This window comes from Blastococcus sp. SYSU DS0669 (assembly GCF_054050895.1).
Genome location: NZ_JBJHAE010000021.1, coordinates 1 through 56,863 on the forward strand (window position 1 = coordinate 1; position 56,863 = coordinate 56,863).

Annotated in this window: 52 protein-coding genes (1 of these 52 cut by a window edge); 24 read left to right on the forward strand and 28 right to left on the reverse strand. The window is 74.4% G+C overall.

Annotation, left to right across the window (positions count from 1 at the left end; genetic code table 11):
• Positions 1-136: 136 nt before the first annotated feature.
• The 9 genes from ACI792_RS17185 to ACI792_RS17225 form a co-directional block, all read right to left on the reverse strand.
• Positions 137-1,132 (reverse strand): D-alanine--D-alanine ligase family protein, encoded by a 996-nt coding sequence (locus ACI792_RS17185; RefSeq protein WP_456603664.1) that lies wholly within the window; start codon positions 1,130-1,132, stop codon positions 137-139.
• The gene (locus ACI792_RS17190) at positions 1,129-2,547 is read right to left on the reverse strand and encodes an aminotransferase-like domain-containing protein (protein ID WP_456603665.1); all 1,419 of its coding nucleotides are present in this window, start codon (positions 2,545-2,547) and stop codon (positions 1,129-1,131) included. Before ACI792_RS17190 ends, ACI792_RS17185 begins: the two co-directional genes overlap by 4 nt.
• A gap of 87 nt (positions 2,548-2,634) precedes the next feature.
• Positions 2,635-3,786, reverse strand: a complete 1,152-nt coding sequence (locus tag ACI792_RS17195; protein WP_456603666.1) for an N-acetylmuramoyl-L-alanine amidase — start codon at positions 3,784-3,786, stop codon at positions 2,635-2,637.
• Positions 3,787-3,935: 149 nt separating this feature from the next.
• On the reverse strand, positions 3,936-4,262 hold the full coding sequence (gene trxA / locus ACI792_RS17200; RefSeq protein WP_091930864.1) for a thioredoxin: 327 nt from the start codon (positions 4,260-4,262) through the stop codon (positions 3,936-3,938).
• Positions 4,263-4,381: 119 nt separating this feature from the next.
• Entirely contained in the window at positions 4,382-5,395 is a 1,014-nt protein-coding gene (gene trxB, locus ACI792_RS17205; RefSeq protein ID WP_456603667.1) for a thioredoxin-disulfide reductase, read from the reverse strand.
• A 68-nt stretch (positions 5,396-5,463) separates the two neighbouring features.
• Positions 5,464-7,137 carry a hypothetical protein gene (locus ACI792_RS17210; RefSeq protein ID WP_456603668.1) on the reverse strand — a complete coding sequence of 558 codons (1,674 nt, stop codon included), beginning with the start codon at positions 7,135-7,137 and terminating at the stop codon, positions 5,464-5,466.
• Between the two features lie 80 nt (positions 7,138-7,217).
• On the reverse strand, positions 7,218-9,281 hold the full coding sequence (murJ, locus tag ACI792_RS17215; protein WP_456603669.1) for a murein biosynthesis integral membrane protein MurJ: 2,064 nt from the start codon (positions 9,279-9,281) through the stop codon (positions 7,218-7,220).
• Entirely contained in the window at positions 9,278-11,671 is a 2,394-nt protein-coding gene (locus tag ACI792_RS17220; protein ID WP_456603670.1) for a DUF6049 family protein, read from the reverse strand. The genes murJ and ACI792_RS17220 overlap by 4 nt, the downstream gene beginning before the upstream one ends.
• Positions 11,668-12,144: an NUDIX hydrolase gene (locus ACI792_RS17225; RefSeq protein ID WP_091930860.1), complete on the reverse strand. Its 477-nt coding sequence runs from the start codon at positions 12,142-12,144 to the stop codon at positions 11,668-11,670. Before ACI792_RS17225 ends, ACI792_RS17220 begins: the two co-directional genes overlap by 4 nt.
• A 113-nt stretch (positions 12,145-12,257) precedes the next feature.
• On the opposite strand from ACI792_RS17225, the gene ACI792_RS17230 reads away from it, so the two are divergent.
• The gene (locus tag ACI792_RS17230) at positions 12,258-13,757 is read left to right on the forward strand and encodes a CCA tRNA nucleotidyltransferase (protein ID WP_456603671.1); all 1,500 of its coding nucleotides are present in this window, start codon (positions 12,258-12,260) and stop codon (positions 13,755-13,757) included.
• Between the two features lie 12 nt (positions 13,758-13,769).
• Here ACI792_RS17230 and ACI792_RS17235 read toward each other — a convergent pair whose 3' ends face one another.
• The gene (locus tag ACI792_RS17235) at positions 13,770-15,041 is read right to left on the reverse strand and encodes an MFS transporter (RefSeq protein WP_456603672.1); all 1,272 of its coding nucleotides are present in this window, start codon (positions 15,039-15,041) and stop codon (positions 13,770-13,772) included.
• 144 nt (positions 15,042-15,185) lie between these two features.
• Here ACI792_RS17235 and ACI792_RS17240 point away from each other — a divergent pair, with 144 nt between their 5' ends.
• Positions 15,186-15,839 (forward strand): YqgE/AlgH family protein, encoded by a 654-nt coding sequence (locus tag ACI792_RS17240; RefSeq protein WP_456603673.1) that lies wholly within the window; start codon positions 15,186-15,188, stop codon positions 15,837-15,839.
• A gap of 123 nt (positions 15,840-15,962) precedes the next feature.
• Here ACI792_RS17240 and ACI792_RS17245 read toward each other — a convergent pair whose 3' ends face one another.
• The 3 genes from ACI792_RS17245 to ACI792_RS17255 all read right to left on the reverse strand — a co-directional run bounded on the left by ACI792_RS17245 (position 15,963) and on the right by ACI792_RS17255 (position 18,709).
• Positions 15,963-16,718 carry a hypothetical protein gene (locus ACI792_RS17245; RefSeq protein ID WP_456603674.1) on the reverse strand — a complete coding sequence of 252 codons (756 nt, stop codon included), beginning with the start codon at positions 16,716-16,718 and terminating at the stop codon, positions 15,963-15,965.
• Between the two features lie 120 nt (positions 16,719-16,838).
• A complete protein-coding gene (locus ACI792_RS17250; RefSeq protein ID WP_456582731.1) occupies positions 16,839-17,918 on the reverse strand; it encodes an inositol-3-phosphate synthase in 1,080 nt (359 codons plus the stop codon).
• 92 nt (positions 17,919-18,010) lie between these two features.
• Entirely contained in the window at positions 18,011-18,709 is a 699-nt protein-coding gene (locus ACI792_RS17255; RefSeq protein ID WP_456603675.1) for a PadR family transcriptional regulator, read from the reverse strand.
• 160 nt (positions 18,710-18,869) lie between these two features.
• Here ACI792_RS17255 and ACI792_RS17260 point away from each other — a divergent pair, with 160 nt between their 5' ends.
• From ACI792_RS17260 to ACI792_RS17270, 3 genes are all read left to right on the forward strand, one after another.
• Positions 18,870-19,283, forward strand: a complete 414-nt coding sequence (locus ACI792_RS17260; protein WP_456582733.1) for a DUF5318 family protein — start codon at positions 18,870-18,872, stop codon at positions 19,281-19,283.
• 144 nt (positions 19,284-19,427) lie between these two features.
• Positions 19,428-21,944, forward strand: coding sequence for a transglycosylase domain-containing protein (locus ACI792_RS17265; protein WP_456603676.1), 2,517 nt, complete (start codon positions 19,428-19,430; stop codon positions 21,942-21,944).
• Positions 21,945-21,965: 21 nt separating this feature from the next.
• Positions 21,966-23,468, forward strand: a complete 1,503-nt coding sequence (locus ACI792_RS17270) for a glycosyltransferase family 87 protein (RefSeq protein WP_456603677.1) — start codon at positions 21,966-21,968, stop codon at positions 23,466-23,468.
• Here the strand turns inward: ACI792_RS17270 and ACI792_RS17275 are convergent.
• Complete coding sequence (locus ACI792_RS17275; RefSeq protein WP_456603678.1) at positions 23,448-24,260, reverse strand: deoxyribonuclease IV; 813 nt, start codon at positions 24,258-24,260, stop codon at positions 23,448-23,450. The two genes, ACI792_RS17270 and ACI792_RS17275, sit on opposite strands and share 21 nt — an antisense overlap.
• A 123-nt stretch (positions 24,261-24,383) precedes the next feature.
• Between ACI792_RS17275 and ACI792_RS17280 the strand changes: the two genes are divergently transcribed.
• From ACI792_RS17280 to dnaB, 6 genes are all read left to right on the forward strand, one after another.
• Positions 24,384-25,388, forward strand: a complete 1,005-nt coding sequence (locus ACI792_RS17280; RefSeq protein ID WP_456603679.1) for a hypothetical protein — start codon at positions 24,384-24,386, stop codon at positions 25,386-25,388.
• A gap of 212 nt (positions 25,389-25,600) precedes the next feature.
• Complete coding sequence (rpsF, locus tag ACI792_RS17285) at positions 25,601-25,888, forward strand: 30S ribosomal protein S6 (protein WP_456603680.1); 288 nt, start codon at positions 25,601-25,603, stop codon at positions 25,886-25,888.
• A 2-nt stretch (positions 25,889-25,890) separates the two neighbouring features.
• Positions 25,891-26,379: a single-stranded DNA-binding protein gene (locus ACI792_RS17290; RefSeq protein ID WP_456603681.1), complete on the forward strand. Its 489-nt coding sequence runs from the start codon at positions 25,891-25,893 to the stop codon at positions 26,377-26,379.
• A gap of 103 nt (positions 26,380-26,482) precedes the next feature.
• On the forward strand, positions 26,483-26,719 hold the full coding sequence (gene rpsR, locus ACI792_RS17295; RefSeq protein ID WP_014378671.1) for a 30S ribosomal protein S18: 237 nt from the start codon (positions 26,483-26,485) through the stop codon (positions 26,717-26,719).
• A gap of 11 nt (positions 26,720-26,730) precedes the next feature.
• On the forward strand, positions 26,731-27,177 hold the full coding sequence (gene rplI, locus ACI792_RS17300) for a 50S ribosomal protein L9 (protein ID WP_456582740.1): 447 nt from the start codon (positions 26,731-26,733) through the stop codon (positions 27,175-27,177).
• Positions 27,178-27,943: 766 nt separating this feature from the next.
• Positions 27,944-29,314, forward strand: coding sequence for a replicative DNA helicase (gene dnaB, locus ACI792_RS17305; protein WP_456603682.1), 1,371 nt, complete (start codon positions 27,944-27,946; stop codon positions 29,312-29,314).
• 86 nt (positions 29,315-29,400) lie between these two features.
• Here the strand turns inward: dnaB and ACI792_RS17310 are convergent, their stop codons facing one another.
• Entirely contained in the window at positions 29,401-30,600 is a 1,200-nt protein-coding gene (locus ACI792_RS17310) for a fatty acid desaturase family protein (RefSeq protein ID WP_456582742.1), read from the reverse strand.
• 25 nt (positions 30,601-30,625) lie between these two features.
• Positions 30,626-31,735 (reverse strand): ferredoxin reductase, encoded by a 1,110-nt coding sequence (locus tag ACI792_RS17315; RefSeq protein ID WP_456603683.1) that lies wholly within the window; start codon positions 31,733-31,735, stop codon positions 30,626-30,628.
• A 92-nt stretch (positions 31,736-31,827) separates the two neighbouring features.
• Between ACI792_RS17315 and ACI792_RS17320 the strand changes: the two genes are divergently transcribed.
• Genes ACI792_RS17320 through ACI792_RS17330 form a run of 3 tightly spaced genes read left to right on the forward strand, consistent with a single transcriptional unit; the run spans position 31,828 to position 35,302 of the window.
• Positions 31,828-33,039 carry a PucR family transcriptional regulator gene (locus ACI792_RS17320; protein ID WP_456603684.1) on the forward strand — a complete coding sequence of 404 codons (1,212 nt, stop codon included), beginning with the start codon at positions 31,828-31,830 and terminating at the stop codon, positions 33,037-33,039.
• Positions 33,036-34,382, forward strand: coding sequence for a CoA transferase (locus tag ACI792_RS17325; RefSeq protein WP_456603685.1), 1,347 nt, complete (start codon positions 33,036-33,038; stop codon positions 34,380-34,382). Before ACI792_RS17320 ends, ACI792_RS17325 begins: the two co-directional genes overlap by 4 nt.
• Before the next feature lie 32 nt (positions 34,383-34,414).
• Positions 34,415-35,302 carry a hypothetical protein gene (locus tag ACI792_RS17330; RefSeq protein ID WP_456603686.1) on the forward strand — a complete coding sequence of 296 codons (888 nt, stop codon included), beginning with the start codon at positions 34,415-34,417 and terminating at the stop codon, positions 35,300-35,302.
• 106 nt (positions 35,303-35,408) lie between these two features.
• Here ACI792_RS17330 and ACI792_RS17335 read toward each other — a convergent pair whose 3' ends face one another.
• The 4 genes from ACI792_RS17335 to ACI792_RS17350 all read right to left on the reverse strand — a co-directional run bounded on the left by ACI792_RS17335 (position 35,409) and on the right by ACI792_RS17350 (position 39,549).
• The gene (locus ACI792_RS17335) at positions 35,409-36,023 is read right to left on the reverse strand and encodes a class I SAM-dependent methyltransferase (protein ID WP_456603687.1); all 615 of its coding nucleotides are present in this window, start codon (positions 36,021-36,023) and stop codon (positions 35,409-35,411) included.
• 49 nt (positions 36,024-36,072) lie between these two features.
• The gene (locus tag ACI792_RS17340) at positions 36,073-37,413 is read right to left on the reverse strand and encodes a DNA polymerase IV (protein WP_456603688.1); all 1,341 of its coding nucleotides are present in this window, start codon (positions 37,411-37,413) and stop codon (positions 36,073-36,075) included.
• A gap of 151 nt (positions 37,414-37,564) precedes the next feature.
• Entirely contained in the window at positions 37,565-37,909 is a 345-nt protein-coding gene (locus ACI792_RS17345; RefSeq protein WP_456603689.1) for a hypothetical protein, read from the reverse strand.
• A gap of 65 nt (positions 37,910-37,974) precedes the next feature.
• On the reverse strand, positions 37,975-39,549 hold the full coding sequence (locus ACI792_RS17350) for a helicase (protein ID WP_456603690.1): 1,575 nt from the start codon (positions 39,547-39,549) through the stop codon (positions 37,975-37,977).
• A gap of 34 nt (positions 39,550-39,583) precedes the next feature.
• Here ACI792_RS17350 and ACI792_RS17355 point away from each other — a divergent pair, with 34 nt between their 5' ends.
• The 4 genes from ACI792_RS17355 to ACI792_RS17370 all read left to right on the forward strand — a co-directional run bounded on the left by ACI792_RS17355 (position 39,584) and on the right by ACI792_RS17370 (position 42,400).
• Entirely contained in the window at positions 39,584-39,751 is a 168-nt protein-coding gene (locus tag ACI792_RS17355) for a hypothetical protein (RefSeq protein WP_456603691.1), read from the forward strand.
• A gap of 189 nt (positions 39,752-39,940) precedes the next feature.
• Positions 39,941-41,188, forward strand: a complete 1,248-nt coding sequence (locus ACI792_RS17360) for a DUF3152 domain-containing protein (RefSeq protein WP_456603692.1) — start codon at positions 39,941-39,943, stop codon at positions 41,186-41,188.
• A gap of 43 nt (positions 41,189-41,231) precedes the next feature.
• Positions 41,232-42,068 (forward strand): alpha/beta fold hydrolase, encoded by an 837-nt coding sequence (locus ACI792_RS17365; protein ID WP_456603693.1) that lies wholly within the window; start codon positions 41,232-41,234, stop codon positions 42,066-42,068.
• The gene (locus tag ACI792_RS17370) at positions 42,065-42,400 is read left to right on the forward strand and encodes a YnfA family protein (protein WP_456603694.1); all 336 of its coding nucleotides are present in this window, start codon (positions 42,065-42,067) and stop codon (positions 42,398-42,400) included. The genes ACI792_RS17365 and ACI792_RS17370 overlap by 4 nt, the downstream gene beginning before the upstream one ends.
• Positions 42,401-42,425: 25 nt before the next feature.
• Here ACI792_RS17370 and ACI792_RS17375 read toward each other — a convergent pair whose 3' ends face one another.
• Positions 42,426-43,640 carry a DUF222 domain-containing protein gene (locus tag ACI792_RS17375; RefSeq protein ID WP_456603695.1) on the reverse strand — a complete coding sequence of 405 codons (1,215 nt, stop codon included), beginning with the start codon at positions 43,638-43,640 and terminating at the stop codon, positions 42,426-42,428.
• Between the two features lie 226 nt (positions 43,641-43,866).
• Here ACI792_RS17375 and ACI792_RS17380 point away from each other — a divergent pair, with 226 nt between their 5' ends.
• From ACI792_RS17380 to pgm, 4 genes are read left to right on the forward strand one after another with little or no spacing between them, the layout of a single operon-like run.
• Positions 43,867-44,322: a DUF4190 domain-containing protein gene (locus ACI792_RS17380; RefSeq protein WP_456603696.1), complete on the forward strand. Its 456-nt coding sequence runs from the start codon at positions 43,867-43,869 to the stop codon at positions 44,320-44,322.
• A 48-nt stretch (positions 44,323-44,370) separates the two neighbouring features.
• Positions 44,371-45,225, forward strand: a complete 855-nt coding sequence (locus tag ACI792_RS17385; protein WP_456603697.1) for a helix-turn-helix domain-containing protein — start codon at positions 44,371-44,373, stop codon at positions 45,223-45,225.
• On the forward strand, positions 45,222-45,659 hold the full coding sequence (locus tag ACI792_RS17390; protein ID WP_456603698.1) for a VOC family protein: 438 nt from the start codon (positions 45,222-45,224) through the stop codon (positions 45,657-45,659). The genes ACI792_RS17385 and ACI792_RS17390 overlap by 4 nt, the downstream gene beginning before the upstream one ends.
• Positions 45,660-45,697: 38 nt before the next feature.
• The gene (gene pgm / locus ACI792_RS17395; RefSeq protein WP_456603699.1) at positions 45,698-47,332 is read left to right on the forward strand and encodes a phosphoglucomutase (alpha-D-glucose-1,6-bisphosphate-dependent); all 1,635 of its coding nucleotides are present in this window, start codon (positions 45,698-45,700) and stop codon (positions 47,330-47,332) included.
• Positions 47,333-47,347: 15 nt separating this feature from the next.
• Here the strand turns inward: pgm and ACI792_RS17400 are convergent, their stop codons facing one another.
• From ACI792_RS17400 to ACI792_RS17425, 6 genes are all read right to left on the reverse strand, one after another.
• Positions 47,348-47,914 (reverse strand): HAAS signaling domain-containing protein, encoded by a 567-nt coding sequence (locus ACI792_RS17400; RefSeq protein WP_456603700.1) that lies wholly within the window; start codon positions 47,912-47,914, stop codon positions 47,348-47,350.
• Positions 47,915-47,924: 10 nt separating this feature from the next.
• Complete coding sequence (locus ACI792_RS17405) at positions 47,925-48,269, reverse strand: PadR family transcriptional regulator (protein WP_456603701.1); 345 nt, start codon at positions 48,267-48,269, stop codon at positions 47,925-47,927.
• 99 nt (positions 48,270-48,368) lie between these two features.
• Positions 48,369-49,886 carry a glycerol kinase GlpK gene (gene glpK, locus ACI792_RS17410; RefSeq protein ID WP_456603702.1) on the reverse strand — a complete coding sequence of 506 codons (1,518 nt, stop codon included), beginning with the start codon at positions 49,884-49,886 and terminating at the stop codon, positions 48,369-48,371.
• Positions 49,887-49,909: 23 nt separating this feature from the next.
• Positions 49,910-50,644, reverse strand: coding sequence for an MIP/aquaporin family protein (locus ACI792_RS17415; RefSeq protein WP_456603703.1), 735 nt, complete (start codon positions 50,642-50,644; stop codon positions 49,910-49,912).
• Between the two features lie 155 nt (positions 50,645-50,799).
• Entirely contained in the window at positions 50,800-52,302 is a 1,503-nt protein-coding gene (gene glpK, locus ACI792_RS17420; RefSeq protein WP_456603704.1) for a glycerol kinase GlpK, read from the reverse strand.
• A complete protein-coding gene (locus ACI792_RS17425; protein WP_456603705.1) occupies positions 52,295-53,023 on the reverse strand; it encodes an IclR family transcriptional regulator in 729 nt (242 codons plus the stop codon). The genes glpK (ACI792_RS17420) and ACI792_RS17425 overlap by 8 nt, the downstream gene beginning before the upstream one ends.
• Before the next feature lie 229 nt (positions 53,024-53,252).
• Between ACI792_RS17425 and ACI792_RS17430 the strand changes: the two genes are divergently transcribed.
• Positions 53,253-54,983, forward strand: coding sequence for a glycerol-3-phosphate dehydrogenase/oxidase (locus ACI792_RS17430; RefSeq protein ID WP_456580227.1), 1,731 nt, complete (start codon positions 53,253-53,255; stop codon positions 54,981-54,983).
• Positions 54,984-55,025: 42 nt separating this feature from the next.
• Here ACI792_RS17430 and ACI792_RS17435 read toward each other — a convergent pair whose 3' ends face one another.
• Positions 55,026-55,928 carry a GGDEF domain-containing protein gene (locus tag ACI792_RS17435; protein ID WP_456603706.1) on the reverse strand — a complete coding sequence of 301 codons (903 nt, stop codon included), beginning with the start codon at positions 55,926-55,928 and terminating at the stop codon, positions 55,026-55,028.
• Positions 55,929-56,082: 154 nt separating this feature from the next.
• Here ACI792_RS17435 and ACI792_RS17440 point away from each other — a divergent pair, with 154 nt between their 5' ends.
• Positions 56,083-56,863, forward strand: the 5' portion of a protein-coding gene (locus tag ACI792_RS17440; protein WP_456603707.1) for a hydroxymethylglutaryl-CoA lyase. It continues 155 nt past the right edge of the window; 781 of the gene's 936 nt are visible here — the first part of the coding sequence; the start codon lies at positions 56,083-56,085; its stop codon lies beyond the right edge, outside the window.

A 56,863-nucleotide genomic window follows, 5' to 3' on the forward strand; every position in this document is an offset into this window, starting at 1 on the left:
CCCCCCCCCCCCCCCCCCCCCCCCCCCCCCCCCCCCCCCCCCCCCCCCCCCCCCCCCCCCCCCCCCCCCCCCCCCCCCCCCCCCCCCCCCCCCGCCCCCCCCCCCCCCCGCGCTCTGTGGCACGGGTACGAGGGGTTCAGCGCGGGTTCTCGGCGCGCCGCGCGAGCAGCCGGCCGAGCACCGCGCCCAGGTCGTACCCGGCCGCCTCCACCGCCATGGGGAACATGGAGGTCTCGGTGAGACCGGGCGAGACGTTCACCTCGAGGAAGTGCACCTCGCCGTCCGGGGTGATGATCGCGTCGGTGCGCGAGAGGTCGGCCAGGCCGAGGACCTCGTGCACCCGGACGGCCACCTCGGCGGCGCGGGCTGCCGTCTGGTCGGGGATGCGGGCCGGTGCGTGGTACTCGGTGAGCCCCGGGGAGTAGCGGGAGCTGTAGTCGAAGACGCCGGACTCCGGCTCGATCTCGACGGCCGGCAACGCGATCGGCCCGTCGCCCAGGTCGACGACGGCGAGCGCGACCTCGACCCCCTCGACGTAGCGCTCGACCATCACGGTGTCGCCGTAGGCGAAGCAGCTGACCATCGCGGCCGGGAGGTCCTCGACGCGGCTGACCTTCTGCACGCCGAGCGCGGAGCCGCCCGAGGCGGGCTTGACCATCAGCGGCAGACCGAGGCGGGCCACCATCAGGTCCAGCACCGCGCCGGCCCCCAACTCGCGGAACGTGCTGTGCGGGAGGGCGACCCAGTCCGGCGTCGTCACGCCCGCCGTGCGCACGACGGACTTGGCGGCCGGCTTGTCCCAGGCCAGCCGGCAGGCGGCCGCGGGGGAGCCGACGTAGGGTACGCCGGCCAGGTCCAGCACCGCGCGGAGGGCCCCGTCCTCACCGGTGGCGCCGTGCAGCGCGATGAACACCGCGTCGGCCGGCGCGGCGGCGAGGCCGGGCAGCAGCTCGGCGTCGGCGTCGCGGAGTTCGGCGTCCAGGCCGGCCCGGGTGAGCTCCTCCACCACCTGGGTGCCCGAGGAGAGGCTGACCTCCCGCTCGAAGGTCAGCCCGCCGGCGAGGACGACGGCCCGCAGCGGGTGGCGCTCCTGCGCTGCGCCGGGTTCTGCGGTGGGCGCGGTCTCGCTCATCGGCCGTCCTCGTACGTGTCGCTGTTCGCCGGACCGACCATCGACTCGGCGTCGTGGCCCGAGCCGGGGCGGATCGCCCGGAAGGTACCGGTGTCCACCTTGTCGAAGGTGGAGTGCAGGTCCAGCTCCGCCTCGACGACGCGGGACAGCCGGCGCACCCCCTCACGGATCTGGTCCGGCTCCGGGTAGCAGTAGGAGAGACGCATGTACTCCTGGCCGCTGCCGTCGGCGTAGAAGCCGATGCCGGGGACGTAGGCGACGTGCGCGCCGACCGCGCGGGGCTGCATCAGCTTGGCGTCCAGGCCGGACGGCAGCTTCAGCCACACGTAGAAACCGCCGTCCGGGCGGGTCCACGTGGTGCCCGGCGGCATGAGCGCCGCCAGGGACTCCAGCGTGGCGTCGCGGCGCTCCCGGTAGAGCTCGGTGAAGAGCTTGATCTGCTCCCGCCACGGCTGGGTGTCCAGGTAGCGGGCGACCGCGTACTGGGTCAGCGACGGCGGGCAGAGCACCTGCGCCTCGGTGGCCAGGACCAGCTTCTCCCGGACGGCGAGGGGCGCGAGGACCCAACCCACCCGCAGCCCCGGCGAGAAGGTCTTGGAGAACGAGCCCAGGTAGATGACCCGCCGGGAGTCCCGGGCGCGCAGCGCGCGCATCGGCTCCCGGTCGAAGCCGAGGAGGCCGTAGGGGTTGTCCTCGATGATCAGCAGGTCCCAGCGCTCGGCGATCGCCATGATGGCCTCGCGGCGCGGCTCGGAGAGGGTGACACCGGCCGGGTTGTGGAAGTTGGGGACGGTGTAGAGGAACTTCACCCGGTCGCCGTTCGCCCGGCAGGCGGCCAGCGCCTCCTCGAGCGCCTCGGGGATCAGCCCGTCGTCGTCCATGGCGACGTGCCGGACCCGCGCCTCGGCGGACTGGAACACCCCGAGGGCGCCCACGTAGGACGGCGCCTCGGCGAGGATGACGTCACCAGGGTCGACGAAGACGCGGGTGACCAGGTCCAGCCCCTGCTGCGAGCCGACCGTCACCACGACCTCGCTCGGCGAGGCGTCGGTGATGCCTTCGAGCGCCATCACGTCGCAGATCCGCTCCCGGAGCCGCGGGTCGCCCTGGCCGGAGCCGTACTGGAGCGTCTGCGCGCCCATGCCGGAGACCAGGTCGCCGATCATCGAGCCGACGGCGTCCAGCGGGAGGGCGGTCACGGCCGGCATGCCACCGGCGAGCGAGACGACCTCGGGCCGGCTGACCACGGAGAAGAGCGCGCGGATCTCCGAGGTCTTCATCCCGTGGGTGCGTGCTGCGTAGCGGTCGGCCAGCGGGTCGAGCCGCGGATGACGCGGCGCGGGATGGGGGTGCGCACCCGGGTGCGCCCCCTGCTGTCCGGGACCGGCGGGGGAGCCGGGCGGGATGGTGGCCACCTCAGGAGTGTAGGCGCGGGCAGAACGGCGTTCGGGGAGACCACCGGAGTCGAGTGGACCGATCGGCCGCCCTGCCCGCCAGGTGCTCTAGGCCTTCTCGGGGAGCACGAAGGTGCCGGTCGCCGGGTCGGCCTCCGCCGGGAGGTAGAGCCGCTGCACGGCCGCCAGGACGCCGTGGGCGATGGCGCTGCGGACGCGGGCGTCCAGCAGCAGCAGCCGGTCCACGGGGTGGGAGAGGTAGCCGCAGTCGAGCCGGACGGCGGGCATGCGCGTCATGCGGAGCAGCTCCCACGTCTTGGGGTGGGAGCCGAGGTCGAGCATGCCGGTGCGGGCGACGATCTCGCGGCGGACCAGGTTGGCGAACTGCTCGCCCACCGTGGAGGAGGCGCCGGACCCGGTGCCGTAGTAGTAGCTGGCCACGCCGCGGGCGTGCTCCGAGCCGTGGGCGTCCAGGTGCAGCGAGAGGAAGAGGTCGCCGCGGGCGTCGTTGGCGAAGGCGGTCCGCTCGGCGAGCGCCGGCCCCTGCCCGCGGCCCCGGGTGAGGTAGACGGTGGCGCCGGCTGCGGCCAGCCGCCCCTCGATGCGCGAGGCGAGGTCGAAGACCAGATCGGCCTCGGTGGTCTCGCCCACGGTGAAACCGGTGTCCTCGCCGCCGTGGCCGGCGTCGACGACGATGCGGCGGCCGATGAGGTGGGGACCGCTCTCGACGAAGGAGGCGCTCTGCCGCAGCAGCTGCGGGCGGCCGCCGGTGACCTTGCGGCCCAGCTGGCGCAGCGCGCGCAGAGTCGCCGGGCCGCAGGTGCCGTCGGAGGTGAGCCCGTAGTCGCGCTGGAAGGCCCGCAGCCCGAGCTCGGTCTCGGGGCCGAGGATCCCGTCGGCCCGTCCGGCGTCGTAGCCGAGCTCGAGCAGGCGCTCCTGCAGGTTGGTGACGTCGTCGCCCCGCATGGGCCGCTCGGGGTCGTAGCGCAGCAGCCGGTCCCCCAGCGACCAGCGGGCCTCGCTGAGCGCCCGGTAGGTCTCGTCCCCCACCCGGCCGTCGACCGAGAGGCCGCGGACCTGCTGGAAGTGGCGCACGGCGAGCTCGGTGGCGGCGTCGTACTCCGCCGACTCCAGCCCGGGGTCGACGCCGTCCGGTGAGGCGGGGAGGAGACCCAGGCTGCGGAGCGCGGCGTGCACGTCGGCCACGGCCGGCCCGCAGTCCCCGCGCCTCAAGGGCTGCATGCGGCTGTCGGTTCCCATCGTGCCGCCGATTGTGGTCCCTCCCCGCCGGGACGGCGCACCGGGGGCGGGGGCGCGCCCTCCGGTACGACGCAGGCCCACCCGTCCGGTGGGACGGGTGGGCCTGGTGACGTGCTGGAACGGTCGCCCTTCAGGGGGAAGGGTGGTCCTCAGAGATAGTCGGCGAGGTCGTTCAGGATCGCGCCCTTGGGCTTGGCGCCGATGATGCTCTTGACCGGCTTGCCGCCCTGGAAGACCGTCATCGTCGGGATCGACATGACCTGGTAGTCACGGGCGATCTGCGGGTTCTCGTCGATGTTCAGCTTCGCGATGGTGAGCTTGTCGCCGTGCTCGGCGGCGATCTCCTCCAGCACGGGGGCGACCATCTTGCACGGCCCGCACCACTCCGCCCAGAAGTCGACGAGCACGGGCTTGTCGCTGCCCAGCACGTCGGTGGCGAAGCTGGAATCGGTGACCGTCACGGTGTTGCCTGCCATGGTCGTTCTCCCTCTCGGTCGACTGGCTCGTTGCTGGCGCTGACGAGATTGCCTGCCGGGACAACCGGCCGGACGGGCGGGTTATGCCCGGATCCGGCGCGCTCCCTGCAGGGCCTGGCTCAGCGCTCGTCGAAGGTTTCGGCGAGCCACCGCTCGGCGTCGATCGCGGCGGCGGCACCCGTGCCGGCCGACGTGATCGCCTGGCGGTAGATGTGGTCGACGACGTCGCCGCAGGCGAAGACGCCGTCGATGTTGGTGCGCGTGGTGGGGTGGTCCACCTGGATGTAGCCCTCGTCGTCCAGCTTGAGCTGGCCGGCGAAGAGCTCGCTGCGCGGGTCGTGGCCGATGGCCACGAAGAGCCCGGTGACCGGCATCGTCTCGGTCGCGCCGGTGGTGGTGTCGGTGAGCTGCACCGCCGAGACGGTGCTGTCGCCCAGGACGTCGGTGACCTGCTTGCCGAGGGCCCAGCGGATCTTCTCGTTGTCCTGCGCCCGCTTCTGCATGATCTTCGAGGCGCGCAGCTCCTCGCGGCGGTGGACGACGGTGACGCTCTTGGCGAACCGGGTGAGGAAGGTGGCCTCCTCCATCGCCGAGTCACCGCCGCCGACGACGACGATGTCCTGGTCGCGGAAGAAGAAGCCGTCGCAGGTGGCGCAGGCGGAGACGCCGCGGCCGAGCAGCCGCTGCTCGTTGTCCAGGCCGAGGTAGCGGTACTTGGAGCCGGTGGCGACGATGACCGCGTGCGCGAGGTGCACCTCGTCGCCGACCTTGACGATCTTCGGCTCGGCGGTCAGGTCGACCTCGGTCACGTCCGACGGCACCAGCTCGGCCCCGAAGCGCTCCGCCTGGGTGCGCATGTCGTCCATGAGCTGGGGGCCCTGGATGCCCTGGGGGAACCCGGGGAAGTTCTCGACCTCGGTGGTGGTCATGAGGGCGCCACCGAACTGCGAGCCCTCGAACACCAGCGGGTGGAGGTTGGCCCGCGCGGCGTAGGTGGCGGCGGTGTACCCGGCGGGCCCGGAGCCGATGATGATCAGGTCACGGACGCCGTCGTGCTCGGCGGGCGGGATCACCGGCTGCGTCACCTCGCCGGTGGTCACGGCGGGGCCGGGGGTCGGCTGGTCTGCAGTCACGGGCGGCACAACCACGATCCTAGGGGCGCCATTCCCCGTGGCCTGTCCCGGCGGGGAGCAGGGTCCGCTCAGCCGGCGGTGCTGATCCCCACCTCGGCCAGCTGCGCGGAGAAGCCGTCCGGGCTGTCGGCCAGGCCGGTGATCCAGAGGAGGACGTACCGGGCGGTCACGGGCTCGTCGAACGCGAGCTCGGTGCTCGGCTCCAGCGTCCCGGCGGCGGCGACTGCGAAGTCGTCGAGCGCGCCACCCTCGGCCTCGGCGGTGCGGATCTCGACGGTCGGGCCGGGCAGCGCCGTCTGGACGGTGACGCCGGAGAGGTCCTGGACGGAGCCGAGGTCGTAGAGGACACCGACGCCGGGCTTGAGGTTCCCGAAGGCAGGGGTGCCGCGGTAGGTGACGGTGGACCAGTTGGTGGCGGGGTCGCCGTCGTAGGAGAGCGGGACGTCACCGTCGTTCTCCGGCTCGCCGTCGCCGAACGGGTCGAACACCTCCGCGGCGGTGATCGGGGCGACCGCTCCGGGTGCGGCGGCCGGGTCCTCGGCCGGCTCCCCGTCCGCGGCGGGGGCGCTGCTGGCCGGCGGGGTGGAGCCGCCGAGGTCCTCGTCCACCGCGTCGGTCACCGACAGGACGCTCGACCCGAACCACCACGCCAGTGCGATCACCACGAGCAGGGCGAGCAGCGGCAGGCCCACGACGACCAGCCGGTGCTTGCGGGCGCCGTCCTCCTCCTCGTCGTACAGGGAGGCAGGCTCGGCGTACGGGTCGTCGTCGGAGCCCCCGCGGGCGCGCAGCACGCCGAAGGGCTCCTCCTCCTCGCCGGTGGGCCGGGCCGGGGGGAGCGCGTGGCCGGCCGCGATCGTGTCGCGGGCCGTGGGGGCCGCCGATGCCCCGTCGTCGGCGACCGGGCGCACCGGAGGGACCGGGGGCAGCGTGCCGGGCTCGCGCCGCACGGGTGCGGCGCCCTCTCCGCGGCGGTCCCGCGCGCGGCGGGCGCGCCGCCCGCCGTCGGGCTCCTCACCGCGGAGCGGCGCAGCCGAGGAGGTGGGCCCCGTCCGCGGCCGCTCGGCGAGCAGCGAGGCCATGGCGGCGACGCTGGACAGCCCCTGGCCCGGCTCGGTCGAGCGGGCCCGGCGGGCGAGCGCCACCAGGTCGGAGGGGCCGGTGACCGGCCGGGCGCCGGGACCGACGCCGGTGAGGCAGGCCTCGAGGAGCTCGCCGAGCGCGGTGATGTCGCCGTGCACCGTGCCGGAGGCCGCGGGCACCGCCCGCAGGCCGACCAGCCCGTTGGGGCGGAGGACGACGTTGTCCAGCGTCAGGCCGCCGACGGCCAGGCCCACGCGGTGCGCCTCGGCGACGCCCTCGGCGAGCCGGCGGAGCACCAGCCGCACGTCGCGCTCGGGCATCGGCCCCGAGCGCAGCCGCTCGGCCAGCGTCTCGCCGTCGATCCACTCGTTGACGACGTAGGCCGCGCCGCCCGGGGCCTGCGGGTCACCGCTGCCCTCGGAGGCGTCGTAGACCATCGCCAGCGCCGGGGTGGCCAGGCCGCCCGCGGTGAGCGCCCGGGTGATCCAGGCGTGCGCTGCGGGCCCGGCGGGGACGTGCACGCGGATGGCGACGTCGCGGTTCAGGACGCGGTCCTTGGCCCGCCAGCTCTGGATGACGCCGGTCGGGGTGGTCTCGTCGGGGCCGATCTGGTCCAGCGGGCGGTAGCGGTCGGGCAGTCCGGTGGTCGTGGACGCCATCGACACTGTCGACTCCCTGTGCTGCTCCGGCCGCCGAGGCGGACGCTCCGGCACGGTCGGCCCACCTGGCCGGTGCTCGGTCACCTGCGCCCCAGCCGGGCCCGCAGCGCAGCGACGGGTTCCCGGACCTCCGGAACGCGGGCCACCACCAGACCGGTCAGTGCGACGCCGCCGACGACCACGGTACCGATGACGACTTCGGCGAGCGAGCCTGCCGTCGAGCCTTCGCCCAGGTCGCCGGTCACGATCCGGACAAGACCGCCGGCCAGCCCGGCCGCGATCGCGACCGCGGCGATGCGGGCCAGCGGCAGGAAGGTCTCGCGGGTGCGCAGCCCACCGAGCCGGCGGCGCAGCGCCAGGTCGCCGATGACCCACCCGGCGACGTAGGTGAGGCTGGTGGCGAGCATCAACCCGGCCAGCACCAGGTCCGGGTCGACGACGACCGGGACGAGCAGGAGCAGCGGCACCCGGACGGCGACCATGCCGAGCTGGATGAGCGTCGGCGTGCGGGCGTCCTTCATGGCGTAGAAGACCCGCAGCTGCAGCAGCGTCACCGCCATCGGCAGCAGGCCGAAGGCGCCGACCGCCAGCGCGGTGCCGATGGCCCGGGCCTCGTCCGCCGACGTGTTGCCCCAGGCGAAGACCAGGACCCCCAGGGGAGGGCCGAGGACGGTCAGCGCGGCGGTCACGGGGAGCAGGCCGAGGGCCGAGAGCCGCGTGCCGAGGGACAGGTCCTGGACGACGCCCGGGACGTCGGAGCGCGCGGCGGCGCGGCTCATCCGCGGGACGAGGGCGGTCAGCAGCGCGACGCCGATGATCCCGTAGGGCATCTGGAAGAGCAGGCTCGCGTAGCCGAAGGCGGCGGAACCCAGGCCACCTTCGCGACCGGCCTCGTTGGCCACCCGGAGCGCCACCAGCACACCGGCCTGGCTCACGGCCACGTAGGCGATCACCCAGAGGCCGAGGGTGCCCGCCTCGCGCAGCCCGGTGTCGCGCAGGCCCCAGCGGGGTCGCAGCGGCACCCCGGCACGGCGCATGAGGGGCAGCAGCACGACCGCCTGCACGGCGATGCCCAGCACCGTGCCGGCGCCCAGCAGCCACACGAGGCCGGCGGGGATGGTCGCCGGCGCCAGGGCGCCCGGACCGCTGGCCGCGAGGAACAGCAGCCCGGTGGCGATGACGACGACGTTGTTGAGCACCGGCGCCCAGGCCGGCGGGCCGAAGACCCCGCGGGAGTTCAGCACCGCCTGGGCGAAGGCGCCGAGCCCGTAGAAGACGATCTCGACCAGCAGGATGCGGGCCAGCCAGTTGGCCAGCCGGTACTGCTCGGGGTCCTCGTCGAGCCCGTACAGCGCGGTGAGCAGGGGTGCGGCGAGCACCGCCAGCACGGTCATCACCAGCAGGCCCGACAGCGCGATCGTGGCCAACCGCTGGGCGTAGGCCACGCCGTCGTCGCGGTCCCGCTCCTGCGCGTGCACGAGCAGCGGGACGATCACCGACGTCAGCACGCCGCCCAGGAGCAGCTCGTAGACGATGTTGGGCAGGGTGTTCGCGGTGTTGTAGGCGTCGGCGACCAGCCCGACACCGAGCGCCGCGGCGAGCACGATGGTGCGCAGCAGGCCGGTGATCCGGGAGACCAGGGTGGCGATCGCCATGGTCCCGGCGGCCCGCAGGATGCCCCCGCTGGCGCCGGGTGCGCCCTCGCGCCGCTCGACGTCCTCGTCGGTGTCCTGCTCGGCGCGCGGCACCGGGGGCAGGAGCGGCATGGGGAAGACCTGGGTGTCGTCCGCGGCCGGCACCCAGCGGTGCCGCAGCGGTGGCAGCGGCGGCACGGGGGTGGCCGGGCGCGGCGGCCGTGCGGGCGGCACGGGGGGCAACCGGGGCGGCGACGCCGCGGGGACGGCGCTGTCGACGACGGCCTCCGCGGGCCCGCCCTCGGCGGTGGGGGGCGCGGCGAAGACGGCGTCGCTCGGCGGCGTCGCCAGGTAGGGGGCCGGTGGCAGCGGCGCGGGCGACCCCCAGCTGCGGCGGCCCGGCGTCGCGCGGGTGGGCGCGGGCGGCGGGGGCAGCGGCAGCGGGCGGGGACGCTCGCCGTCCTCCGCGGCCTCGGGTCCGCCCTCGGTGGTGCCGGGTCGATCGCTCACACCGGGCTCCGGGTGGGTGCTGCGGAGAGACCGGGCGACGACGGGTCGGCGCCGGTGTCAGCCGGGACCGCGCCCCGCCGCCGGCGGAGCAGGAAGTGCACGAGCCGGCGCAGGAACAGCAGCGCGAGCAGCGACGCGGCACCGATGGTGATCGACAGCGAGATCGGCCCGTAGGCGGTGCTCTTCACCTGCATCTCGACGCGGTCCCCGAGGGGGCTGCCGGACGGGGTGGTGACCTGCGCGGTCACCCGGAACCCGCCCGAGCGCCGCAGCTCCGTCGGCACCTGGAGCGTCGTGCGCTGCTCGGGCGCCAGCGTCTGCACCCCGATGTCGCCGACGGTGAGGCCGCCGTTGGCCGGGGGGGCCACCTCCAGCCGGACGTCGACCGGGAAGGGCAGGGGGTTGTCGACAGTCAGCACCAGCGGGGCGTCGCTCGAGGCGAGGCTGTAGGTGCCGTCCGCCGGGGCGACCACGCTGACCCGGTCCCGCAGGCGGTCGAAGGTGTCCTGCGCGTCGGCGGCGGCCGCCAGGAACTCCTCGGGGTCGTCGCGGTGCAGGACCGACGCGGCCCGGGCGATGCCGGCGTCGTAGGACTGCAGCGCCAGGTCGGCGTCCGCGGGGATCGCGCCGGCGAGATCCTCCCGGGCGGCCACGGCCTGGGATAGGACGGCCAGCCCCGCGGGGTCCAGCGCGGTGTCCCGGTCCGGCTCGGCGAGCGTGCCGGCGTCGGCCGGCGGCGCGTCGCCGAGCGCGGCCACGCTGCCCGCCTGGAGCCAGGGCAGACCGGCCGTGTCGGCGATCATCGCGCCGGCGCCCTCCACCCCCACGTCGAGGTCGCGGGGCGGCGCGACGAGGACGGTCTGCCCGCTGCCGGGCGGCGCCTGCAGGGTCAGGGCGGCCAGCTCCGCCAGGTAGCGCTGCTCGGCGATCCGCGGGCCGCCCTCCACCACCTCGGCGGTGCCGACGACGGCGCTCAGCGTCGGGTCGGCGACGAGCACGTCCAGCGCGCCGTCGCCGACCGGGACCGAGCTGCGGGCGATCGCGTCGGAGCCGTCCAGGCCCACGGCGGAGGCGCCGTCGGTGAGCGCGCCGCTGCCGAGGACGACCTGGTCGACGCCCCCGGCGCGCAGGGTGTCGAGGGTGGCGGCGTCGTAGGAGCCGTCCGGGGACCAGGCCAGGTCGGTGATCGGGGTGACGTCCAGGACGTCGGCGAGGATCGCCGCGCCGGCTCCGGTGCCGGAGGCGCCGGCCGGCTCGGCGGGTGGTGCCGGTGCGTCGACGGCCGGGTCGCCGGTGACCGGCGGGGGGCCGGGCGGGTCGTGCGCCGTTCCTTCCGGGGTGCCCGGCAGGCTGCGGGTGACGACGGCGGGCAGGCCGGCGGCGTGGAGGCTGTCGGCGTCGACGTCGCCGTAGGGCAGCGCCACCACCGGGCGCGTCGCCACCACCGCGCGCAGCCGGTCGAGGAACGCCCGCGCCGCCTCGGTGCCCGTTCCCGCGCCGGCCACCCCGTCGACGGCGTAGGGCCCGTCGGCCATGCGGGCCAGCTCCTCAACCAGGGCAGGGTCGATCGCCAGCGTGACCGGCAGCGGTGCGGTCGGCGTCACCCCCGGCTGGACCACGGGCTGCCCGCCGGGCAGCCGCTCGATCACGGCCAGCGCGCGGTCGAGCCGGCCGCCCTCGCGCACGGCGTCGGCGAGCCCGTCGTCGAGGAAGGCGCCGGAGGCGTCGCGGTGGCTCGGCTCGGAGAGCGGCCACAGCCAGGCGACCGTCGTGCGCGAGGAGGGGACGACCGGCTGCTGGACCAGGAACGTGGCCAGTTCGCCGACCCGGCGCTCCTGGTCGCCGTCCACGGTGCCGTTGACGTTGAAGAGGACCGGGTAGACGCCGTCCTGGTCCAGGCGCAGCTCGGCGGAGTCGACGGTGTAGCTGAACTCCACGCTGCCGCCGGGGGCGAGGACGCCGTCCACGGGGGCGAACTCCGGCTGCACGGTGGTCGCGGTGCCGGGGTCGCTGACCGCGGCGGCGAGGTCGGGGCGGTCGGTGAGCACGTCGCCGCGCTGCAGCCGGGCCCGGAGGCCGGTGATCGGGTCCGGGCCGGTGTTGGTCAGCGTGCCCGTGACCGTGATCAGCGAGCCCGGGGTCACCGTGCGGGGCTCGAAGCGCGCCACGTCGATGCGGACGGGCCGGTCGGCGGAGGTGGCCGCGTCCGAGGCGGTCGGGTCGGGGGCGGCTGCCGCGGGGGGAAGGGTGGTCGAGGGGGCGAGGAGCGGTCCGCCGAGCACCAGGGCGCCCGACAGCAGGGGGACGAGCGCGGCCGCACGCCGGACGGCGCCCTGCCGGGCGGGGGCGGCGGGGCGGCCACCGGCTCGGGTGGCAGCCGGCCGGGTCACGCGCTGTCGGCCAGGAGTCCGGGGGCGCGCTCGACCAGGGCGCGCTCGTCGGCGTACGCCAGCCGGGTGCTGAGCTCCTCCAGCGGCACCCAGGCGACCTCGGTGACCTCGACGTCGGCGTCCGAGAGCGCACCGCCGACCGCACGCAGCAGGAAGTGGTGCACGGTCTTGTGCACGCGGCGGCCCTCGGCGACGAACCAGAAATCGATGATCCCGAGCGGGGCGACGACCTCGCCGATGATGCCGGTCTCCTCGGCGACCTCCCGGACGGCGGTGTCCTCGGGGGTCTCCCCCGCCTCGATGTGCCCCTTCGGGAGCGACCAGAGCAGCCGGCCGCGGCGGTCGGTGCGGCCGATCAGGGCGGCACGGGGCCCGGTCACGCCGTCGTCGGCCACCACCAGGCCCCCGGCGGAGGTCTCGTCGACCCGGCGCAGCCGGCGGCCCGGGCGCCCTCGCCCGCCCGTCCCAGCCATGTCAGGAGGGTAGCGCGCCCCCGGCGTCGGCTCCGGGAGCATCGCGCCGTGAGGGCGCCGACGGGATGGAGCCCGGCCGGGTCGCTCCTCCGCCCGCACTAGGCTGGCTCGTCGTGTCCGCCACCCCGCCGAGCCGGCCCGAGCCCGGGCCGGTGCCCCCGGCCGTCCAGGAGACCGTCCGCACGCTGGTGGACGTCTCGCCCGTGCTGATCGAGCTCGGGCAGCGGTTCGCCGCCGCCGGCTTCGAGGCCCACCTGGTCGGCGGCTCGGTGCGCGACGCCCTGCTGGCCGCCGCGGCCGGGGGCGGCCAGGTGGCCGGCGTGGTCCCCGGCGACCTCGACGTCACCACGGACGCCCGCCCCGAGCAGGTGCTCGAGGTGCTGCGCGGGTGGGCGCGTTCCACGTGGAACACGGGCATCGCCTTCGGGACGGTGGGCGCCGATCTCGGCGGCGCGCGGGTGGAGATCACCACCTTCCGGGCGGACCGGTACGACCGCACCTCCCGCAACCCGGAGGTCGCGTGGGGCGACTCGCTCACCGACGACCTGGCCCGCCGGGATTTCACGGTCAACGCGATGGCGGTCTCCCTCGGCCCGGACCGCACGGTGACCGACCCCTTCGGTGGGCTGGGTGACCTGCTCGCGAAGCGGCTGCGCACCCCGGGCCCCGCGGTCGAGTCCTTCGCCGACGACCCGCTGCGCATGCTGCGCGCGGTCCGCTTCGTCGCGCAGCTCGGGCTGACGCCGGACGAGGAGGTGCTCGACGCGATGTCCTCCCTCGCCGGCGAGCTCGCCCGGATCACGCCCGAGCGCGTGCAGGCCGAGCTGTCCAAGACGCTGCTGCAGGACGCGCCGCGCGCGGCGCTGGAGCTGTTCACCGCGACCGGCCTGGCCGACGTCGTGCTCCCGGAGCTGTCGGCGCTGCGCATGGAGATCGACGAGCACCACCAGCACAAGGACGTCTACGCCCACTCGCTGACCGTCCTGGACCAGGCGATCGACCTGGAGAGGGCGGATCCGGAGGCCCCGTCGCCCGACCTGGTGCTCCGGCTGGCCGCGCTGCTGCACGACATCGGCAAGCCCGCGACCCGCCGGCACGAGCACGGCGGGCGGGTCTCCTTCCACCACCACGAGGTGGTCGGCGCCAAGCTGGTGCGCAAGCGGCTGATGGCGCTGCGGTACTCCAAGGAGATCGTCGAGGCGGTCTCCCGGCTCACCTTCCTGCACCTGCGCTTCCACGGCTACGGGGACGGGCAGTGGACCGACTCCGCCGTCCGGCGCTACGTCACGGACGCCGGCGACCTGCTCCCGCGGCTGCACAAGCTCGTGCGGTCGGACTCGACGACCCGCAACAAGCGGCGCGCCGCCGCGCTGTCGGCGACCTACGACTCCCTGGAGCAGCGGATCGCCGAGCTCGCCGCGCAGGAGGACCTGGCGCGCGTGCGCCCCGACCTCGACGGCAACGCGATCATGGAGATCCTGGGTCTCGGGCCCGGTCCCGAGGTGGGTGCGGCGTGGCGCTTCCTGAAGGACCTGCGGCTCGAGCGGGGGCCGCTGGACCGTGACGACGCCGAGACCGCGCTGCGCGCGTGGTGGGCCGCCCGGCAGGGCTGACCGCCCCTCCGCTCAGCGCCGGGCCATGCGGGCGTGCAGCAGCGCGGTGCCGACGTACCCCGCGCCGACGACGGTGAGCAGCGGCGGTGAGACCCCCGACTCGGGGAGGGTGAACGCCGCGGCGACGAGTGCGGCGACGTAGCCCACGTTGACGACGGTGTCGTAGACGGAGAAGACCCGGCCCCGGTGGTCGTCGTCGATCGACTCCTGCAAGGTCGCGTCGACGCAGATCTTCACGCCCTGGCCCATGAGCCCGAGGACGAACCCGGCGAGCACGGCGGCCGAGGGCTGGAACAGCAGCCCGAGGCCGGCCTGGAGCAGCCCGCCCGTGGTCAGCAGGATGCCGATCCACGGCACCGTGCCGATGCGGCGCACGACGGGCGGGGTGGCGACGGCGGCGGTGAGCGTGCCGGCGGCGATCGCGGCGACGACCACGCCGAGCCCCACCAGGCCCCCGGGCAGCGGGCCGCTCCCGTCGACGAACGTGTTGCGGTAGAGCAGCAGGGTCATGAGAGTCAGCAGGCCGAACCAGACGCGGTGCAGACCGATGGCGGTGAGCGCGGCGGCGGCCTGCCGGTGCGCCCACGCGTGCCGGGCACCGGAGGCCATGCCGGTCAGCACCTGCGCCACCGACATCCGCGCGGTGCGGGCCATGTGGTCGGGCCCGAGGTAGGCCCGCGTGAACCCGGCGACGACCGCCGCGGCCGCGAGGTAGGGCACGGCGGAGGAGAGGGCCAGCGTGGCGTACCCGGCGTCGCCGGACCCGGTCAGCTGCAGCAGCGCCAGCGCGGCTCCACCCCCGACCACCGTGGCCACCGCGCCCGACGTCGTCGACAGGGCGTTCGCCGGGACCAGCGAGGACTCGTCGGTGGTGTGCGGGAGGCCGGCCGAGAGCGCGGAGAGCACGAACCGGTTCACCGAGAAGACGGCGAGGCCGGCGAGGTAGAAGGCCGGCCCCTGCACGCCGGCGAGCACGAGGGCGGCCACCACGGCCACGAGACCGGCGCGCAGCACGTTGGCGCGCAGGAGCACCTGGCGCCGGCTCCAGCGGTCCAGCCAGACGCCGGCGAACGGCCCGACGAACGAATAGGGCAGCAGCAGGACGGCGAAGCCCGCGGCGACGTCGACGGGATCGGCGGCGCGCTGCGGGTTGAACAGCACCGTGCCCGCCAGCGCGGCCTGGAAGACGCCGTCCCCGAACTGGGAGAGCAACCGGGTGCCCAGCAGCCGGCGGAAGTCCCCGCGCACCAGGAGACCGCGCACGGTCGTCCCCGCCCCCGCCACACGGCCAGCCTAGAGAAAGGACCCCGTGCCCCCCGCCACTCGCGAGCTCGCGGCGGGACCCTGCACGGGGCCGCCCGTGCCCCCCGCGCGCAGGGCGAGCGGCCACCGGCGCCGACGTGGGGCACACTGAGAAGGATGTCGCCGGTGCCTCCCCCGCCCGAGCCCGAGTCCGGTCCGCCTGCACGGCCCGCGACCGGTCGCCGCCGTGCCGGCGCGGTACCCCAGCTGTCGGTCGGCAGCCTGGACGACGTGCGGGCGGGCGCCCTCCTCGTGGCGATGCCGGCGCTCACCGAGCCCACGTTCGCCGGCGCGGTCGTCTACGTCCTGGACCACTCCGACACCGGCACGCTCGGCGTGGTGCTGGGTCAGCCCAGCCAGGTCCAGATCCGCGACGTGCTGCCCGGGTGGTGCGATCTGGCGGTGGAGCCGGGCGTCTTCCACGTCGGCGGGCCGTGCGAGACCGACACCGCGCTCTGCCTGGCGACGGCGGCGGTCGACGCCAGCGAACCCGGCCTGCGGTCCGTGGCCGGGGACGTCCATCTCGTCGACCTCGACGGGGACCCGGAGGCGCTCACCGGCCGCCTCTCGGGCCTGCGGGTGTTCGCGGGCTACGCGGGTTGGTCGCCCGGTCAGCTGGCCGGTGAGCTCGCCGAGGGGGCGTGGGCCTGCGTCCCGAGCCGACCCGGCGACGTCCTCTGCGAACTGTCCGGCCCCGAGCTGTGGCGGCGGGTGGTGGGCCGGCAGACCGGTCGCCTGGCCGTCCTCTCCTCCGCCACGCTGGACCCCACGGTCAACTGACGTCCCTCCCGGCTCGTGTCGGGCAGCGCGATCCGGCGTCGTCTGGTAGGAAAGAGCCCGGGAAGGGGCGGTCTGGGGAAGAGGCCGCCCCTTCCCGCTTCTCTGCGGTGACGATTCCCCGCCTCAGACCCCGAACGCCGCAGCGATCTCCGGGTGGTCCGTCGCCGCCGCCGTCTCCTCCGCCGTGGGGAGTGCCAGCCGGCGGGTGCCGTGCTCGGCGAGCGTGACCGTCACCTCGACGCCGCCCAGCGGGGTCCGGTACTGCACCAGCGTCCGGTCGGAGTCGTCCACCGCCACCGTGCGCTCCTCGCGGAGCCGGTACACCGTCGTCGGCCGGCCGTCGACCGCCTGCTCCCCGTCCCACCGGTACGGGCCGTCCAGGAATGCCGACGGCGGGTCGGCCCGCTCCGCGGCGAGGTTCTGCAGCACCCGGACGAGCACGTCGAGCAGCGGTGGGTCCGCGGCGCCGGCCGGCAGGGTCCGGCGCAGGTAGGTCGCGTCCGGGGCGCCGTCGGCGGCGAGCGCCTCGGTCAGCCCGGGCACGTCGCCGGCCCAGAGGTCGTCGCGGTCGAAGAACAGGGTGCGGGTGTCCCGGTCCTCGCCCCCGACCGTCGTCACCGCCTGGGCCTGCCCGACCCCGCGGCGGAAATCGATCTGCCCGGTGAGGGTGAGCACCGCGTCGTCGGCGAAGGGGGCGGTGACGACGAAGTCCGCGCCGCCCTCCTCGTGGTTGCGGTGGAGCAGCTCGGCCAGGACGGCGGCGTCGTCCTCGGTGACCGGCTCACCGGCCTGCCGCTGGTCGCTGGTGCACCCGGCGAGGAGCAGGAGGGCCAGCCCGGCCGCGCCCGCCCGGCGGACGAGCTGTCGGCGGGCACGCATGCGGTGCAGCGTAGGCAGCCGATCGCCCGGGATCGGCGACGACGCGGCGGGGGCGAAGGAGGCTTTACCTGCGTCCTGGTCCCCAGGGACGTAGGTAAAGCCTCCTATGCCCGGTGGGCCTCAGCGCTCGATGTCGCCCCGGATGAACGCCTCGACGGCGTCGCGGGCCTCGCTGTCGTCGTACTGCACCGGCGGGCTCTTCATAAAGTAGGACGACGCCGACAGGATCGGGCCGCCGATGCCGCGGTCCTTGGCGATCTTTGCGGCGCGGACGGCGTCGATGATGATGCCGGCCGAGTTCGGGCTGTCCCAGACCTCGAGCTTGTACTCCAGGTTCAGCGGGACGTCGCCGAACGCGCGGCCCTCCAGGCGGACGTAGGCCCACTTGCGGTCGCTCAGCCACGGCACGTGGTCCGACGGGCCGATGTGCACGTTGCCCACGCCCATGTCCCGGTCGACCTGGCTGGTGACGGACTGGGTCTTGGAGATCTTCTTGGACTCCAGACGCTCGCGCTCGAGCATGTTCTTGAAGTCCATGTTGCCGCCGACGTTCAGCTGCATCGTGCGGTCGAGCTGCACGCCGCGGTCCTCGAACAACTTGGCGAGCACCCGGTGGGTGATCGTGGCGCCGACCTGGCTCTTGATGTCGTCACCGACGATCGGCACGCCGGCGGCGGTGAACCTGTCCGCCCACTCCTTGGTGCCGGCGATGAAGACGGGGAGGGCGTTGACGAAGGCGACACCGGCGTCGAGCGCGGCCTGCGCGTAGAACTCGGCGGCCTGCTGGGAGCCGACGGGGAGGTAGCACACGAGGACGTCGGCACCGGACTCGCGCAGGGCGGCGACGACGTCGACCGGCTGCTCGTCGGACTCCTCGATGGTCTCCCGGTAGTACTTGCCCAGGCCGTCGAGGGTGGTGCCGCGCTGCACCGTCACGCCCAGCGGCGGGACGTCGCAGATGGTGATGGTGTTGTTCTCGCTGGCCACGATGGCCTCGGACAGGTCCCGGCCGACCTTCTTGGCGTCGACGTCGAACGCGGCGACGAACTCGATGTCGGAGACGTGGTACTCGCCGAACCGGACGTGCATCAGCCCCGGCACGGACGTCGTCTCGTCGGCGTCCCGGTAGTAGTGGACGCCCTGCACCAGCGAGGCGGCGCAGTTACCGACGCCGACGATGGCGACCTTGACTGACCCCATGACTCTCCTTCTCCCTGGACCGTTGGGCCCGTGTACGTGAACCGCGTGCGGTCCGGTGATGGCTGCGCCCGGGCGCGGAGGCCCCGGCGTGTTCAGGTGGTGATCGGCGGTGGCTTCGCCCCGATCGGGTCGGGCCGCGCGGTTCCGCCCGTCTCCTGTCGTGTCGTTCCTGGCTCCTGCGCCTCCGACGACGCAGCCCCCGGCTCCGTCGCCTCCCGGCGCACCGCTGCCGGCTCCGTCGCCTCCCGGCGCTCGCTGTCGATGAGCTCCGACAGCCAGCGGACCTCCCTGTCCACCGACTCCAGGCCGTGCCGCTGGAGTTCGAGCGTGTAGCGGTCGAGCCGCTCGCGGGTCCGCGCCAGAGACGACCGCAGCCCCTCGCGCTGCCGCTCCACGGTGCGCCGGCGGCCCTCGAGGATCCGCAGCCGCACGTCGTGCGCCGTGTGCCGGAAGAAGGCCAGGCGGACGCCGAAGAACCCGCCGTCGTCGTAGGCCTCCGGGCCGGTCTGGCTGACCAGCTCGTGGAACCGCTCCTTGCCTTCCGCGGTGATCGTGTAGACCACCTTCCCGCGACGGCCGGTGAGCGGCGGTGCGTCGGCCGGGAGCAGGCCACGCGGGGTGGGCTCATCGGTGGAGATCAGCCCGGCTGCCTGCATCCGCCGGAGGGCGGGGTACAGCGAACCGTAGGAGATGCTGCGCAAGCCACCGAGCACCGCGGCGAGCTGCTTGCGCAGCTCGTACCCGTGCATCGGGGCCTGGTGCAGCAGACCGAGGATGGCGAACTCGAGCACGTCGCCCTCCCCCGGGTGGTCCCTGTCGATCGATGTATCGGCACGATACATCGGGCAGCGCGCCCGCTCTACACGGAGGCGTGGGGCAGGTGGGTCACCCGGGGTGAGTACGGTGCTCGGCGACCCCACGGACGCGGGCCCGGTGCGTACATTGGCCGCCGTGCCCGGACGTCGTTCCGTCGTGGACTACTCGCTGCAGCGGCGAGCCGTCCTGGCGGGAGTACATGCGGGCCGCACCGGGTTGTTCGAGGTGTGCGACGCGAGCCCGTACCTCTCACGGGCGGCGAAGTACCACGGAGAGCCGACCGACGCCGCGTGCCCGGTCTGCCGACGTGAACGTCTCACCCTGGTGAACTACGTGTACGGCGAGCACCTCGGGCCGGTGGCCGGCCAGGCCAAGACCGAGGCCGAGCTCGCCCGCATGGACGCCGCCCAGGACGAGTTCTCCGTGTACCGGGTCGAGGTCTGCCGCGCCTGCGGCTGGAACCACCTCGACTGCTCGTACGTCCTCGGTGCCGAGCCCGAGCCGGGGCGCAAGCCCCGCGGCAGGCGCCGGACCGCTCCCGAGCGGTGACGGACGGGCCGGCGACCGGCCCCGACCGTGCCACCGGGCCCGCGACGGAGCGGGCCCGCTGCGCTGCCACAAGCTGAAGACGAACCGCTGCGTCCGGGCAGGTGCCCGGCGTCGCCCATGACAGTCCAGGAAAGGGGTGTGCTCGTGCCCAGCCACGACGAGACCTCGCCCGTCGCACCGCGGGCCGGGTCGGTGCGCCGGCCGCCGGCCACCCGTACCCGCAGCACCGGTGGCGGAGGCGGCACCGGGCGTCCCCCGGGCGGGCGCCCGTCGGGCGGCGGTCGCCCGCCCGCCTCGCGCGGCGGCACCACGGCGTCGCGTGGCGGTTCCGGGCGTCCCGCCGCGCGACCGGCCGCGGCCAAGGGCAAGGCGGCGCGCAGCAAGAAGCAGCGCCGCCAGCGCCGGCTGAAGATCACCGCCGCGCTGATGGGCGGGCTGATGGCCCTGCTGTTCGTCTTCGTCGGCGTCGTCTACGCCAGCACCCAGGTGCCCAGCCCCGACTCGGTCTCCACGAAGCAGACCACGGTCATCTACTACTCCGACGGCGTGACCGAGATGGCGCGGCTGGGCGACGAGAACCGCACCAACGTGCCCCTGTCGGCCATCAGCGAGCCGGCGCAGCGCGCGGTGCTCGCGGCCGAGAACCGCAGCTTCTACTCCGACCCGGGCATCTCCTTCACCGGCATCGTGCGCGCCGCCTGGAACAACCTGACCGGTGGCTCCACGCAGGGCGGTTCGACGATCACGCAGCAGTACGTGAAGAACGCCTTCCTGACGCACGACCAGACGTTCAGCCGCAAGTTCCAGGAGCTGTTCCTGGCGATCAAGTTGGACAACAACTTCTCGAAGGAGCAGATCCTCGAGAACTACCTCAACACCATCTACTACGGCCGCGGCGCCTACGGCATCGAGGCGGCGGCGAACACCTACTTCGGCATCCCGGCCGCCGAGCTGACCGCGCAGCAGGCCGCGGTGCTCGCCGTCCTCATCCGGAGCCCCTCCAACTACGACCCGGAGACCAACCCCGAGGGCGCCCAGGACCGCTGGGGTCTGGTGCTCGACGCGATGGTCGAGGAGGGCTGGCTCACGGCGGAGGAGCGCGAGGCCTCGGCGTACCCGCCGGTGCTGCCGAAGACCGACTCCACCCTCGGCATGCCGGAGGGGCCCGAGGGCCACATCGTCCGCCAGGTCACCCAGGAGATGCAGGAGCGGTACCGCTACGACGAGCAGCAGGTCAACGCCGGTGGCCTGCAGATCACGACCACGATCAGCAAGCCGGCGCAGGACGCCGCCGTCGCCGCCGTCCGCGAGGTCACGGCACCGCCGGAGCCGCAGGAGCTGCGGGAGGCCCTCGTGGCCGTCGACCCGCGCAGCGGCGGGGTCGTCGCCTACTACGGCGGCGAGAACGGGGTCGGCACCGACTACGCGCAGGCCAAGCGCCAGCCCGGGTCGTCGGTCAAGCCCTACGTGCTGGCCACCGCCCTGGAGCAGGGCATCGGCATCCAGGCCCGGCGCGACGGCAGCGACGACCAGGAGTTCCCCGACCGGCCGGGGCTGCCGGTGACCAACTCCGGCGGCGCCAGCTGCTCCGCGTGCACGCTCACCGAGGCGATCACGCGGTCGCTCAACACGACCTTCTACGGCCTGGCCTACGAGGTCGGCCCGGAGAACGTGCGCGACACGATCCTCGCGGCCACCGGCCTGCCCGACACGTGGGGCGGCAGCGACTTCTTCGCGGGCAAGACCGTCCTGGCCAACTCCGACGGCCTCACCGGCTCGTCCATCGGCATCGGCGAGTACGAGCTGCGCCCGTTCGACCAGGCGCAGGGGTTCGCGACGCTCGCCGCCGGCGGGGTCTTCCGCGACGCCCACTTCATCGGGAAGGTGACCGACAGCGCGGGCACCGTGCTGGTGGACCAGACGGCGGCCGCCGCCGGCGAGCAGGTCCTGCCGGCCGACGTCGTCAACGACGTCACCGTCGCCCTGAAGGACGTCGCGTCCTACTCGCGCCGGGCGCTGGAGGGCGGCCGAGAGGTCGCCAGCAAGACCGGCACCCAGGGGCAGGGCGAGAACAACTCCGACGCGTGGATGGTCGGGTACACCCCCTCCATCGCGACCGCGGTCTGGGTGGGCAACGACTCCCCCAGCGACCCGATCGTCGACTCCCGCGGGCGGATCATCTACGGCTCGGGGCTGCCCGGTGCCATCTGGCAGCGGTTCATGGACGCGGCGCTCGCCGGTACCCCCGAGGAGGACCTGCCGGACCGGGCGCTGATCAAGGGCGACAGCGGCGAGGGCGTGCCCGCGCCCACGACGGAGGCCCCCGCTCCGGTGGAGACCCCGGCCGCGCCGTCGTCGCCGAGTCCGTCCAGGCCGAGCTTCCCGGACGCCAACGGCAACGGCGTGGACGACCGCACGGAGTTCCCGGACCGGAACGGCAACGGCATCGACGACCGCACGGAGTTCCCGGACGCCAACGGCAACGGTGTGGACGACCGCACGGAGTTCCCGGACGCCAACGGCAACGGCGTGGACGACCGCACCGAGCAGCCTCAGTTCCCGGACCAGAACGGCAACGGCATCGACGACCGCACCGAGCGGACGACACCGCCTTCAGCCGGCGGCACACCCGGCCCCGTCGTCCCGCCGCCCGTCGACTGACCGATCACGCACACTGCTCGCATGAGCAGCACCCCCACGGGCCCGTCCGCCACCGCGGACGGGCCCGTGCTGGTTCCACGTGGAACCCAGCCGCCGTCCGCACCGGACCGCGTGGTGCCGTCCTGGACCGACCCCGTGGTGCGGCAGGCCAGCGAGGCCGTCGGGGGGCCGTGGGGCCGCTTCGCCGTCACCGGCCGGGCCCTGTTCTGGACGCCGCTGCGGGTGTGCCTCCTCTTCGCCACCCTGGCGCTCGCGGTCGCCTGGGTGAAGCAGGCGCCCTGCGCCGACGGGAACTGGGCCGGCTCGGTCCAGTACACGCACTTCTGCTACTCCGACACGGTGCCGCTGTTCGGGCTGCACGGCCTGGCCGACGGCGCGATCCCCTACCTGGACTCCGCCGTCGAGTACCCCGTGCTCACCGGCGGCTTCATGGCCCTCGCGGCCGCCGTCGCCGCCGGGTACGACCGCGCCGCGACGGCATCGGGCCTGCTGCCCGAGGTCGCGCCGGTGCTCAGCTACTACGTGGTGACCTGCCTGCTGCTCACCATCTGCGCGCTCCTCGTGGTGCGGGCCACCCTCGCGCTGGCCGGCCGCCGCCCGTGGGACGCGGCCATGATCGGGCTGTCCCCGCTGCTGGTGGTGCACGCCTTCACGAACTGGGACCTGCTGGCCGTCGCGCTCGCCACCTTCGGCATGTGGGCCTGGGCGAGGCACCGCCCGGTGCTCGCCGGCGTCCTGCTGGGCCTCGGCGTCGCCGCGAAGCTCTACCCGGCGTTGCTGCTCGCCGCGCTGCTGCTGCTCTGCCTGCGGGCCGGACGGCTGGCCGTGTGGGCGAGGACGGCGGCCGCCGCGGCGCTGACCTGGGTCGTGGTCAACCTCCCCGTCGCGGTGCTCGCACCGGAGAACTGGTCCCGCTTCTTCACCCTCAACAGGACGCGCCCGGCCGACCCCGACTCGCTGTGGAACATCGCCCTGCACGTGGCCGGGGACCAGCTGCTCGACGGCCCGCTGGCCGAGGGGCAGACGCCCACGGTGCTCAACGCGGCGGTCGCGGTCGTGCTCCTCGCCGCGCTCGGCGCGGTGGCCTGGCTGACGCTGGCCGCGCCGGTGCGGCCGCGGGTCGCCCAGATCGCGTTCCTGCTGGTCGCGGTCTTCCTGCTCACCAACAAGGTGTGGAGCCCGCAGTACTCGCTGTGGCTGCTCCCGCTCGCGGTGCTCGCCCGGCCCCGGTGGCGCTCGCTCCTGGCCTGGCAGGCCACCGAGGCGCTGCTCTGGGTGCCGCGCCTGCTCTGGTACCTGGGGACGGACAACCGAGGCATCGACGTGGAGTGGTTCTTCCTCGCCGTGACGCTCCGCGACGCAGCCGTCCTCGTCCTCGTGGCGCTGGTGGTGCGCGACGTCCTCCATCCCGACCGGGACGTCGTCCGCACCAGCTGGCCGGGGGTGGACGATCCGGCCGGCGGACCACTGGACCACGCCCCCGACCGGCGGGTGCTCCGGCGGTCAGCCGAGGGCGTCGCGTAGCAGCGCGATCTCGGCCGCGTGGCCGGCGGCGTCGCCGGGCGTCTCGAGGACCACCGGGCAGCCCGCCGCCCGCGCGACCTCCACCAGCACCTCGGCCGGGATCTCGCCGCCGGTCAGGGGCGCGTGCCGGTCGCGGCCGGACCCCGCCGGGTCGCGGCTGTTGTTCAGGTGCAGCAGGTCGATCCGGCCGGTCACCGCCCGGACGGCGTCGACGACGGTGCCGAGGTCCCAGCCGGCGGCCCAGCCGTGGCAGGTGTCCAGCACGAAACCGGCCCCGAACTCGCCGACGGCCTCCCACAGGCGGCCCAGCGCGTCCAGGTCGCGGGCCATCGCGTTGCCGCCGCCCGCGGTGTTCTCGATGAGCACCGGCACCGGGAAGCCCCCCTGCTCGGCCTGGCGGGAGAAGGTCTTGCGCCAGTTGTCCACCCCGACCGCGGGGTCGACGCCGGCCAGGACGTGCCCGCCGTGCACGACCAGGCCCCGGGCGCCGATCTCCGCGGCGGCCCGGGCGTGCTTGCCCAGCATCGTCCGGCTGGGGATGCGGATGCGGTTGTTCGTCGTCGCCACGTTGAGGACGTAGGGGGCGTGGACGTAGACGGCGACGTCCGAGCCCCGCAGCTCGTCGGCGTCGGGCCGGGGCCCGGGCGCCTTCCAACCCTGCGGGTCGCCGAGGAAGACCTGCACGGCGTCGGCGTCCACCTCCGCGGCACGGGCCAGCGGGCCGCCCCGGTCGAGGTCGCCGTCGTCGGCGAGGCCGGCGCCCACGTGTACGCCGATCGGGTGACCACCCATGCTGACCTCCCGTTTCCCGTGGATTTCCAGCTTGCCCGTATCGCGCGCGTCACATCATCGTTGTGGCTGTGACGGCGGTTACCCGCCGGTAGCACTGGGGCGTCGACGTGGAGGTAGCAGAGCATGGCAACGGGTCGCATCGGTCGCACGGCCCGCCGGGGCATCGCCGTGGCGGTCCTGGGCTGGCTGGGCGTGGCGGCGGCCTCGGTGGCGGCCCCCGTCGCCACCGCCGCCCCGACGGCGACCGTGCCGATCCGGGACCTGACCCAGCTCGTGGTCTCGGTCGACCAGGGCGGGGCGGTGACCTTCGTCAACGAGCTGCAGGACAGGACGGTGCAGGTGGGCGGTGGTGGGCTGCTGCCCTCGCTGATCAGCGTCACCGCCAGCACCGAGGTCACGCTCACCCTGCCGTCGGGGCAGCGGGAGCTCGCACCCGGCGCCGGCCACACCGAGCGCTTCGACCGCAGCTGCGTCGCCGGCTGCTGGCTGGCCTTCAGCTACTCGCTGGAGTCCGGCGCCGCGCTCACCCAACCCCTGGTCGACGCCACGACCGCGCTCCTGCCGCCGCTGCCCCGGCCCCAGCCCCTCGTGGTGAACACGCTCCTGCCGCTGCCGAACGTGCCCGGCGTCAACCTGCCCCAGCTGCCGCCGGTGACGCTGCCGGCCGCCCCGCCCCCGTCGGCCCCGAAGCCCGCACCGGCGCCGCAGCCACCGGCCACCGGGCAGCCGACCCCGGACGCCGCCCCGGCGCCGCAGGACGTGCCGGGCGACCAGTACACGTACGAGACCGGCTCCGGCGGGGCCGCGCAGCTCCTCCCCGGGGCCCGGGCCTCCGCCGCGGCGCTCGACCCGACCCGATCCGTGGCCCCCGGCCGGTCCGGGAGCGGCGGTGAGCGCGACGGCTCCGGCGGTGTCACCGGCACCTACGACGGCGCCACCGTCCCCGAGTTCGGGCAGCTGGCCGGCCTCAGCACGCCGGCGCCGGGCGCGGACGGGGACGGCGAGGCGGTCGCCTCCGGGGCGCAGCCGGTCACGCTGCCCGCCGCGGCGCTCGCTGCCGTCGTCGCGCTGGCCACGGTCACCGCCGCGCTGGTGCGCACCCTGCAGGCGGCCCGCGGGTCCCGCTGACGTCGGCCCCGTCCCGGGGGTCCCGCCCGAGCTCGCGAGGCGTCGGGAGGGGCGGGGTCCTCGGTCTGTGGGCAGCGCCTGGCCCGCCGGACCGGGCCGCTGGTAGCCTGGCGGCAGCGCGTTCCGGCTCCTGCCGGGGCGCGCGACGCGTGTACGACCCTCCTGCTGCAGATTCCCTGCAGCCGCGAAGACCAGAGGAGGTGGGGTTCTCCGTGCGTCACTACGAACTGATGGTCATTCTCGACCCCGACCTGGAGGAGCGCACGATCGCTCCCTCGCTCGACCGGTTCCTGACCGTCGTCACCAACTCCGGTGGCACCGTCAAGACCGAGATCTGGGGCCGTCGCCGCATGGCCTACGAGATCAAGAAGCACGTCGAGGGCATCTACGCCATCGTCGACATCCAGGCCGAGCCGGCCGCGGTGGCCGAGCTCGACCGGCAGCTGAACCTCAACGAGTCGGTCCTGCGCACGAAGCTGATGCGGCCCGAGGTCCACTGACCATGGCCGGCGAGACCGTCATCACCGTCATCGGCAACCTGACCGCCGATCCGGAGCTGCGCTTCACGCCGTCGGGCGCTGCCGTCGCGAACTTCACCGTGGCCTCCACGCCGCGGACCTTCGACCGCCAGTCGCAGGAGTGGAAGGACGGCGAGGCGCTCTTCCTCCGCTGCAACGTCTGGCGGCAGGCTGCGGAGAACGTGGCCGAGTCGCTGACCCGCGGGTCGCGGGTGATCGTGAGCGGTCGTCTGAAGCAGCGCTCGTTCGAGACGAAGGAAGGCGAGAAGCGCACCGTCGTCGAGCTCGAGGTCGACGAGATCGGCCCCTCGCTGCGCTACGCCACGGCCAAGGTCACCCGCGCCTCGCGCGGTGAGGGCGGCGGCGGTGGCGGCGGCTTCGGCGGCGGCGGTGGCGGCGGTTTCGGCGGCGGCGGTGGCGCGAGCGACCCGTGGTCGACCCCCGCCGGTCCGTCCGACGAGCCGCCCTTCTGACAGGACCTCCTCGCCCCCACACCTGGCTCCGCTCGGTGTGGGCCCCTGCGAGGAGGCCGTTCCATTCCCTCGATGTTCCTGATCTGACTACTGGAGAACTCCGGTGCCCAAGCCCCCTGTTCGCAAGCCCAAGAAGAAGGTCTGCCAGTTCTGCAAGGACAAGGCGACCTACGTCGACTACAAGGACACGACCCTGCTGCGGAAGTTCATCTCCGACCGCGGCAAGATCCGTGCCCGCCGCGTCAGCGGCAACTGCAGCCAGCACCAGCGGGACGTCGCCACGGCCGTGAAGAACAGCCGTGAGATGGCCCTGCTGCCCTACACCTCGACGGCGCGCTGATCGTGAGCACGATGAAGCTGATCCTGACGCAGGAGGTCACCGGTCTCGGGTCCTCCGGCGACACCGTCGAGGTCAAGGGTGGCTACGGTCGCAACTACCTCCTCCCGCGCGGGCTGGCCATCGCGGCCACCCGGGGTGCGGAGAAGCAGGTCGAGTCCCTGCGCCGGGCGCGTGCCGCCCGCGAGGTGGCCTCGCACGAGGAGGCGCAGGCCGTGGCCGGCCGCCTGTCCGGGCTGACCGTCCGGGTGCCGGCGCGCGCCGGTGACGGCGGCCGCCTGTTCGGCCGGGTCACCACCGCCGACGTCGCCGCCGCCGTCACGGCCGCCGGCGGGCCGGAGCTCGACCGTCGCCGGATTGAGCTGCCCAGCAGCATCAAGACCACGGGTCAGCACACCGTCACCGTGCGGGTGCACCCCGAGGTCACGGCGCCGCTGACCATCGAGGTCGTCGCGAGCTGATCGGTCGCTGTCCCGCACGGGGACAGCACCGCCCACGAGGGGCGTCGGACGGGAGTCCGGCGCCCCTCGTGGCGTCTCCGGGTCCGGCGGTCGGGCCGACGTGGTCGGCGTGGTCCGACGTCGTGCCGATTCTGCGGACGATCGGCGGCTCGGGGGTCGAGCGCTGCCGGGGCGGTCGAGCGCTCCCAGGGCGGCCGCACGCCCGCGCGGGGTGTCCTCCCGCCCACCCGGTGCTCCGGGGCCCGTGCGGCCGCTCTGGGGGCGATGACGCCGGTGGTGCGTCGTGGCTCCCGCCGCCCACGGGGGCCCCGGCAGCCGGTCGGCGTCTCCGGGTGTGGCCGCTCCCCGGGGACCCCCGAGCAGGCCCCTGACCGCGCCGGTCACCGCTGTGACTCGTGGTGCGACGCCGGGATATTTCTTCCGATGTTTTCTCCGTCCACATCCGGTGCACGGCGTCCGTGCAGGTCAGCCGGGGTGGACCGGTCGGCGCGCGGTGACTGTCCCCCGACTCCTCCACATGTCGACACGCCTCCGTCCACCGACTTGTCCACAAGTTGTGCAGATCGGCGTGCACACCGGTGGTGGACGTGGCCTCCGCGGCTTCCTAACGTCCTGTCCGGCCCCCGAGCGGACGACGGATTGTCGGTCCCCTCCGGTAGGCAGGAGCCGAACACGTGTTCGGCACGGCGCCGTCCGCCGAGCTCGCGTACTTCCCCTGCGCGCGGTGGTGATGCGGGCGCGCCCGCAAGGAGATGGAGGTACCCCCGTGGCGGTGGCCGACGAGTTCAGCCGACCGTCCGCGACGGCGCCGGAGTACGACCGGCAGCCACCGCAGGACGTAGCGGCGGAGCAGTCGGTGCTCGGCGGCATGCTGCTGAGCAAGGACGCGATCGCCGACGTCGTGGAGGTCTTGCACGGCAACGACTTCTACCGGCCGGCGCACCAGGTGATCTTCGACTGCATCCTGGATCTCTACGGGCGCGGCGAACCGGCGGACGCGATCACCGTCGCGGCGGAGCTGAACCGGACCGACCAGCTGTCGAAGATGGGCGGCGCTGTCTACCTGCACACGCTCATCCAGTCGACGCCGACGGCGGCGAACGCCGGCTACTACGCCGCGATCGTCGCCGAGCAGGCGGTGCTGCGCCGCCTGGTGGAGGCCGGCACCCGGGTCGTTCAGCTCGGCTACGGCGCAGCCGGCGGCAAGGGCGACGTCGACGACATCGTGGACCGCGCCCAGCAGGAGATCTACGACGTCACCGAGAAGCGCATGAGCGAGGACTACTCGCGCCTCGAGGACGTGCTCCAGCCGACGATGGACGAGCTGGACGCGATCGCCTCCCGCGGTGGCACCGCGCGCGGCGTCCCCACCGGCATCCGCGACCTCGACGAGCTCACCAACGGTCTGCAGGCCGGCCAGATGGTCGTCATCGCGGCCAGGCCTGGGGTGGGCAAGTCGACCCTGGGACTCGACATCGCGCGGTCGGCGACGGTGAAGCACCAGATGCCGGCGGTGATCTTCTCGCTGGAGATGAGCAAGCACGAGATCACCATGCGTCTGCTCTCGGCCGAGGCGAAGGTGCCGCTGCACCACATGCGCGCCGGCACGCTCTCCGACGAGGACTGGGCCAAGCTGGCCCGCCGCATGGGCGAGGTGGCCGACGCCCCCCTCTACATCGACGACTCACCGAACATGACGATGATGGAGATCCGGGCCAAGGCGCGGCGGCTCAAGCAGCGCAACGACCTCAAGCTCGTGGTCATCGACTACCTCCAGCTGATGACCTCGGGCAAGCGGGTCGAGAGCCGCCAGCAGGAGGTCTCGGAGTTCTCCCGTGCGCTGAAGCTGCTGGCCAAGGAGCTCGAGGTCCCGGTCATCGCGATGTCGCAGCTGAACCGTGGCTCGGAGCAGCGGCAGGACAAGAAGCCGATGCTGTCGGACCTCCGTGAGTCCGGCTCGATCGAGCAGGACGCCGACATGGTCATGATGATCCACCGCGAGGACATGTACGAGAAGGAGTCCCCGCGGGCCGGCGAGGCGGACATCATGCTGGTCAAGCACCGCAACGGCCCGACCGCCAACGTCACCGTCGCCTTCCAGGGCCACTACAGCCGCTTCGTCGACATGGCCAACTGAGCAGACCCAGGTCGAGCGACGGCTGAACGCCAGAGGCCCAGAACCGTATCGGTTCTGGGCCTCTGCCGTTCAGCGGCGCCGCTTGATCAGGCGGCGGCCTTCTGCTGCAGCGCGCGGCGGACCTTGGGCCCGCCGGTGGTCATCTTGTACAGCTTGGCCAGCTGCGCCGGGGCGTTCTTCGGCGTCGTCTCGGCCAGCCAGCCGTTGGGCAGCGAGAGCCGGATGACCTTGTGCCACGCGCTCGCGACCTGCTTGTACAGCGGGGCGGAGTGGTAGCTCAGGCCGTAGCGGTCGAAGATCTCCTTCACCCGCGGGGCGATCTCGGCGTACCGGTTGCTGGGGATGTCGGGGAACAGGTGGTGCTCCACCTGGTGCGACAGGTTCCCGGTCATGATGTGCATGGCCTTGCTGCCGGAGATGTTCGCCGAGCCCAGCATCTGGCGGACGTACCACTCACCGCGGGTCTCGCCCTCGATCGAGGTCTTCTCGAAGGTCTCGACGCCCTCGGGGAAGTGCCCGCACATGATCACCGAGTGCGACCAGAGGTTGCGCACCACGTTGGCCGTGAAGTTCGCCGCCAGGGTCGGTACGAACGACGGGCCCGACAGCAGCGGGTGGACGACGTAGTCCTTGGCGGCCTGGTTGCGGATCTTCTTCAGGACCTGCTTGGCGGCGGCGCGGAACGCGGGGTCCTTGCGACGCTTCTTGGTGGCCAGGTTCTTGCCCAGCTCCAGGTCGTACGCCGCGATGCCGTACTCGAAGAAGCAGGCGTTGATGAAGTTCCAGAGCGGCTGCGCCAGGTACATCGGGTGCCACTTCTGGTCCTCGTCGACGCGCATGATGCCGTAGCCGAGGTCGTTGTCCTTGCCGATCACGTTCGTGTACGTGTGGTGCAGCTCGTTGTGCGAGTGCTTCCACTGCTCGGCGGGGCTGGCCATGTCCCACTCCCACGTCGTGGAGTGGATCTTCGGGTCGCGCATCCAGTCCCACTGACCGTGCAGGATGTTGTGCCCGATCTCCATGTTCTCGAGGATCTTGGCGACCGACAGCCCCGCGGTCCCGAGCACCCAGGCCGGCGGGAACTTCGAGAACAGCAGGACGGCGCGGCTGCCGAGCTCCAGCTTGCGCTGGACGTCGATGACCGTGCGGATGTACTTGGCGTCGTCCTCCCCGAGGCTGTCGCGCACCTCCTGGCGGATGGTGTCGAGCTCCTTGCCGATGAGCTCGATGTCCTCGGGGGTGAGGCGCTCGATCGGGTTGTCGGGCTTCTTCTGGATGACGGTCATGGGGAGCTCCTCTGCTCGGGCTCGGTCAGTGGTCGATGTCGCAGGCGCCGGCGGCGGCGCTGACGCAGGTCTGGATGAGGACGCCGTCACCGACGTCCTCGGCGGTGGTGATCTCGCCGTTGCGCAGGTCGCGGACCGCGCCCGCCCGCATGGGGAGCACGCAGCCGTAGCAGATGCCCATGCGGCACCCGCTCGGCATGAGGACGCCGGCCTCCTCGGCGGCGTCGAGGATCGGCGTGGCACCGTCTGCCTCGAGGGTGGTCCCGTTCTTGGTGAAGGTGACCGTGCCGCCCTCGCCGGTGACGAGGATCCGCGGGCGGAAGCGCTCGGTGTAGAGCCGGTCGGCGATGCCCACCGAGGCCCAGTGCTCCTCCAGCGCCTCCAGCATGCCCACCGGGCCGCAGGCCCAGGTGGCGCGCTCGTGCAGGTCGGGCACCAGCTCGGCGATCGACCGGGCGTCGAGCATCCCGGCGCTGTCGGTGTGCTGCTCGATCAGCCGGATCCGGCCCTCGGCGGCCAGCTGCCGCAGCTCTGCACCGAAGACGACGTCGTCGGCGGTGGGCGCGGAGTGGACCAGCACGGTGTCGGCCAGGCGGTCGACCGAGTTGCGCAGGATGCCCATGACCGGGGTGATGCCGGAGCCGGCGGTGACGAACAGCGCCTTGGCGGGCACCTGCTCGGGCAGGCAGAACTCACCGGTGGCCTGGTCCAGCTGGACGATCGTGCCCGGCTTCACGCGGCGCACCAGGTGGTTGCTCACCTTGCCGTCCGGGATCGCCTTCACGGTGATGGTGAAGCAGCCATCGGCCCGGCCGAGCACCGAGGTGATCGAGTAGGCGCGCCACTGGCGGACGCCGTCGATGTCGATACCGATGCGCACGTACTGGCCCGGGACGTGCGGCAGCCAGTCGCGACCGGGGCGGATCACGATGGTCGCGGCGTCGCGGGTCTCCCGCTGGACGGCCTCGATCCGGCCGCGCAGGGCGGCTCCTGAGCGGAGCGGGTCGAACAGGTCCAGGTAGTCGACCGGCAGCAGCGGGGTGGTCACCAGCTCGGCGAGCTTGAACACCCTGTCCCGCAGCGCCGTGCGCGACGGCGTGCGAGCCGCGGCGGGGCGCGGAGCGGTGGCTGTCATGCACTTAGCTTTCCCAGTCCACCTGCCAAATACCTGTGCCGCTGACGTGAATCGGGCGGTAGCTTCTGTTCCCGGAGAACAAAGGAGGCACGATGTCGCTGGACGCCGCACCGTTCCCGGAGGCCGTGGCGGCGGCGATGCGCACCGAGCTGCCCGCGGTCGCCGAGCGCGCCGTCGAGGAGATCATCGTGGCCGTCCCGGGCTACGCCGACGCCTTCCTCGGTCCCATGGGACGCAAGATCTCCACCGCGGTCGAGCTGGCGCTGCGGGGTTTCCTCCAGCTGGCCGCCGTCGGGGGCAACGTGGACGCCGGCACGCCGGGCGGCCCGGTCGTCGAGGCGGCCTACGCCCTGGGCCGCGGCGAGGCGCGCAGCGGCCGCTCGATGGACGCGCTGCTGGCCGCCTACCGGGTCGGCGCGCGGGTGTCGTGGCGGGACATGAGCGCCACCGCCGTCCGCGCGGGCCTGGACCCCATGTCGCTGGCCCGGTTCGCCGAGCTCGTCTTCGCCTACATCGACCAGCTCTCCGCCGCGAGCGTCGCCGGGCACGCCGACGAGCTGGCCTCCAGCGGCCGGGTGCGCCAGCGCCAGCTGGAGCGGCTGGCGCGGGGCCTGCTCATCGGCAGCCCGCACAGGGAGCTGGCCGAGATGGCGGAGCGGGCGGAGTGGACCCCGCCGCGCACGCTGACCGTCGTGCTGCTGCCCGAGGGCAGGGTCCGCGGGGTGATGGTCTCCCTCGACCCGCGCACGCTCGTGACCGCCGAGGACCTGCCCGGGCTGGATCCCGCCGAGGAGCTGGCGGCGCTGCTCGTGCCGGATGCCGAGGGCGCGGCGCGAGGGGCGCTGCTGCGCGGCCTGGCCGGCCGCCGGGCGGTGGTCGGGCCCGCCCGGCCCTGGTGGGGCGCCCAGGCCTCCTACGGCCGCGTGGTGCGCGCCCTCCGCCTGGGCATGGCAGCGGTCGAGGACGCGCCCCTGGACACCGACGCCCGGCTCGCCGAGCTGGTGCTGCGGGCCGACGAGGAGGCGCTGGCCGACCTGCGGGTGCGGGCGCTGGCCCCGCTGGAGGAGGTGGGGGAGAGCGCCCGGGAGAAGCTGACCGAGACGCTGCGCTCCTGGCTGCTGCACCACGGCCGGCGCGACCAGGTCGCCGCGGCGCTGTTCGTGCACCCGCAGACCGTGCGCTACCGGATGACCCAGCTGCGCCAGCTCTACGGCCCCCGGCTGGAGGACCCGCGGACGGTGCTGGAGCTCACCGTCGCGCTCGGCGTCGCGCCGGCGCCCCCGGCGCCCGGTGGGCCGGGGTGACCCTCGGGTCGGGCGCGGCCCGGCTGGTCGAGGAGGTGCGGACGGCGGTCGGCGCCGACCGGGACGACGTGGCGCCGGTGGTGCACGGGCGCACCGGCCTGGCCGGCCCCCTGGACGTCCCGGGGCTCGCGGTAGGTGCGGTCGCCGCCCAGCTGCTCGCCGCCCGAGCGCTCGACGACGATGCGCTCGACGACGGTGCGCTCGACGACGGTGCGCCGGCCCGGGTCCGGATCGACGCCGGGCACGTCGCCGCCTCCTTCGCCGGCGAGCGGCACGTCAGGTTTCACGGGAAACCGGCCGGTGGCGGATTCGCCCCGCTGTCGCGCTTCTGGCGGACCGCCGACGGCTGGGTGCGGCTGCACGGCAACTACCCGCGCCACCGCGCCGCCGTCCGCGTGGTGCTCGGCGAGGAGGTGGCGTCGGCCGCGCTGGAGTGGCGCGCCGAGGAGCTGGAGACGGCGGTGGTGGCGGCCGGCGGTGCGGCGGCCGCCGTCCGGAGCGCGGCGGCCTGGGCCGCGCACCCGCAGGCGGCGGCGCTGCACGGGCAGCCGCTGGTGGTGGTGACCCGGGCGGCGGAGCACCCGGGACGCCGGGTGCGCCTCCGCGGGTTGCGGGTGCTCGACCTGACCCGCGTCATCGCCGGCCCCGTCGCCACGCGGGCACTGGCCGCGCAGGGTGCGGACGTCCTCCGGGTCGACTCCCCGCGCGCACCCGACGACCCGGGGCTGCTGCTCGACACCGGCGCGGGCAAGCGGCACGTGCTGCTCGACCTCGCGCACCGGCACGACCGCGGCCGGGTGGAGGAGCTGCTGGCCGGGGCCGACGTCGTCGTCCAGGGATACCGGCCGGGCGCGCTCGACGCGCACGGTCTCGATCCCGGGTCGCTGGCCGGGCGCCACCCGCACCTGGTGGTCGCCCGCCTGTCGGCGTGGGGCACCCGCGGGCCGTGGGGGAGCCGCCGGGGGTTCGACTCGCTGGTCCAGGCGGCGACCGGCATCGCCGTGCTCTACGGCGACGGCGGCGCGCCCGGTGCGCTGCCCGTGCAGGCGCTCGACCACGCGACCGGGCACCTGGCCGCGGCCGCCGTCCTCGGCCTGCTGCGTCGCCAGCGCGACGAGGGAGGCGGCTGGTGCGCCGAGCTCTCCCTCGCCGCCACGGCGCACCACCTGCTCGCGGCGGGGCCGGCCGACGAACCACCGGGGCCGGCACCGGACCCGGGGCCGTGGCTGGTCGAGCTCCCGTCGCCGGCCGGACCGGTGACCGTCGTCGCGCCACCGGGTGCACCTGCACGGCCGACAGGGGCACTGCTGCCGCCCCACGCCCGGCCGCGCTGGCTCCCCTGACGACCCGGCCGCCGATCCGCCAGGCTGACGCGGTGACCGTCGACCTGACCGCCGCCGCAGGGTTCCTCGCCAGCGCCGGGCGGGTGCTGGACCGCCGCCGCTTCGAGTTCCTGTTCGACGGGGGGCCGCTGGAGCCGGTGCTCGCCGCCGTCGAGGGCTACCGCAACGCCGACGGTGGCTACGGGTGGGGGCTCGAGCCGGACCTGCGCTCGGCCACCAGCCAGCCCGGCGGAGCGCTGCACGCGCTCGAGGTGTTCGCCGACGTCACGCCGGCCACCACGGCGCAGGCCCGCGAGCTCTGCGACTGGCTCGCGGCGGCGAGCCTGCCCGACGGCGGACTGCCCTTCGCACTGCCGGTCCCCGATCCGGCCGCCTGCGCCCCGTTCTGGACCGGCGCCGACCCGACCCGGTCGTCGCTGCAGATCACCGCCGTCGTCGCCGCGACCGCGCACCAGGTCGCCGCAGGCGATCCGGCCGTGGCCCGGCACCCGTGGCTGGACCGGGCGACCGGCTACTGCCTCGACGCCGTCGGTGAGGTGGACGGCGGCACCCACGCCATGGAGCTGGCCTTCGCGGTCCGGTTCCTCGACGCCGTCGCCGCGGCCCGGCCGGAGGCGGCGGGCCTGGTGGAGCGGCTGTCCGCCTTCGTCCCGGACGACGGCCGGCTGCACGTGGCCGGGGGCGCCGTCGACGAGTACATGCGGCCGCTGGATTTCGCGCCCCTGCCCGGCGGCCCGGCGCGGACCCTGTTCGCCCCCGGCGTCGTGGACGCCGAGCTCGACCGGCTGGCGGAGGGGCAGCAGGCCGACGGCGGGTGGGCGGTGGACTTCGGCAGCTTCTCCCCCGCGGCCGCGCTGGAGTGGCGCGGCCACCGCACGGTGCAGGCGCTTGTGCTCCTGCGGGCCAACGGGCGGCTCTGAGCGCCCCGGAGGCACACGCCATCCGCCGGGCGGCCGGCGTGCGAACACCGGTACGCCGTGCGGTTCGCCGATGACCCTGATGGGCCGCACGGCGCCCCTGGTGAGGTCAGGCGGGGCGCAGCAGCGCGACCAGGAACTCCGAGTCGGGCGTGAACGGCCGCAGGTCCCAGGTCGAGAGCAGCAGGTCGGGCGCCCAGCCGGCCGCCTGCGCGTCGGCGAGGAACTCGTCGAAGTCGTAGCCGCGTCCGGCACCGAAACCGATCGCCGCCCGGCCCTCGGGGGCGACGTGGGCGCGCAACCGCCGCAGCACTGCCCCGCGGGTCGACGGCGCGAGGAACGCCATGACGTTCCCGGCGCTCACGATCGCATCGAAGGGCTCGTCGATGCCCCGGGCCGGCAGGTCGAGCTCGGCGAGGTCGCCGACCAGCCACCGCGGGCCCGGGTGGTCCTTCTCGGCCGCCGCGATGAGCACCGGGTCGACGTCGACCCCCACCACCCGGTGGCCCACCTCGTGCAGGTGCCCGCCGACCCGCCCGGGGCCGCACCCGGCGTCCAGGACCCGCGATCCGCGGGGCAGCATCGCGTCGACCAGCCGCGCCTCACCGACCAGGTCCATCCCCTGCTCGGCGAGCGTGCGGAACCGCTGCACGTAGGCCGCCGAGTGGGAGGGGTCCTCCTCGGTCAGGCGGATCCAGGCGCTGGGTTCGGGACGTGCGGCCATGGAGCCGTTCTACAGGTGGGGGTGCCCGGTGCGCAGGACCGGGCGGGTGTCACGCGGGAGGTCTCCAGTCGGGCGGGTCGGTGGGCTGCAGCGCCGGGTCGTCGGCGGCCAGCGTGCGCACCGGCCCGGGCGGCGTCAACGGCCCCTCGAAGCGCACCGTCACCCGGCCCAGGCCCCGGCCCCACACCCAGCCGGCGCCGAGTTCCTCGTGCCGCACGTCCTGGCCGGGCCACCACCGCTTCTCGACCGGCAGCGGCGGCTCCGCGGTCGCCTGCGGTTCGGGCGCCGCGGCCTCCTCGCCGGTCTCGTCGTCCTCGGCGGTGAAGAGATCGCCCTGCGCGTAGAGGGAGAGCCCGGAGACCCCGACGCCGAGCAGCCGCAGCCCGCCGCTGGTGCCGGCCTCGGTGAGCAGCCGTCGGGCGGTGGCGCCGATCAGCCGGGCGTCGTCGGTCGGCTGCGGCAGCGTCTGCGAGCGGGTGATCGTGGTGAAGTCGTACCGGCGGAGCTTCAGCGTGACCGTGCGCCCCGAGTAGGCCGACGCGCGGAGCCGGTTCCCCACCCGGGCCGCCATCGAGTCGATCTCGCGGTTCAGCACGGCGAGGTCGGTGAGATCCCGCTCGAAGGTCTCCTCGTGCGACACCGACTTCACCTCCCGGTCGGGGACGACGGCGCGGTCGTCCTCGGCGCGGGCCAGGGCGTGCAGCCCCGCGCCGTGCGCGCGGCCCGCCAGCGCCACCAGGTCCGGGAGCGACTTGGCGGCGAGGTCGCCCACCGTCCGCACGCCGACCTGGTGCAGCCGCTCCGCCGTCGCCGGGCCGACGCCGCCGAGCCGGGTGACCGGCAGCGGATGCAGGAGGTCGAGCTCGCCGCCCGGGGGCACGACGACGAGGCCGTCGGGTTTCTCGAGGTCGGAGGCGATCTTGGCCATCAGCTTCGAGCTCCCGATGCCGACCGACCCCGTGACCCCGCCGGTGGCCGCGGCGATGCGCTCCTTGAGCGTCTCGGCCAGTTCCGTCACACCGGAAACCGAGAGGTCGTGCCCGGGTCCCGCGGCGAGGTCGACGTACGCCTCGTCGATCGAGACGGGTTCCACCAGGGGCGAGAGCTCGCGCAGCAGATCCATGACGACGTCGGAGGTGCGGCGGTAGGCGGCGAACCGGCCGCCGAGGAAGGCGGTGCCCGCGGGGCAGCGCCGGCGGGCCTCCGCCGTGGACATCGCCGAGCGCGCGCCGTACGCCCGCGCCTCGTAGGAGGCGGTGGCGACGACGCCCCGGCCGCCCACGCCGCCGACGACGACCGGCCGGCCGCGCAGCGAGGGCTTGTCCCGCTGCTCGACCGCGGCGAAGAAGGCGTCGAGGTCCAGGTGCAGGATGCTCGCCTCCCGCCTCATGCCACCGATGATCGCCCGTCGCGCCCCGCGGCAGGCGGATGACCCTCCGGGGCAGGGACGGCGGCGGGGCCGATCCGGTCCCGGCGGCGCGAGCGGGCCACGGTGCCGCGGAGCCGGTGGTGCCCTTCCCCCGGTGCCCGGGTCGGCGGGCTCACGGGCGCTGGCCGCTCCGGAGAGCGGCCCGGGCTCCGAGGTGTGACAGCCCGGCGGTCGCCGTCCATGCCGTGCCGAGAGCGGCGGCCGCACCGGCGACGACCGTGGGCGCCCATGACGGCTCCTGGTGGACGACGTCACCGGTGGCCGGGTCCGTCCACGTGCAGGCGACCCCGAGGGGCAGCGCTGATGCGGTGACCCGGACCTGCCACGTCTCGTACGGCGGGCTGTACGGCGCTCCCCGCGACGAGCAGGCCTCGTGGCGGCCGTCGCCGAGCGCCGGCGCCCACGCCACGGCGAGGGTGCCCAGGGTGAGCAGGGACGCGAGCGCGAGAACGGCCATCCCGGGACGGGCGGGCACCCGCCACCGCCTCGGGTTCCGCCCGTCCAGGACCACCTCCGCCGCCCTCAGCCCTCGGTGAGGGCGGCGGCGGGCAGCCAGTCGGCGTCGAGCAGTTCGGCGATCTCCCGCAGCGAGGAGGTGTCCGCGCCGGCCGTGGAGCCGCTCACCGCGAGCCGCTCCACCATCACCCGCGCGACCTGCTCCTCCACCGTGTCGGCGGCGAAGGCCACCCGCCACGGCGAGGAGCGCCCGTCGCGGTGGGTGCGCCCGGTGACCTGCCGGGCCTGGATGCCGGAGAAGCGCGGCTGGTGGAACAGCCCCACGCGCGGGATCTCCGAGGCCGTGGAACCGTCGGGCAGCAGCTCCCCGGCGTGCAGGCTCATCGACGCCGTGACGGTGAAGACGCAGACCGCGGCGTCCCCCCGCTGGAAGCGCAGCCGTTCGGCCTCGACGTCGAACCGGTCGCGGCCGTAGATCCCGGCCACCGGGATCCCCGCGTCGAGCAAGGCCTGACGGATCGGGTCGGCCGCCGTCTCCACGAACTCCACCGACACCGCGACCTGCCGCTCGGCCTCGACCTGCGCCTTGATCCAGTCGACCGTGGCCTGCACACGGATCAGCCCGGCCTTCTGGCGGAACCGGAGCAGGGCGGCCCGGCCTCGCGCGGTCTGCCGGCTGCGCCGCGCCAGGCGCATCTCGGCCCGGAACTCCGACCACTCCGCCTCGTACTGCGTCCGCTCGGCCGGGGTGAGCAGCACCGGGGTGCCGGTCACCGACACCGGCCCCCAAGGCGCGGGACGGTGCAGCGTGGCCGGCGGGTCTGCGTCGGCGAGCCAGGACTGCAGGCGGGCCAGGTCCGCTCGGCGCGCGTCGGCGTCCTCGGTCCACTGCCAGCCGTAGCGGCCACGTTCCACGTGGAACGTGTGCCGCTCCAGCGCCTTCGGGAGGTCGGCCCACTCCTTGATCGACTCCCCGTGCCGGGCGGCGAACTCGGGCGCCAGGTAGGGCAGTTCCAGCGGCGTGTGCGCCGGCGTCGCGGTCGCGGCGAGCACGTACGGGGTGTCCTTGACCCGGGCGGCGCCGGAGACGGCCTTCCAGTGCCTCCAGCGCTGGGTGGTCGTGTGCCGCACCATGTGCGCCTCGTCGGCGACGACGACGTCGAACCGCAGCCTGGCCACCTTGCCCAGTCGATCCCAGGTGGTGACGCACCAGCGCAGCCCGCCGTCGCCGAACCCGGCGATGGAGCGGGCCCAGTGCGGGATGGTGATGGCGGCCGGTCGGTCGGCGATGACCAGCACCGTGCGCACCGGTCGCTGCGCGGCGATCTCGTGCACCGCCAGGATCGCGGTCCCGGTCTTGCCCACGCCCGGGTCGTCGCCGAGGAGGAAGACCCGCCCGCCCGCGGCGGCGTGCGCGGCGACGACGGCGGCGCCCTCCTCCTGCTGGGGGCGCGGGACGAGCGCGGGGGTGACCGGCAGCGGACGCGGCGCCTCGTTCAGCTCGTCCTCGAGGAAGCGCTCGAGGCTGTAGGCGGGCGGGTCGTACGGCGCGAGCTCGGGCGGGAGCGCCCGGCCGACCCACACGTGCGCCTGCAGCCCGGGGTGCCAGACGGCTCCCGGAGCCGGGGCGCGGAAGGGCACGGCGAGCACCCACACCCGTTCGCCCGGACCGGCCGTGGGCAGCTCGGGAGCGGTCTTCTTCGGCGCCGGCCTCCGCGGGGAGGCCTTCCGGGTCGCCGTCGTCCGGCGCGTGCGCGTGCTGCCGCCCGTGCTGCGGCTGCTGCCCGCGCTCCGGCGTCGTCCTGGCATGGCCACCCCCCCCGTCGATCCTCCGGCACCGTAGAGGCCGGGGGTGACGGCCCCGGGCAGGCGGCCAGCGCGCCGTCCTCGGATCGTCACGCGATCGACATGCCACCGGGCTGCCCGGATGCGGTAGACCGGTCGGTGACAGCAGCCGGCGCTCGATCGGTCTCCCGTCGTCCGCCGGTCCGGATGCGACGCCTGGGCAGCGATGCCCGCGCGGGAGGACCCGATGACCAGAGCCCTGCGTCTCCTGCTCGCCGCTCTCGTCGCCGTGGCGGCCGTGGTGCTGCAGCCCGCCGTCGCCTCGGCCGCGGAGCGGACCGTGACCTACACGGTGTCCACGCGCGGCACGGTCGTCGGCGACCTGGGCCACTTCGCCACCGTGGCGCGCGATGCGCTCAACGACCCGCGAGGGTGGAGTCTCGGTGGCACCGTGGCGTTCGAGCAGGTGGGCTCGGGCAGCGAGTTCGACCTCATCCTGGCGTCGCCGTCCGTGATCGCCGCCGCCTCCCCGGGATGCAGCGCCCAGTGGAGCTGCCGGGTGGGGCGCTCGGTCTACATCAACGACGAGCGGTGGCGCTTCGGCACGGCGTCGTGGCCGCACGGCATCGACACCTACCAGCGCTACGTCATCAACCACGAGGTCGGGCACTGGATCGGCTTGGGGCACACCGACTGCCCCACCGCCGGCCGGACGGCGTGGGTGATGCAGCAGCAGTCGATCTCCCTGCAGAGCTGCCGGGCCAACGTGTGGCCCGTCATCGCCGAGCGCGAGCGGGCGGGCTCCCTGCTGGGGGTCTCCGTCGGCTGGTCGGCGATCGAGGCGCACTACCGGGCTCTGGGCCAGGAGGGCGGGATCCTGGGTGTGCCGGTGGACTGGGAGCAGCGCTCGCCGGACGGCGTCGGCGCGTATCAGAACTTCGCCCGCCCGGCGACGATCTACTGGAGTCCGGCGACGGGGGCGCACGAGATCTACGGGGCCATCCGCGGGCACTACGGGTCGCTGGGCTACGAGCTCGGGGTGCTGGGCTACCCGACGACCGGCGAACGCGGCTCACCGGACGGCGTCGGGCGGTACCAGAACTTCTCGCGCCCGGGGACCATCTACTTCACGCCGGCGACGGGGGCGCACGAGATCTACGGCGCGATCCGGGGGCACTACGGGTCGCTGGCGTACGAGCTGGGTCCGCTGGGCTACCCGATCACCGGCGAGCGGGGCTCACCGGACGGGGTGGGCCGGTACCAGAACTTCTCCCGGCCTGGCGGTGCCTCGATCTACTTCACGCCGAGCACGGGGGCGCACGAGGTCTACGGGCCGATCTGGTCCCGCTGGGGGGAGACCGGCTGGGAGCTGGGACAGCTCGGCTACCCGGTGAGCGGTGTCTACGACGTCGCCGGCGGCAGCCGGACGGACTTCGAGGGCGGTCACATCACCCTGGACGACGCGACCGGCGAGACCGAGGTCGTGTTCGACTGACCGCGGAGCCGCACGGCACCGCACGCTCTGGTGGAATCGCCGGGTGACGGAGAACGCCGAGGAAGCCCTGCACGCCCGGACGCTGGGCGAGGCCGGCCCGCGCGTGGTGTTCGTCCACGGTCTGTTCGGCCAGGGCAAGAACTGGACGACGATCGCCAAGGGCCTGGCCGACGACCACCGGGTGACCCTCCTGGACCTGCCCAACCACGGCCACTCCCCGTGGACCGAGCGGGTGGACTACGTGGACATGGCCGAGATGGTCGCGGCCGAGCTGGAGTCGTTCGGCGAGCCGGCCACGCTCGTCGGGCATTCCATGGGCGGCAAGGTCGCGATGCAGCTGGCGCTGCGCCGGCCGGAGCTGCTGCGGGCGCTCGTCGTGGTCGACATCGCACCGGTCGAGTACCCGCTGCAGGGTGGCCGCACCGAGGACCCCGACGAGGAGGCCTCGCCGTTCGCCGCGTTCATCGCCGCGATGCGGGCGGTGGACCTGGAGGCGCTGGAGTCCCGCGCCGACGCCGAGGCCGCCCTGCGTGCCGCCGTCCCCAGCCGGATGGTGCGCAGCTTCCTGCTGCAGAGCCTGAGCCGGGAGGAGGAGGGCGACGGCTGGCACTGGCGGCTGAACCTCGAGCTCCTCGAGCGGGACCTCGGCGAGCTGCGCGGCTTCCCCGAGCCCCCGCCCGGCGCGACCTTCGACGGACCGGTGCTCTGGATCGCCGGGGCGAACTCGCACTACGTGCTCCCGGAGGACCGGCCGCACATGGATGCGATCTTCCCGTCCACGCGCCTGGTGAAGGTGAAGAACGCCGGGCACTGGGTGCACTCCGAGCAGCCCGACATCTTCCTCGCGACGCTGCGTCGGTTCCTCGAGGCGGTGGAGTGACCGTCACCCGGTCGCTCCTGCTGTTCGCGCTGGCGGCGGTCGCCGAGATCGGCGGTGCCTGGCTCGTCTGGCAGGGGGTGCGTGAGCACCGCGGCTGGCTGTGGATCGGCGCGGGGGTGATCGCGCTCGGCCTGTACGGGTTCGTCGCGACGCTGCAGCCCGACGCCCACTTCGGCCGGATCCTCGCCGCCTACGGCGGTGTCTTCGTGGCGGGTTCGCTGGCCTGGGGCATGGTCGTCGACGGGTTCCGCCCCGACCGCTACGACGTCGCGGGCGCGCTGATCTGCCTCGTCGGCGTCGCGGTGATCATGTACGCCCCGCGGGGCGCATAGCGGTCAGCGGGGTGCCGCCGGTGGGTCAGGGGCCGGCGCGGCTGAGGATCTCGGTGCCGTCGGGCCGGTAGGTGCGCCACTGGCTCGTGCCGGGATCCCGGCGGAGGGTGAAGCCGCCTTCGTGGCAGCTGGTGTGGTGCCGTTCGCAGAGCAGCGCCCCGTTGTCGCAGCTCGTCGGCCCGCCGTGCGCCCAGTGGACGACGTGGTGGACGTCGCACCACTCCGGCGGGGCGTCGCAGCCGGCGAAGACGCAGTGCCCGTCGCGGACCTCGACGGCCCGGCGGATCGCCGCCGACGCGGTCCGCTGCGCGCGCCCGACGTCCAGCGGCAGCCCGTCGGGGCCGGTGATGACGCGGGCGACGCCGGCGTCGCAGGCCAGCCGGCGTGCCGTCTCGGGGTTGATGGGACCGGCCCAGCCCAGGGATCCGCCGGCCACGCCGGGTGCGCCGCGGGCGGCGCACAGGGCGAACCAGTCGATCGTCACGCGCACGTGCGGCCGTTCACCGCGGACGTCGGGGAGCAAGCCGCCGTCGAGAGCCCCGCGAGCCAGCGCGACCAGCGCATCGGCCTGCCGCTCGGCGTGGGAGCGGAGGTCACCGGCGGGGCGGTCGCCGTTCATGAGTGCGGTGAGCGCGCTGTGCAGGTACTCACCGCCGACGGCATCGAGGTCACCGCGCAGGTGCACCCGCCCGTCGAGCCCCGACGCCATGGTGAACCGGCGGCGGACGTCGGCGGCGTCGTCCAGGGTCCCGTCGGGATCCACCCCGGCGACCCACTCCTTGACGCCCCGAGCGGTCTCGTTCGGGGCGGTGGCCCGGGCCAGGTCGGCCAGGATGCCGTCGGTCTCGCCGAGGTCGATACCGATCTCGGCGGCCTTGGCGATCCGGCCAGGCGTCATGGCCTTCGTGATCGCCCGGGCATGCGCCGCACTGATCGCCCCGGCTGCGAACGCTGCCGCGGTCTCTGGGAGCTGTTCGAGCCGCCGGCCCGTCGAGACCGTCGTCGTGGCTTGCTCGGGGGCCATGCGGCAGCTACCCCGCAGCCAAGCCTTCATGGAGACGGCGCCGTCGCGGCGGTAGGCCTCCCGGCGATCGGCCGCGCGCACGGCGGTGGTCAGCGACGCGGTGACCCGGTTGACCGCGGTGCTCAGCTCACCGACCAGGTCCAGCAGCGTGTCATCCGACAGCCCGCCCAGGTCGATCGACGCCAGCTCGTCCAGGGCAGAACGCAGCTCGGACACCGGCTGCCTCCCTCCCGCCAGGACCTCCTCCGACACCCCGACACTAGGCCGGGGGTACGACAGAAACCGCAGGTCAGAAGGTGTGTGCCGCTCACGCGCCTCGTCCGGGCGCTCCCCAGTCGGGGTGGTCCTGCCGCGCGCCGAACCCGCAGCGTCACCGCCGACCGCCACGATGGTGCGACCGCCGGGCACGTGCTCCCGGCGCGGCAGCCACAGGAGCGAGCAGATGACGTACCCCGGTCCGACCCACCCCGGCGCCGACGACCCGTACCGGCCGGCCCCGGCGGCGTGGGGCCAGCAGCCGGCTACCCACGGCGGCCCGCCGCCGTCCGGCGGCGGGAGCTACGGCCCGCCCGCCTTCGCTCCGTACGGTCAGCCCGGCCCCTACGGCCCGCCGTACCCCGGCCCCTACGGCCAGCCCCCCTACGGTGGGTACCCGTACGCGCCGCCGCAGTGCACCAACGGCATGGCCATCGCGTCGCTCGTGCTGGGCATCCTCTGGCTGTACTGGATCGGCAGCATCCTGGCGCTGGTCTTCGGCTACCTCGCCAAACGGCAGATCCAGGAGCGCGGCGAGGCCGGCGGTGGCATGGCGACGGCGGGGATCGTCCTCGGCTGGATCGGCGTGGGCTTCTTCGCCCTGTTCGTGCTCTTCGGGATCGCCCGCGCCACCGGCCTCTGAGCCCGGCGGCCCCTGGAACCCGAGCCGCTCCGCTGCCATCCTGACCGGGTGCGGCAGGAGTCGGTGGTGCACCGCCCGCACCCGGCGCTGCGCCCGTACGTGGCTGCCGCGGTCGGCTATCGGCACGAGGGCTTCCCGCCGGGGGAGCACCTGGGCCTCCCCTCCCCCTGGCTGACCGTCGTCCTCACCCTCGACCACCCGCTGGAGCTGGCCGCGCACCCGGATCCCGCGCAGCCCCCCGGCCGGTTCGACGCCCTCGTCGGCGGGCTGCACACCCGCCCGGCGCGGATCGTCCACCCCGGCCGGCAGGCCGGCATCCAGCTCTCCCTCAGCCCGCTCGGCGCCCGGGCCCTGCTGGGGGTGCCGGCCGGCGCGCTCGCCTCGGTGGACGTCGCCCTGGCGGACCTGCTGGGCCCCGCCGGTGCGGAGCTGCTCGCCCGGGTCCGCGCCGCCGAGGGCTGGGCGGCGAGGTTCGCCGCTCTGGACGACGGGCTGCTGCGCCGGCTGCGGGACGACGACGCCGGCCCGGTCGAGGTGGTCGAGGCCTGGCGGCTGACCACGGCGGGCGGCGGGCGGCTGCTGGTCTCGCAGGTGGCCGACCGGGTCGGCTGGTCCACCCGGCACCTCGAGCAGCGGTTCCGCGCCGAGACAGGGCTGGGGCCCAAGGAGGCGGCCCGCGTGGTGCGCTTCGACCGGGCTCGCCGCGGGCTCGCCCGGCGCGCCTCCCGCGGCCTGTCGCCGGACCTCGCCGGGCTCGCCGTCGCCACCGGGTTCAGCGACCAGGCGCACCTGACCCGGGAGTGGCGGGCGTTCTCCGGGCTGGCGCCGACCCGCTGGCTGGCGGCGGAGTTCGGATACGTGCAAGACACCTCCGTGCTGGACTCGGCACTCTCGGGCGCATGACGAACCCGATGACCACCGCAGAGACACCCGACGCGGGCCAGGCCCCGCCGCCCCAGGTGTGGCCCGCCTTCCGCGCCCGCGACGCCCGGGCGCTCATCCGCTTCCTCGTGGACGCCTTCGGCTTCGAGGAGACCGCCACCTACGGGGACGGCGAGCGGGTCGACCACGCCCAGCTCGACTGGCCCGAGGGCGGCGGCGTCATGCTCGGCTCGGTCCGTGACGACGGCGGCCAGTGGCCGGTGGAGTCCACCGGCTGCTACGTGGTCACGGCCGACCCGGACGCCGTGCACGCCCGCGCGGTCGCCGCCGGAGCCGAGATCGTCCGGCCGCCGTACGACACCGACTACGGGTCGCGCGACTTCGCCGTCCGCGACCCCGAGGGCAATCTCTGGCAGTTCGGCACCTACCGCGGCGAGCCGCGCCGCACCGGCTGAGCTCGCGCGGGACCGGCGCGGACGCCAAGATCACCGGTATGAGCGACGCCCGCGCCGGACAGCCCGCCCAGCCCGCCGACCTGATCGACGTGGCGTCGCTGGTCAGCGCGTACTACACCGTCGAGCCCGACCCCGCCGAACCCGCGCAGCAGGTCGTCTTCGGCACCTCCGGGCACCGCGGGTCGTCGCTCGACGCGGCCTTCAACGAGGCGCACATCCTCGCCACCACCCAGGCGATCTGCGAGTACCGCGCCGCGCAGGGGTTCGACGGGCCGCTCTTCCTGGGGCGCGACACCCACGCGCTCTCCGAGCCGGCCTGGGCGACGGCCCTGGAGGTGCTGGCGGCCAACGACGTGACCGTCCTGGTCGACGCCGGCGGCCGGTACACCCCCACCCCGGCCATCAGCCACGCGATCCTCCGGGCCAATCAGGGCAAGGAGTCGGGCCTGGCGGACGGCGTCGTCGTCACCCCGTCCCACAACCCGCCGCGCGACGGCGGGTTCAAGTACAACCCGCCCAGCGGCGGGCCCGCCGACACCGACGCCACCGGCTGGATCGCCGGGCGGGCCAACGACCTGCTGCGCGCCGGCCTCAGCGGCGTCCGCCGCGTCCCGGTGGAGCAGGCGCGCGCCGCGGCGCAGAGCTACGACTTCCTGGGCACCTACGTCGACGACCTCCCCGGCGTCGTCGACCTGGACGCGATCCGCCAGGCCGGCGTCCGGATCGGCGCCGACCCCCTGGGCGGCGCCAGCGTCGACTACTGGGCGGCGATCGCCGAGCGCCACCGGCTCGACCTGACCGTCGTCAACCCGCTGGTCGACCCCACCTGGCGGTTCATGACGCTGGACTGGGACGGCAAGATCCGCATGGACTGCTCGTCCCCGCACGCAATGGCCTCGCTGGTCGACCGTCGGCACGAGTTCCAGATCGCCACCGGCAACGACGCGGACGCCGACCGGCACGGCATCGTCACCCCCGACGGCGGGCTGATGAACCCCAACCACTTCCTGGCCGTCGCGATCGCCTACCTGCTCAGCCACCGCCCCGGCTGGGCCAAGGAGGTCGCCGTCGGCAAGACCCTGGTGTCCAGCTCGCTCATCGACCGGGTGGTGAAGGACCTGGACCGGCGGCTGGTCGAGGTCCCCGTCGGCTTCAAGTGGTTCGTGCCGGGCCTCCTCGACGGGTCGGTCGCCTTCGGCGGCGAGGAGTCGGCCGGCGCCTCCTTCCTGCGCCGCGACGGCGGGGTCTGGACGACGGACAAGGACGGCATCCTCCTCGCGCTGCTCGCGGCCGAGATCCAGGCAGTGACCGGGCGGTCGCCGTCCAGGCTGCACAAGCAGCTGACCGACCACTTCGGGGAGTCGGCCTACGCCCGCATCGACGCCCCGGCGACCCGCGCCGAGAAGGCGGCCCTGGGCAAGCTCGCGCCGGAGGACGTCTCGGCCACCGAGCTGGCCGGCGAGCCGATCACCGCCAAGCTCACCCGCGCCCCGGGCAACGACGCCCCGATCGGCGGCCTCAAGGTGACGACGGAGAACGCCTGGTTCGCCGCCCGACCGTCGGGCACCGAGGACGTCTACAAGATCTACGCGGAGTCCTTCCGCGGCCCCGAGCACCTGGCGCAGGTGCAGGAGGAGGCCCGCGCCGTCGTGGCGACCGCGCTCGGGAGCTGACGCCGGGCCCGCCGGTCAGCGGGTGAGCAGCCCGCCGACCACCGTCATCGCGAGGAGCAGCACCGGGACGCCGGCCAGGAGGGCCACCTGCCCGCGTGTGAACGGCGCCGTGTCGGCGCCGGTGCGCGGGTCGAGGACCGGGTCGGCGTCCTCGCCCCGCCGTGCGGCGAGCACGAAGCGCGCGGTGCAGGCGGCCAGGACCAGCGCGCCGGCCGCGGCGACCGCCCAGGCGGGGAGCCCCAGCAGCGAGGCGTCACCCGCAGCCAGGGACCACAGCCCGTCGGCGAGGGCGAACCCGCCCAGCCCGGTGAGCAGCGCCACGAGCACGTCCCAGCCGGTCAGCGTCCCCCGCAGCGTGGCGAGCGGGCCGGCGGGGCGGATGCCCAGGGCTGCTGCCACCTCGTCGGCGTACTGCTTCGGGCTCCCGAAGGCCTCGCGCGGGTGCTCGCCGGTCTCGGCGACGTGGCTCTGCACCTCGGCGAGCACCTCACCGATCCGCGTGCCCGGCACGTCGCGGAGGCGCAGGCGCAGCAGCAGGTCGTCGCACCAGGCCTGCTCGGTGCTGTTCAGCAGCTTCCCCATGGCGGGCTCCTCAGACGGGGACGGACGGGGACGAGAGCAGGCCGGTGGCCCGCTCGGTGAACACGCGCCACTGGCCGGCGCGCTCCTGCAGGGCCTGCCCACCGGCGACGGTCAGCGTGAAGAACTTGCGCCCGGGGCCGCCGTCGCCGGCCGCCCAGGAGGAGGAGACCAGCCCCTCGGCCTCCAGCCGGGTCAGGATCGGGTACAGCGTGCCGCCCTTCACCGATCCCAGCCCGGCCTCGGCGAGGCGCGCGGCGATGGCGTAGCCGTACGTCGGCCCGTCGGCGACGACGCGCAGCACGCACAGCGAGAGGACGCCGCGCAGCCACTCCCCGGGCCAGCGCTCCTCCGTCACGCGGCGGACGGTACCGACGACTAGTCAGGCGCGCAAGCTACTCAGGGGCCCGACCCACGGGGCAGCGGTCCGGTCGGCCGCCGCCCCGCGGGTGCTCCTTCAGCTGACGTCCTCGTCCACCCAGTCCAGGGACTTGGTGACCGCCTTCTGCCAGTTGCGGTAGTTCCGCTCCCGCTCCTCGGCCGCCATCTGCGGCTCCCAGCGCTTGTCCTCGGCCCACTTGGCGGTCAGCTCGTCCAGGTCGGACCAGAAGCCCACCGCCAGCCCGGCCGCGTACGCGGCACCCAGCGCCGTCGTCTCGGCGATCTTCGGGCGGATGACCGGGACGTCGAGGAGGTCGGCCTGGAACTGCATGAGCAGCTCGTTGCCGACCATCCCGCCGTCCACCCGCAGCTCGGTCAGGTCGACGCCGGAGTCGGCGTTCATGGCGTCGAGCACCTCGCGGGTCTGGTAGGCGGTCGCCTCGAGCACCGCCCGGGCGAGGTGGCCCTTGTTGACGTACCGGGTCAGCCCGACGACGGCGCCGCGGGCGTCGGACCGCCAGTGCGGGGCGAACAGCCCGGAGAACGCCGGGACGAAGTACGAGCCGCCGTTGTCGTCCACGGTGCGGGCCAGGTCCTCGATCTCGGGAGCGCTCTTGATCATCCCGAGGTTGTCGCGCACCCACTGCACCAGCGAGCCGGTGACGGCGATCGAGCCCTCCAGCGCGTAGACCGGCTTGCCGTCACCGAGCTGGTAGCAGAGCGTGGTCAGCAGGCCGTTCTGCGACGGCACGGCCTCCTCGCCGGTGTTCAGCAGCATGAAGTTGCCGGTGCCGTAGGTGTTCTTGGCCATCCCGCGCTCGAAGCACACCTGCCCGAACGTCGCCGCCTGCTGGTCGCCCAGCGACCCGGCGATCGGCACGCCGGCCAGGAACCCGGCCTTGCGCCCCCGGCCGTACTCCTCGGAGTTGGACCGGATCTCCGGCAGCATCGACATCGGGATGCCCATCTCCTCCGCGATGGACTCGTCCCAGGCGAGCGTCCGGTAGTCCATGAGCATCGTGCGGGAGGCGTTGGAGACGTCGGTGAGGTGCTGGCCGCCGTCCGCGCCGCCGGTCATGTTCCACATCAGCCAGGAGTCGATGGTCCCCATGAGCAGCTCACCGCGCTCGGCCCGCTCGCGGGCGCCCTCGACGTTGTCGAGGATCCAGCGGACCTTCGGCCCGGCGAAGTAGGTGGCCAGCGGCAGCCCGACCCGGTCCTTGTACCGGTCGGCGCCACCCCCCAGCGCACCGAGGTCCTCGATGATCTTCGTGGTGCGGGTGTCCTGCCAGACGATGGCGTTGTAGACCGGCTCGCCGGTCGCCCGGTCCCAGACGACGGCGGTCTCCCGCTGGTTGGTGATCCCGATGGCGACGATGTCCGAGGGGCCGGCGTCGCTGCGGGCGAGGGCCTGGCCGACCACCTCCCGGGTGTTGCGCCAGATCTCCATCGCGTCGTGCTCGACCCACCCGGCCCTCGGGAAGATCTGCTCGTGCTCCTTCTGCCCGACCGAGACCACCGCGCCGTCGTGGTCGAAGATCATGCAGCGGGTGCTCGTGGTGCCCTGGTCGATGGCTGCGACGTACTGCGGCATGGGAGTTCCTCTCGGTTGGGCGGTCAGAAGGAGACGTGCGACAGGCCGCCCGCGAGGACGGCACCGATGATCGGGCCCACGATCGGCACCCAGGCGTAGCCCCAGTTGCTGTCGCCCTTGCCGCGGATGGGCAGGACGGCGTGGGCGAGGCGCGGGCCGAGGTCGCGGGCGGGGTTGATGGCGTAGCCGGTGGGCCCGCCGAGGGAGGCACCGATGCCGACGACCAGCAGGGCGACGGCCAGCGGGCCGAGCTGGGTGGGCGTGTCCCCGAACCGCAGGATGATGTAGACGAGCACGAACGTGCCGATGACCTCGCTGACCACGTTGTCCTTGACCGTGCCCATGGCCGGCCCGGTGGCGAAGGTGCCCAGCTGGGTCCCGGCGGCCTCCGGGTCGTTGTAGTGCCCGTAGTAGGCGAGGTAGGCCAGCACCGCGCCGAGGAAGGCGCCGACCAGCTGGCCGGCGAAGTAGGTGAAGGTGGTGGCGACGGTGACGGGGATGCCGGGGGCGTACTCGTCGGTCCCGCTCACCCACAGGCCGACGGTGACCGCCGGGTTGATGTGCGCCCCGGAGGCCGCACCCGCGAAGACGCCGGCGAAGACCGCGAGCCCCCAGCCGAAGATGATGACGATCCAGCCGCTGCCGTTGCCCAAGGTCTTCGGCAGCACGACGTTGGCCACCACCCCGACACCGAGCAGGAGCAGGATGCCGGTGCCGAGCACTTCACTGAAGAAGACGGTCCAGAGGCTCGTGTCCACGTGTAGGGGCTCCTCCCAGGGGGTCCGCAGCACTGCGGACCGTGGATGTCATCGGATCCCGGGTGATCACCACCGCCGGATCCGTCCCGCGGACCGTAGGAGCGCGACTGTGACGGGGACAACAGTCGCGGTTCGACATGATCGGACAGCGGTGATCACGGCGCCCCCCAGTCGATGCTGAGCTGAACCGCCCGCTCCCACCGCGGGTACTCGGCGTCCAGCGCCTCGGCCCGCCCGGGCGAGGGCGACCACTGCGCCGCGCGGTGCCAGTTGCGGCGCAGCGCCGCGATGTCGGACCAGACGCCGACCGCGAGCCCGGCGGCGTACGCGGCCCCCAGCGAGACGGTCTCCCCCACCATCGGGCGGACCACCGGCGTGTCCAGCACGTCGGCGATGAACTGCATCAGCAGGTTGTTGGTGGTCATCCCGCCGTCCACCCGCAGCGCCGGCAGCGACAGGCCCGAGTCGGCCGCCATCGCGCGCACCACGTCCCGGGTCTGCCAGCCGGTCGCCTCCAGCACGGCCCGCGCCAGGTGCCCCTTGGTGACGTAGGAGGTCAGCCCGGCCACCAGCCCCCGGGCCTCGCCCCGCCAGTGCGGGGCGAGCAGGCCGGAGAACGCGGGGACGACGTAGCAGCCGCCGTTGTCCTCGACGGTGCGGGCCAGCGTCTCCACCTCGGGCGCCGTGCCGATGAGCCCGAGCCCGTCGCGGAGCCACTGGACCAGGGCGCCGGCGACCGCTACCGAGCCCTCCAGGGCGTACCGCACCGGCTCGCCCGCCAGCTGGTAGGCGACCGTGCTGATCGAACCCGAGCGCGTCTGCACCAACTCCGTGCCGGTGTTCTGGAGCAGGAAGCTCCCGGTGCCGTAGGTGCACTTGGCCTCACCGGGCGCGAAGCAGGCCTGCCCGAACAGCGCCGCCTGCTGGTCCCCGAGCGCCCCGGCGATGGGCAGCGGCTGGGCGAGCGCGGTGGCCGGCCCCAGCACGCCGACCGAGGGCCGGATCTCGGGCAGCATCGCCGCGGGGATGCCGAAGAAGTCCAGCAGGTCGGGGTCCCACGTGCAGCTGCGCACGTCCATCAGCAGGGTGCGGCTGGCGTTGGTGACGTCGGTGACGTGCCGGCCGCCGTCCGGACCGCCCGTGAGGTTCCAGATCAGCCAGGTCTCCATCGTGCCGAACAGCAGCTCGCCGCGTTCGGCCCGCTCCCGGGCGCGGGGGACGTTCTCGAGGATCCAGCGCAGCCGCGGCCCGGAGAAGTAGCCGGCGATCGCCATGCCGCTGCGCTCGCGTACGAGCTCGGCGTCCGGGCGGGCGCAGAGCTCGGTGACCAGGTCGGCGGTGCGGGTGTCCTGCCAGACGAGGGCGCGCAGCACGGGCCGGCCCGTCGCGCGGTCCCAGACGACGGTGGTCTCGCGCTGGTTGGCGATGCCGAGCGCGACGACGGTGCCCGCGGAGCCGACGTCGGCCAGCACCTGGTCGGCCGTCCCCCGGGTGTTCGCCCAGATCTCCATCGGGTCGTGCTCCACCCAGCCGGGTCGGGGGAAGTACTGCCGGTGCTCGCGCTGCCGGACGGCGACCATGCGGCCGCCGCGGTCGAAGACCAGGGAACGGGTCGACGTCGTCCCCTGGTCGACGGCGAGCACGTAGCGGTCAGGCACCGCCGTACCCCAGCTCGCGGGAGACGGCGGCGGCCGCGTCGGTCACCATGGTCAGCAGCAGGCCGCGCGGTGCGCCACGGCCGTCGAACAGCGAGGTCACCGGGCCGCTGACACCGAGGGCGGCCACGACGGGGCCGCCGGGCCCGCGGACGGGGGCGGCGATGCACCCGCGACCGGCCTCGTGCTCCCCCCGCTCGGCGGCCCAGCCCCGGGCGCGCACCTCGGCCAGCTCGGTGGCCCGGCCGTCGGTCGCGGTCCGCGCCGCCCGGTTCCCCGGCGCGTGCGCCAGGAGCACCTTGCCCAGGCCGGTCGTCCGGGCCGGCAGCGCGACCCCCACCTCGAGCACCTGCGCCGAGTCGTCCGGCCGGAAGATGTGGTGGACGACGACCACCTCGTCCTCGCCGGCGAGGGTGGCCAGCCGCACCGTGTGGCCGCTGCGGGCGGCCAGGGCGTCGGCCCAGTTCGAGGCCCGTGACCGCAGCTCGTTGACGTCCAGCCTGCTGCCCAGGTTGAGCAGCCCGGGGCCGACGCTGTACCGGCCGGTCTCCCGGTCCTGCGCCACGAACCCCACGTGCAGCAGCGTGCGGAGCAGGCCGTGGGTGGTGGTCTTGGCCAGACCGACGGCCTCGGCGATGTCCGTGACGCCGAGCGCCCCGCGCGCGCCCGCGACCACCTGGAGGATCGCCGCCGCCCGCTCGATGGACTGCACGGTGCCCGGCATGGCGCGACGCTAGGGCATCGGCGGCCTCCGTCGTCGATTTCGCGGTACGACCATGTCGGACCGAGGCGTTCGACGGCGTGCCCGGGACCGACCTACCGTGGCCGTAGCCGGGGGCCGGAGGAGCACGCCTGCCCCTGCGGCCGACGGCAGTGACACGGAGGTGCACGGGCACCCGGGCACCTCACCAGTGCGTCCCGCCCGGTGGGCGGGCATCCCCCGGGGAGTGCAGATGACGGCAGTACGCCCACTCGGACCCCAGCAGCGAGCGCAGGCCTGGGCCGAGCTCGCGGAGGGCGGCTTCGAGGTCCTCGTCGTCGGCGGCGGGGTGACCGGGGCCGGGGTGGCGCTGGACGCCGCGACCCGGGGCCTGCGTACCGCGCTGGTCGAGGCCCGTGACTTCGCCAGCGGCACCTCGTCCCGCTCCTCCAAGCTCTTCCACGGCGGGCTGCGCTACCTGGAGCAGCTCGACTTCGGCCTGGTCCGGGAGGCGCTGCACGAGCGCGACCTGTCGGTGAACCGGCTGGCCCCGCACCTGGTCAAGCCGGTGCCGTTCCTCTACCCGCTCACCCACCGCGGCTGGGAACGGCCCTACGTGACCGCCGGGCTCGCTCTCTACGACGGGCTGGCCCGGCTCGGGGCGCTGTCCGAGCCGATGCCCGCGCAGAAGCACCTGACCCGCACCGGTGCCCGCCGGATGTTCCCCGCGCTCCGGCCCGACGCGCTCGTCGGCGCCGTCCGCTACTACGACGCCCAGGCCGACGACGCGCGGCACACCCTCACCGTGGCCCGCACCGCGGCCACCTACGGGGCGACCGTGCTCAACTCCGCCGAGGTCGTCGGCTTCGAGCACGCCGGCGGCCGGGTGGTCGGCGCGCGCGTCCGCGACGTGGAGACCGGCGAGGAGGTCGACGTCAGCAGCGAGGTCGTCGTCAACGCCACCGGGGTGTGGACCGACGACGTCCAGACGCTGGTCGGCGGGCGCGGCAGGTTCCACGTGCGCGCCAGCAAGGGCGTGCACATCGTCGTCCCCCGCGACCGGATCAACGGCGAGGCCGGGCTGATCCTGCGCACCGAGAAGTCCGTGCTGTTCGTCATCCCCTGGGGCAGCCACTGGATCGTCGGGACGACGGACACCGACTGGGAGCTGGACAAGGCGCACCCGGCGGCCAGCAAGGCCGACATCGACTACATCCTCGACCACGTCAACCGGGTGCTGTCGGTCCCGCTGACCCACGACGACATCACCGGGGTCTACGCCGGCCTGCGCCCGCTGCTGTCCGGGGAGAGCGAGTCGACCAGCCAGCTCTCCCGGGAGCACGCCGTCGCCCGGCCGATGCCGGGCGTGATCGCCGTGGCGGGCGGCAAGTACACGACCTACCGCCCCATGGCGGCGGACGCGGTCGACGCCGTGGCGCAGGACGTCAGCCGGACCGTGCCCCCGAGCGTCACGGAGAACATCCCGCTGGTGGGCGCCGAGGGCTACGCGGCGATGCTGAACAGCCTCGACGGCCTCTCCCGGCGCTGGGACATCCCGCGCTTCCGCGCCGAGCACCTGCTCAACCGGTTCGGATCGCTGACACCGGACGTCCTCGCGCTGGCCGAGGACCGGCCGGAGCTGCTGGAGCCGGTGCCCGGGGCCGAGGAGTACCTCATGGCCGAGATGGTGTGGGCCGCCGGGCACGAGGCGGCACTGCACCTGGACGACCTGCTGGCCCGCCGCACCCGCATCTCCATCGAGACCCCGCACCGCGGCGTGGAGTGCGCCGAGCCGGTCGCCCGCGTGGTCGCCGACGTGCTTGGCTGGGACGAGCAGCGGATCGCCAACGAGGTGGCCAGCTACAGCGCGCGGGTGGAGGCCGAGCGCCGCTCGCAGACCGAGCCGGGTGACCAGGAGGCCGACGCCGCGCGGGTGGCGGCCCCGGACACGCGGGCCGTCGCGGTCGGCCGCGCGCTCGGGTAGCCGCCGTCCGCCTCAGCGGCGCTGCTGCCGTCCGGCGCCGACTCAGCGGCGCGGTGCCGTCCGGCGCCGCGCCTTGTCCGCGTACATGTCGTCGTCGGCGACCCGCACCACCCGCTCGTAGACCTCCTCGGGCCGCTCGCCGCCCGGGGCGGTGCCGATGCCGATGCTGATCCCGACCGGCACCCGCGTCCCGCCGAGCTCCAGCGGTTCGGTGACCGTCGTGCGCAGCCGGTCGGCGAGCGCCTGGGCGTCCGCCCGCTCGGTGTTCTCGCAGACGATGCTGAACTCGTCCCCGCCCAGGCGGGCCGCGGTGTCGCTCGCGCGCAGCACCGACCGCAGCCGCTCGGCGAACGAGACCAGCACCAGGTCGCCCATCGGGTGGCCCAGCTCGTCGTTGATCGCCTTGAAGCCGTCCAGGTCGATGATCAGCACGCAGGTGGGGGTGTTCTCCCGGCGGCCCCGGTCGAGCGCGTGCCGCAGCCGGTCCTGGAAGAGCAGCCGGTTCGGCAGCCCGGTGAGCGGGTCGTGCAGCGAGCGGTGCACCAGCTGCGCCTCGAGCGCCTTGCGCTCGGTGATGTCCTCGATGATGAGGACCAGGTGCGCGGCCTGGCCCTCGTCGCTCTCGGGCACCCACGAGGCGGTGATCTGCACCGGGAGGTCGCCGCCGTCCGCCCGTCGCAGGCGGGTCTCCAGGCGCATCGGGCGCTCGGGCCGGGCGATGAGCGAGGCGTGCGCCTCCCGGGCGACGGGAACCGCCTCCGGGTGGATGAAGTCCAGCACCGACCGGCCGTACAGCTCGTCGGCGGGGCGGCCCAGCATGGTCGAGAGCGCCGGGTTGACGTCGACGAGCAGGCCCGCAGGGGTCGTCAAGGCGATCCCCATCGGCGCGTTGGCGAAGGCGCTCCGCCGATCCGCCGGGGGCAGCGCGTCCGCCACCTCGATCACCTCACCTCCCCGTGCTGGGGTCCATCTTGCTGGACGGGGACGACGATCCGCTGGCTGGACCGGCTGTCGCGGTTCCCGGACGCCTGATCGGGGGAACCCGCCGCGGGCGGGGGAGGATGCGGGGGACGACGACGCCGGCGCGGAGGAGACGCAGATGAACGAGTTCGACCTGGTGCTGCCCAGCTCCGTCGACGTGCGCGAGGTGGGCATGCGCGACGGCCTGCAGCTGGAGGCTCCCGTGCCGCTGGAGGCCAAGCTCGCGATGCTGGAGGCCCTGGTGGCCACCGGGGTCCGCCGGATCGAGGCGACGTCGTTCGTCTCGCCGAAGGCGGTCCCCGCGCTCGCCGACGCCGACCAGGTGGCCGCGGAGCTGCAGCGGTGGCCGGAGGTCCACTGGTCGGCGCTGGTCGCCAACCCGCGCGGTGCCGTCCGCGCCGTGGACGCGGGCGTCGCCGACCTCGAGTACGTCGTCTCCGCCTCCGACGGGCACAGCCGCGCCAACGCGGGCCGGAGCACCGCCGAGGCCGTCGGCGCCGTCGGGGAGATCGCCGCGCTGGCCCACGGCGCGGGTGGCTCCCTGGAGGTCATCATCGCCACCGCCTGGGACTGCCCCTTCGACGGGCGCACCCCGGTGGCGCGCACCGTCGACGTGGCGCGGGCGGCGGTCACGGCCGGCGCCGACCAGCTCTGCCTCGGCGACACGATCGGCACGACGACGCCGCTGCGCGTGGTCACGCTCGTGGACGCGGTCCGCCGGGCGTGCCCGGGCGTCGCCGTCGGCGTGCACTTCCACGACACCCGGGGCACCGGGCAGGCCAACGCGCTCGCCGCGGTGCAGGCCGGGGTCACCCAGCTCGACTCCTCCATCGGCGGCCTCGGCGGCTGCCCCTTCGCGCCCGGGGCCAGCGGCAACATCGCCACCGAGGAGCTGGTCT

What these genes read in the sequence shown, in the direction of transcription:
- ACI792_RS17430 (WP_456580227.1), top strand. Translation starts at nt 53,253, where the DNA reads ATGACGGCAGTACGCCCACTCGGACCCCAGCAGCGAGCGCAGGCCTGG.
- ACI792_RS17225 (WP_091930860.1), bottom strand. Translation starts at nt 12,144, where the DNA reads ATGGCTGGGACGGGCGGGCGAGGGCGCCCGGGCCGCCGGCTGCGCCGG.
- ACI792_RS17270 (WP_456603677.1), top strand. Translation starts at nt 21,966, where the DNA reads ATGAGCAGCACCCCCACGGGCCCGTCCGCCACCGCGGACGGGCCCGTG.
- ACI792_RS17380 (WP_456603696.1), top strand. Translation starts at nt 43,867, where the DNA reads ATGACGTACCCCGGTCCGACCCACCCCGGCGCCGACGACCCGTACCGG.
- rplI (WP_456582740.1), top strand. Translation starts at nt 26,731, where the DNA reads ATGAAGCTGATCCTGACGCAGGAGGTCACCGGTCTCGGGTCCTCCGGC.
- ACI792_RS17390 (WP_456603698.1), top strand. Translation starts at nt 45,222, where the DNA reads ATGACGAACCCGATGACCACCGCAGAGACACCCGACGCGGGCCAGGCC.
- ACI792_RS17195 (WP_456603666.1), bottom strand. Translation starts at nt 3,786, where the DNA reads ATGGGAACCGACAGCCGCATGCAGCCCTTGAGGCGCGGGGACTGCGGG.
- ACI792_RS17320 (WP_456603684.1), top strand. Translation starts at nt 31,828, where the DNA reads ATGTCGCTGGACGCCGCACCGTTCCCGGAGGCCGTGGCGGCGGCGATG.
- ACI792_RS17400 (WP_456603700.1), bottom strand. Translation starts at nt 47,914, where the DNA reads ATGGGGAAGCTGCTGAACAGCACCGAGCAGGCCTGGTGCGACGACCTG.
- ACI792_RS17185 (WP_456603664.1), bottom strand. Translation starts at nt 1,132, where the DNA reads ATGAGCGAGACCGCGCCCACCGCAGAACCCGGCGCAGCGCAGGAGCGC.
- ACI792_RS17245 (WP_456603674.1), bottom strand. Translation starts at nt 16,718, where the DNA reads ATGCGTGCCCGCCGACAGCTCGTCCGCCGGGCGGGCGCGGCCGGGCTG.
- glpK (WP_456603702.1), bottom strand. Translation starts at nt 49,886, where the DNA reads ATGCCGCAGTACGTCGCAGCCATCGACCAGGGCACCACGAGCACCCGC.
- ACI792_RS17210 (WP_456603668.1), bottom strand. Translation starts at nt 7,137, where the DNA reads ATGGCGTCCACGACCACCGGACTGCCCGACCGCTACCGCCCGCTGGAC.
- ACI792_RS17310 (WP_456582742.1), bottom strand. Translation starts at nt 30,600, where the DNA reads ATGACCGTCATCCAGAAGAAGCCCGACAACCCGATCGAGCGCCTCACC.
- ACI792_RS17360 (WP_456603692.1), top strand. Translation starts at nt 39,941, where the DNA reads ATGACCAGAGCCCTGCGTCTCCTGCTCGCCGCTCTCGTCGCCGTGGCG.
- ACI792_RS17250 (WP_456582731.1), bottom strand. Translation starts at nt 17,918, where the DNA reads ATGGGGTCAGTCAAGGTCGCCATCGTCGGCGTCGGTAACTGCGCCGCC.
- ACI792_RS17280 (WP_456603679.1), top strand. Translation starts at nt 24,384, where the DNA reads ATGGCAACGGGTCGCATCGGTCGCACGGCCCGCCGGGGCATCGCCGTG.
- ACI792_RS17425 (WP_456603705.1), bottom strand. Translation starts at nt 53,023, where the DNA reads ATGCCGGGCACCGTGCAGTCCATCGAGCGGGCGGCGGCGATCCTCCAG.
- ACI792_RS17275 (WP_456603678.1), bottom strand. Translation starts at nt 24,260, where the DNA reads ATGGGTGGTCACCCGATCGGCGTACACGTGGGCGCCGGCCTCGCCGAC.
- trxA (WP_091930864.1), bottom strand. Translation starts at nt 4,262, where the DNA reads ATGGCAGGCAACACCGTGACGGTCACCGATTCCAGCTTCGCCACCGAC.
- ACI792_RS17290 (WP_456603681.1), top strand. Translation starts at nt 25,891, where the DNA reads ATGGCCGGCGAGACCGTCATCACCGTCATCGGCAACCTGACCGCCGAT.
- ACI792_RS17340 (WP_456603688.1), bottom strand. Translation starts at nt 37,413, where the DNA reads ATGAGGCGGGAGGCGAGCATCCTGCACCTGGACCTCGACGCCTTCTTC.
- ACI792_RS17315 (WP_456603683.1), bottom strand. Translation starts at nt 31,735, where the DNA reads ATGACAGCCACCGCTCCGCGCCCCGCCGCGGCTCGCACGCCGTCGCGC.
- ACI792_RS17335 (WP_456603687.1), bottom strand. Translation starts at nt 36,023, where the DNA reads ATGGCCGCACGTCCCGAACCCAGCGCCTGGATCCGCCTGACCGAGGAG.
- ACI792_RS17345 (WP_456603689.1), bottom strand. Translation starts at nt 37,909, where the DNA reads ATGGCCGTTCTCGCGCTCGCGTCCCTGCTCACCCTGGGCACCCTCGCC.
- pgm (WP_456603699.1), top strand. Translation starts at nt 45,698, where the DNA reads ATGAGCGACGCCCGCGCCGGACAGCCCGCCCAGCCCGCCGACCTGATC.